Genomic DNA, 56,100 nt, shown 5'->3' on the forward strand with positions numbered 1-56,100 from the left:
GCCGCCCACCCATCCGGCGGCCCAGCCGCCGAAGAGCGGCAGGCGGGCGCCGCTGGTCGCGGGCGCCGCCGTGGCGATCGCGCTGCTGGTCCTCGCCGGCGTCTTCGTGGCGATCCAGGCGGACAAGGCGTCGGTGGCGAGCCCGCCCGCCACCCCGCGGGAGGAGGGGAAGAAGACGACGACCCCACGGGCGGAGCGCGGCCGCCCCAGGCAGGAGACGACCTCGGCGGGCCGGACGGACGTCCCGGCCAGGGGCACGAAGCGGACGCTGCCCGGCGGCGCGATCTCCCTGTACGAGAACCCGTCCGACGCCATCGTGCTGACCTCGTACGAGATCTACGACGAGAAAGAGGAGACGTGGACCGACTACGCCAGGGACTCGCTGCGCGGCCCGTTCACGAAGTACGCGGGCAACATGGAGTCGCTGGTCTCCCCCGACGGCCGCTACCTGGCCTCCAGGGGCAAGCGCTACACCCCCGACGACCATGACTTCATCGTCATCGCCGACCGCGAGACCGGCGAGCGCACCACGATCAAGACCGTCAAGAAGCCGCAGACCGGCATCATCAGGAACTGGTCGAAGAACGGCGAGACGATCCTGCTCAGCATCGGGCACAAGCGCGGCGACACCTGGACGTACCCGGGCTTCATGCTGGTGGACGTGGCCACGAAGCGCGTCAAGCGGGTGGACGTCGGCGACCCCGACGTCAGGGGCAGCTCGTGGGGCTTCGACGGCGACGAGACGGGCACGGTCAACGTCTACGGCGACGAGGACGACCTGAGCCTGCGCTTCTTCGACACCCAGGGCAGGGCCGTGCGCTCGCAGGCGAACATCGGCACGCTCGCCGCCGACACCACCCAGGACCTCTTCTCGCCCTCGGGCGACGCGTTCGTCACCAACTGCCCGGACGGCACGTACAACGACCACTGCGTGTGGGACGCCGGGACGGGCGAGCGGCTGCGCACGTTCTACTCCGACTGCGACGAGGTGCTCGGCTTCTACGACGAGGAGCACCTGTTCTGCTGGGAGAACGACAACGGCGCCGGCGACGAGGTGCAGGTGGTGGACTTCAAGGGCAAGCTCGTGCGCAAGCTCATGGAGGTGCCCGACAGCCTCGACCTCGATCCGGTCTTCACCAGGAACCCGGCGCACGGTTCGTGAACCATCCGGCCCGCCCGGCCGTGATGGGGACATGAACACGCTGATCCGTACGGCCGTGACCGCCGCCGCGCTGGCCGCGGTCACGACCGCCTGCACCGCTCCGACGGGCGGGGGCGAGGACCCGGCGCCCAGGAGGACGAGTCTCGGCGCGGTGCGCCTGGTGGCGTACGACGGGTGCGACGACCTGCTGACCGGCCTGCGTGAGCACGCCGCCGAGAACGTCGGCCCGTACGGCTTCGGCCACGCGATGCCGATGGCCATGGAGGACAGCGTACGCAGCGAGGCGAAGGCGCGGACGACGCAGACGCCCGAGCATTCGACCACGAACGTGCACGAGGCCGGCGTGGACGAGCCCGACCTGGTCAAGACCGACGGCGACCGGCTCATCACGGTCGTGAACGGCACCCTGCGCGTCATCGACACGGCGACCAGGAAGATCACCGCCTCGCTCAGGCTGACCGAGGGCGAGGGCGGCCCCGGCGTCCCCGCGGACCTGCTGGTCGCGGGTGACCGGGCGCTCGTGCTGATGCGCGGCGGCGACATCATGTACAAGCGGATCGCCGGCCCCGTGGGTGACACCCGGTACGTGCTGGTGGACCTCGCGGGCGAGCCCAAGGTGCTGAGCACGATCAAGCCGCAGGGCTCGTACGTGGACGCCCGGCTGGTGGGCGACATGGTCCGGCTGGTCACCCGCAGCGAGCCCCAGATCACCTTCCCGGAGCCGCGCCCCGACGCCAAAGAGGCGGACCTGATCGCGGCGAACCGGGCCGCGATCGAGAAGGCGCCGGCCGAGTCGTGGCTGCCGGCCATCGAGATCACCGACGCGGCGGGGAAGGTCACGAAGAGCCGGGTGGCGTGCGAGCGGGTCAGCCACCCCGCCGACTACACCGGCACCTCGATGCTGACCGTGCACACGATCGACCTGGCCGGCGGCGTCACGGCGGCGGGCACCGACCCGATCAGCCTGGCCGCCGACGGCGACATCGTCTACGGCACCGGCCAGAGCCTGTACGTCGCCAGCAACCCCCGCTGGTGGTTCCCCGTGGTGCGCCCGCTCCCTGTCGAGCCCCCGCCCACCCCCACGCCCCGCCCGTCGGGCGCGGCCCCGGCCGACGAGCCGACTCCGAGCGAGCCGGCCGTCGACGTGCCGTATCCGGCGCGCACGCCGCCGCCCGAGGAGACGGAGGTGCACCGCTTCGACATCACCAAGCCGGGCGCCCCCGCGTACGTGGCCTCGGGCAAGGTGCCGGGCCGCCTGCTCAACCAGTACTCGCTGTCGGAGCACGACGGCCACCTCCGCCTGGCCACCACGCTCACCGCGGCCGACGGCACCGGCAGTTCCAGCACCGTCCACGTGCTCAAGGCCACGACCTTGGAGAAGGTGGGCGAGGTCGGCGGCCTCGGCAAGGGCGAGCGCATCTACTCGGTGCGCTTCATCGGCGCGATCGGCTACTGCGTGACGTTCCGCCAGGTGGACCCGCTCTACACGCTCGACCTGCGCGACCCGGCGCAGCCCAAGGTGACGGGCGAGCTGAAGATCACCGGCTACTCGGCGTACCTGCACCCGGGTGCGGACGGCCGGCTGATCGGGATCGGCCAGGAGGCCAGCGAGAAGGGCAGGACGCTGGGCACGCAGGTGTCGCTGTTCGACGTGAGCGACCCGGCGACGCCACGCCGGCTGTCGCGGTTCTTCCAGCGCGACTCGGGCTCGGGCGCCGAGTGGGACCCGCACGCGTTCCTTTACTGGCCGAAGACGGGACTCGCGGTGGTGCCGCTGGTCCAGGCGGAGAAGTCGGGAGCCCTGGTGCTGAAGATCGACGACAAGGAGGTGCGGCGGCTCGGCATGATCGAGCATCCCGTGAAGGAAGGCGATTACCCGTACCAGCCGGGCATCGAGCGCTCGGTGGTCATCGGGGACTCCCTCTGGACGGTGTCGCACGAGGGCGTCCAGGTCAACGACATGGACTCGCTCACCTCACAAGCGTGGATCCCGCTTCGTTAAGCAACCAGAAGGTGCCGGTTCGTAACGAACCGGCACCTTTTTTATGGACTTATCCCGACAAATGATGAAAACTTTGATGACACCGTCCTGTCGGATCAGGCGGTAGACCGTCACAAGCCGCCGCCGGTCCGCGTCACGAGAAAGGGCCCACGCTGCCATGCGACCACGCACCCCCCTGCTCGCATTGCTCGTCAGCGCGCTCGCGTTACTCGCGGTGCCGCTGCCCGTGTCCGCATCCGCCCAGCAAGCAGCCCCAGAAGGCACGTACATCGTCCAGCTCGACCCGTCACTGCGCGGCACGCACAGCGCGGCCGAGACCCAGGTCGCGCAGCTCGGCGGCGAGCTCGTCGGCGTCTACCAGCACGCCTTCAAGGGCTACACCGCCCGCCTGAGCGCCGCCGCCGCCGAGAAGCTCAAGGGCGACCCCAGCGTGCTCAGCGTGGAGCCCGACGCCGTGGTCACCCACTTCGCGCAGACCACGCCCACCGGCGTCAGCCGGATCTTCGGCCCCAGCAACCCCAACCTCGACATCGACGGCACCGACGACGAGCGCGTGGACGTGGACGTCGCCGTGGTGGACACCGGCGTCGACCAGAACCACCCCGACCTGAACGTGGTCGCCAGGGCCAACTGCGTGATCGGCTTCTGCACCAACAACTCCGGCACCGACGACAACGGCCACGGCTCGCACGTCGCCGGCACCGTCGGCGCGATCGACAACGCCATCGGCCCGGTGGGCGTCGCGCCCGGCGCGCGCATCCACGGCGTCAAGGTGCTCAACGCGGCCGGCTCCGGCTCGCTCGCGGGCATCGCGGCCGGCATCGACTGGGTGGTGGCACGGCGCGCCACCATCGAGGTCATCAACCTGAGCCTGGGCTGCAGCGGCTGCTCAAGCAGCGCGATCAGCTCGGCCATCACCAACGCGGTCAACGCCGGCATCGTCGTCGTGGTGGCCGCCGGCAACAGCCACGCCAACACGTCCTCGTTCTTCCCCGCCAACCACCCCGACGTCGTCACCGTCTCCGCGCTGACCGACAACGACGGCCTGGCGGGCGGCGCCGGCGGCAACAGGCTGTCCTGCCGCAGCGAGACCGACCAGGACGACACGTCCGCGTTCTACTCCAACTACGGCGCCACGGTGGAGATCACCGCGCCCGGCACCTGCATCTACTCGACCTACCGCAGCGGCGGCTACAGCACGATCAGCGGCACCTCGATGGCCAGCCCGCACGTCGCGGGCGCGGCGGCCCTGCTCACCTCGGGTGCGGCCAAGCCGACGACGCGGGCCGGCTCGCTGGCCGTGCGCAGCACGCTGATTTCGACCGGCAACTCCAACTGGACCGACGACTCCGGCGACGGCGTCAAGGAACCCCTGCTCGACGTCCATGAAGCGAGCGTCTACAACCCCGCCTGACCTCTGACACGGGCGGTCCGCGGAGATCCGCAGCGCCGCGGGCCGCCCTTCCCATGGCTAGGCGCCCTCCGGCACCACCACGGGGACGATCTCCGGCGCGCCCAGCCTGATCGCGTCGGCCTCCTGGTCGGAGTCCTGCTCCTGGGAGCGCCGCTCGGCCTCCACCCGCTTGGTGTAGTACTCGACCTCCCGCTTGACCTGCTCGCCGTCCCAGTCGAGCGGCCCGGCCATCAGCTCGGCGGCCTCCCGCGCCACCCCCACCCCGCGGTGGAAGGTCTCGATGGAGATGCGGGTACGCCGGGTCAGCACGTCGTTCAGATGCCGGGCGCCCTCGGCGGTGGCGGCGTAGACGATCTCGGCACGCAGGTAGTCGTCGGCCCCCTCCAGCGGCCTGGCCAGCGACGGGTCCTCCTTGATCAGCTCAAGCAGCTCGTCGATGAGGGAGCCGTAGCGGTGCAGCAGGTGCTCGATCCGCGCCACGTGCAGCCCCGACTCCTGGGCGAGGCGGTGGCGGGCGTTCCACAGCGCCTGGTAGCCCTCGGCGCCGACCAGCGGGATGCGGTCGGTGCACGAGCGCGGCACCCGCTGGTCGAGCCCGTGCGCCACCGCGTCCACGGCGTCGCGCGCCATCACCCGGTACGTCGTGTACTTGCCGCCCGCCACCATCACCAGCCCGGGCACGGGATGGGCCACCACGTGCTCCCTGGACAGCTTCGAGGTCTCGTCGGACTCGCCCGACAGCAGCGGCCGCAGCCCCGCGTAGACGCCCTCGACGTCGTCGCGGGTCAGCGGCACCGACAGGATCGCGTTGACGTGGTCGAGCAGGTAGTCGATGTCGGCGCGGGAGGCGGCCGGGTGGCTCTTGTCGAGCGTCCAGTCGGTGTCGGTGGTGCCGATGATCCAGTGGCGGCCCCACGGGATGACGAACAGCACCGACTTCTCCGTACGCAGGATGATGCCGGTCAGTGAGTGGATGCGGTCGCGCGGCACGACCAGGTGGATGCCCTTGGAGGCGCGCACGTGGATCTGGCCACGGCCGCCCACCAGCTCCTGGATGTCGTCGGTCCACACGCCGGTCGCGTTGACCACCTGCCTGGCGCGTACGTCGAACTCGTCGCCGCTCTCCAGGTCGCGCACCCGTACGCCGGTGACCCGCTCGCCCTCCCGCAGGAACCCGACGACCTGGGCCCGCTGCGCGACGTGCGCGCCGTAGGTGGCCGCGGTACGCAGCGTCATCATGACGAAGCGGGCGTCGTCCACCTGGGCGTCCCAGTATTGGACGGCGCCGGTGAAGGCGCTCTTCTTCAGCGCAGGGGCCAGGCGCAGCGCCCGCGACCTGGACAGGTGGCGGTGTCCCGGCACGCCGCGGGTCAGGCCGGTCGCGAAGCCGAGCGTGTCGTAGAGCGTGACGCCGGCGCCCACGTACGGGCGTTCCCAGCCGTAGTGGGTCAGCGGGAACAGGAACGGCACGGGTCTGACCAGGTGGGGCGCGATGCGCTGGAGCAGCAGGGCGCGTTCCTGGAGCGCCTCGCGTACCAGGTCGAAGTTGAGCTGCTCCAGGTAGCGCAGACCGCCGTGGATGAGCTTGGACGAGCGTGAGGAGGTGCCGGAGGCGAAGTCGCGCGCTTCCACGAGGGCCACGTCGAGGCCCCTCGTCACCGCGTCGAGCGCGATGCCGGCACCCACGACGCCGCCGCCGACCACGACCACGTCGAGTTCCTGAGCCGTCATGCGCTCCAGCGCCTCGGCCCGCTCCGCGGGCCCGAGCCGGGCCGCGCACTTTCCCGACGCCATATTTCCCCCTGAAACGGCTTTGTCGCTGTTACTCATACCTACCCGCGCAGCGTCCGACCTGTAACGCCTTCTGCGGGGGCGCGCTCTCAGGCGCGGACGACCTTGACCCCGGCCTCGGTGAGCCGGCCGGCCAGCTCGTCGCTGAGCCTGGCGTCGGTGACGAGCGTGTCGATCTGGTCGATCGGGCAGATGCGGGAGAACGCCCGCCTGCCGACCTTGGAGGAGTCGGCCACCACCACGACCTGGGCGGCCCTGCTGATCAGCAGGTGGTTGACGCTGGCCTCGCCCTCGTGGTGCGCGGAGGCGCCCAGCTCGACGTCGAGCGCGTCCACGCCGAGGAAGGCGACGTCGAGCGTGACCTGTTCGAGCACGCCCGAGGCCAGCGGGCCGATCAGCTCGTACGACTGCGGCCTGGCCACCCCGCCGGTCACCACGATCTTGACGTGCCTGCGCACGGTGAGCTCGGAGGCGATGTTGAGCGCGTTGGTGACGATGGTGAAGCCGCTCTCCAGCGTGCCCATGGTGGCCAGCGTGCGGGCCAGCTCGGAGGTGGTGGTGCCGCCGTTGAGCCCGACCACGGCGCCCGGCGAGACCAGCTCGGCCGCCGCCGCCGCGATGCGGTGCTTCTCGTCGGCGTGCCGCGCGGTCTTGTAGCGCAGCGGCAGGTCGTAGCTGACGCTCTGGGAGACGGCGCCGCCGCGCGTGCGCATGAGCATCTGCTGCTGGGCGAGCTGGTCGAAGTCCCGCCTGATGGTGGCGGTGGAGACGTCGAGAGCCTGCGCCGCCTCTTCCACCGACAACCTGCCTTCCTGCGCGAGCAGCTCCAGGATGGCGTTCCAGCGGTCGTAGCGGGACACAGCGGCCTCCCTAGGGGATGAGGTCAGGAGCAAGCGTGGCACAACCTGGGGCCCCAGAGCTACCGATGTTCATTTATGCTCTGTTCTGGTATAAAAACCGCAGAAACAATCAATCATGTGGAGGTAAGTGGTGACCACCCACACCGAAGCCGAGATCGCGTCCCAGCCGTCGTGCTGGCAGCGCGCCGTCGCGAACGTCCCCGCCGGCGCGCTCCCCGCGCGAGGTGAGCGGGTCGCCGTCGTCGGCTGTGGTACGTCGTGGTTCATCGCGATGGCGTACGCGGTGCTGCGCGAGCGTGCCGGGCACGGCGAGACCGACGCGTTCGCCGCCTCCGAGTTCCCCGAAGGCCGCGGCTACGACCGCGTGCTCGCGCTGACCCGCTCCGGCACCACGACAGAGGTGCTCGACCTGCTCGGCAGGACCGGGACCAGAACCACCGCCATCACGGCCGACCCCGAGACGCCGATCAGGGACGCCGCGCAGGACCTGATCGTGCTCGACTACGCCGACGAGCGGTCCGTCGTGCAGACCCGGTTCGCCACGACCCAGCTCGCCATGCTCCGGGCCAGTCTCGGCGAGGACCTCACCCGGGCGATCGCCGACGCCGAGCGGGCGCTCGCCGAGCCGCTGCCCGACGCGCTGGTCGCCGCCGAGCAGTTCAGCTTCCTCGGCGCCGGCTGGTCGGTCGGGCTCGCCCAGGAGGCGGCGCTGAAGATGCGCGAGGCGTCCAGGTCGTGGACGGAGGCGTACCCGGCGATGGAATACCGCCACGGCCCGATCAGCATCGCCGGGCCGGGACGCGTGACGTGGATGCTCGGCACCGCGCCCGAGGGCCTGCGCGCCCAGGTGGAGGCGACCGGCGGCACGTTCGTGGAGAGCGGGCTCGACCCGATGGCCGAGCTGATCCGCGCCCAGCGGGTCGCGGTGGCGCGAGCCTTCGCCCGCGGGCTCAACCCCGACGAGCCCATGCACCTCACGCGATCTGTGATCCTTTCCTCATGAGCCTTACTCTTGCCGACGCCAGGATCGTGACGCCCGAGGGAGTTCACGAGGGGTGGCTGACCATCGAAGACGGCCGCGTCACGCACGTCGGCCACGGCGCCGCCCCCGGGCCCGGCCTGCGGCTGGGCGGACGTCACGTGGTCCCCGGGTTCGTGGACGTGCACAACCACGGGGGCGCGGGCGGCTCCTTCCCCACCGGCGAGCAGGACAAGGCGCGTGACGCCGTGGCGCTGCACCGGCGCCACGGCACCACCACGATGGTGGGCAGCCTGGTCACCGACACGCTCGACGGCGTGAGCAGGGCGGCCGCGGCGCTGGCGGAGCTGTGCGAGGAGGGCCTGCTGGCCGGCGTGCACTTCGAGGGCCCCTACATCGCCAAGGCCCGCTGCGGCGCGCACGACCCGACCTTGCTGCGCGAGCCGTCGCCGCAGGAGTTCGCCGGGCTGGTCAAGGCCGCGCGCGGGCACGCCCGCATGGTGACGATCGCGGCCGAGCTGCCCGGCGCGCTCGACACGATCAGGATGGCCGCCGCCGAGGGCGTCATCGCCGCCATCGGCCACAGCGACGCCGACTACGAGCAGACCATCGCCGGCATCGAGGCGGGCGCCACCGTGGCCACCCACCTCTACAACGCGATGCCGCCGCTCGGCCACCGCGCGCCCGGCCCGATCGCGGCGCTGCTCGACGACGAGCGGGTGACGGTCGAGCTGATCAACGACGGGGTGCACGTCCACGCGGCCATGCTGCGGCTGGCGTACGAGGTGGCCGGGCCAGGCCGCACGATGCTCATCACCGACGCGATGTCCGCCACCGGCCTCGGCGACGGCGACTACGTGCTCGGCCCCATGCAGGTCCACGTGCGCGACGGCGTGGCCAGGCTGGCCGAGGGCGGCTCGATCGCGGGCTCGACGCTCACCATGGACGTCGCCTTCCGCCGCGCGGTCCAGGAGCTGGGCCTGTCGCTGCCGGACGCCGTCCAGGTGACCTCACTGACCCCCGCCCGCGTGCTCGGCCTGGCCGACCGCATCGGCTCGATCGCCGTCGGCAAGGCCGCCGACCTGGTCGTGCTCTCCGACTCCCTGCAAGTGGACGGCGTGCTGAAGGACGGCGTCTGGATCACGGAGCCTTCATGATCGTCACGGTGACCCTCAACCTCGCCCTCGACACCACCTACCGGGTGCCGGGCGCCGACTGGGACGGCGTCAACCGCGTCGCCGCCGTGCATCGGCGGGCCGGGGGCAAGGGCGTGAACGTCGCCAGGGTGCTGCGCGCACTCGGCCGCGACGTGCTGGTCACCGGCCTGGCCGGGGGCGCCACCGGCCGGGCGATCGCCGACGATCTGCGGGACGCCGGTCTCCCCCACGACCTCTGCCCCGTGGCCGCCGACTCCCGCACCACCCTCGCCGTCACCGACCCGGAGGCAGGCCGTACGGCGCTGTTCAACGAGCCAGGGCCCGAGGTGAGCGCCGCCGAGCTGGCCGGCTTCACCCGCCGCTACGAGTCGCTGCTGGCCGGCGCCGACGCGGTCGTGCTGTCCGGCAGCCTGCCGCGCGGCGTCCCCGCCGACGCCTACGCCACGCTCGCCGCGATCGCCGCCTCCCTGGGCGTGCCCGCCATCGTGGACGCCGACGGCGAGCCGCTGCGCCACGCGCCCAAGGGCCGGCCTTCCATCGTCAAGCCCAACGCCGAAGAGCTGGCCAGAGCCGTTCCGGGCGATCCGGCCGAGGGCGCCCAGGCCCTGCGCGGGCAGGGCGCGCAGGCGGTCGTCGTGTCCATGGGCGCCGACGGGCTGCTCGCCGTCACCGGTGAGGGAACGTTCCGCGCGCGCATGCCGTACACCGTGCGCGGCAACCCCACGGGGGCCGGTGACTCGCTCGTCGCCGGGCTGGCGCTGGGCCTGGTCCAGCGCGAGCCGTGGCCGGAGCGCCTGCGCCGCGCCGCCGCCCTTGGCGCCGCCGCCGTCGCCACACCCGTCGCCGGCGAGATCGACCCCGGCGTGTACGCCGACATCCACCCCCAGATCACCATCAGCTGAAGGAGCCCGCCATGCCCCTCACCCCCATCGGCGACATCGTCCGTCGGTCACCCGCAGGGGTGGGCGCGTTCAACGTGATCCAGCTCGAGCACGCCACCGCCATCGTCGCCGGCGCCGAAGCGCTCGGCCTGCCCGTCGTGCTGCAGATCAGCGAGAACTGCGTGCGCTACCACGGCGCGCTGGAGCCCATCGCGCTGGCCGCGCTCGCCGTCGCCCGGCGCGCCGAGGTGCCGGTCGCCGTGCACCTCGACCACGCCACCGACCGCGCGCTCGTCGAGGAAGCCGTCGGGCTGGGCCTCGGCTCGGTCATGTACGACGCCTCCGCGCTGCCCGACGAGGAGAACGTCGCGAGCACGGCCGAGGTCGCCGCCTGGTGCCACGAGCGCGGCGTGTGGGTGGAGGCCGAGCTGGGCGAGGTCGGGGGCAAGGACGGCGTGCACGCGCCCGGGGCGCGCACCAAGCCGCACGAGGCCGTCGGCTACGTGACGCGGACCGGCGTGGACGCACTGGCCGTGGCCGTCGGCACCTCCCACGCCATGACGACCAAGGACGCGGTGCTCGACCTGGAGCTGATCGCCGAGCTGCGGGCCGCCGTACCGGTGCCGCTGGTGCTGCACGGCTCGTCGGGGGTGCCGGACGACGTGCTGCGCGAGGCCGTACAGCGGGGCATGAAGAAGATCAACATCGCGACCCACCTGAACAAGGCGTTCACCGGGGCCGTGCGCGACTATCTGGCCCACGACGAGCGCGTGGTGGACTCCCGCAAATACCTCGCGGCCGGCCGCGATGCTGTGGCCCGCGAGGTCTCCCACCTGCTCGGCGTGCTCACAGGCGGCTGAGCACCCGCTCCACCTGACGCTCGAACGTGCCCGGCGGGGGCGCCCCTGGACCGCCCTGGCGCCCCTCGACCGCCACTCGCGCTCCCCGCGCCAGGCTCGGTCGCGAGGTCCCGCTTGACGACCCGATCACCCTCGTACGACACGGCGTGGGTGTGCGTCGAATCGGCCATCCGGGGGTCAGGGCTCGACCGACAGGCGGCGCTGCATGTTCCCCACGGCCTTCTTGGCGTGCACCAGCGAGGCCCCGGTCTCCTTGCGGTAGATCGCGATGGCCTTGACCAGCTTGCCGTTGCGCAACGCCTCGTGGAACTCCGGCGGCAGCCGCAGCCCGCCGGAGTCGTCGAGCTGGATGCCCAGGTAACGCTGGAGCGAGGCCACCTGCTGTTCGAGCCGTTCGACCCGGTCTTCGAGCGATTCGTCCATGGACAGGGACTTTAGCGGTGGCCCCGCGCGTGCGTCTTGAGGAGGATCAGCGCTGGATCGGCGCCACGACGACCTCGACCCGCTGGAACTCCTTGATGTCGGAGTAGCCGGTGGAGGCCATGGTGCGCTTGAGCGCGCCCATGAGGTTCATCGACCCGTCGGCCACGCTGGACGGCCCGTGCAGGATCTGCTCCAGCGTGCCCACCATGCCGAACTCGACGCGGCGCCCGCGCGGCAGGTCGGGGTGGTGCGCCTCGGAGCCCCAGTGGAAGCCGTGCCCCGGCGCCTCGGCGGCGCGGGCCAGCGGCGAGCCGACCATGACCGCGTCGGCCCCGCAGGCGATGGCCTTGGCGATGTCGCCGGAGGTGCCCATGCCGCCGTCGGCGATGACGTGCACGTAGCGGCCGCCGGACTCGTCCATGTAGTCACGCCGGGCCGCCGCCACGTCGGAGATCGCGGTCGCCATCGGCACCGCGACGCCGAGCACGTTGCGGGTGGTGTGGGAGGCGCCGCCGCCGAAGCCGACCAGCACGCCGGCCGCGCCGGTGCGCATGAGGTGGAGCGCGGCGGTGTGGGTGGCGCAGCCGCCCACGATGACCGGCACGTCGAGCTCGTAGATGAACTGCTTGAGGTTGAGCGGCTCGGCCCGCCCGGAGACGTGCTCGGCGGAGACGGTGGTGCCGCGGATGACGAAGATGTCGACGCCCGCGTCGATCACGGCCTTGTGGTACTGCACCGTGCGCTGCGGCGACAGGCGGACGGCCGTGGTCACCCCGGACGCGCGGATCTCCTCGATCCTGCGGCCGATCAGCTCCTCCTGGATCGGCGCGGCGTAGATCTCCTGCAGCCGCCTGGTGGCCGCCTCCTGGTCGAGGGCGGCGCACTCCTCCAGCAGCGGCAGCGGGTCCTCGTAGCGGGTCCACAGCCCCTCGAGGTCGAGCGGGGCGAGGCCGCCGAGCCGGCCGATCTCGATGGCGGTGGCCGGCGAGACCACGCTGTCCATGGGAGCGACGACCACGGGCAGCTCGAACCGGTAGGCGTCGATCTGCCAGGCGATCGACACCTCCTCCGGGTCGCGGGTGCGCCGCGAGGGCACCAGGCCGATCTCGTCGAGCGAGTACGCCCTCCGCCCGGTCTTGCCCCGGCCGATCTCCACCTGCTGAGTCATGAACTTACCTTCTGTGATAGTTCGGAGCTTCCACGGTCATCTGGATGTCGTGGGGGTGGCTCTCCTTGAGCCCCGCCGCCGTGATCGGCATGAGCTCGCAGTCGGTGTGCATCTGCTCGATCGTGCGGCAGCCGGCGTACCACATGCCCTGGCGCAGCCCGCCGACGAGCTGGTGGGCGACCGCCGCGACCGGGCCGCGGTAGGGGACCTGGCCCTCGATGCCCTCGGGGATGTACTTGTCCTCGCCGCCGGACTCGGCCTGCGCGTAGCGGTCCTTGCTGTAGGAGGTGCCGCCGCGCTCGCGGTTGCGTACGGCGCCGAGCGACCCCATGCCCCGGTAGGACTTGAACTGCTTGCCGTTGATGAAGATCAGCTCACCGGGCGACTCCTCGCAGCCGGCGAGCAGCGAGCCCAGCATGACCGTGTCGGCGCCCGCGGCGATGGCCTTGACGATGTCGCCGGAGTATTGGAGGCCGCCGTCGCCGATGACCGGCACCCCGGCGGGCGCGCACGCCTTCGACGCCTCGTAAATGGCGGTGACCTGCGGCGCGCCGACCCCGGCCACGACGCGGGTGGTGCAGATGGAGCCGGGGCCCACGCCGACCTTGACGGCGTCGGCGCCCGCCTCGACCAGCATCTGGGCGCCCGCCCTGGTGGCGATGTTGCCGCCGATGACCTCGACGCTGCTGTTGGCCTTGACCTTGGCGATCATGTCGGCCAGGCCCTTGGAGTGGCCGTGCGCGACGTCGACGACGATCACGTCGACGCCGGCGTCGATGAGCGCCTTGGCCCGCTCGTCCGCGTCGCCGCCGACGCCCACCGCGGCGCCGACCAGCAGGCGGCCGTCGGCGTCTTTGGTGGACAGCGGGTATTGCTCGCTCTTGGTGAAGTCTTTGACGGTGATCAGGCCGCGCAGCCGGCCGTCGGCGTCGACGAGCGGCAGCTTCTCGATCTTGTTGTGCCGCAGCAGCGTGAACGCCTCGTCGCGGGAGACCCCGACCGGCGCGGTGACCAGCGGCATCTTCGTCATGACCGCGCGCACGGGGCGCGTCTGGTCGGTCTCGAAGCGCATGTCGCGGTTGGTCACGATGCCGACGAGCTTGCCCGCCACGTCGGTCACCGGCACGCCGGAGATGCGGTAGGTGGCGCACAGCCGTTCGACGTCGGCGAGCGTGTCGTCGGGGCTGCAGGTCACCGGGTTGGTGACCATGCCGGCCTCGGATCGCTTGACGAGATCGACCTGCTGGGCCTGCTCCTCGACCGCCAGGTTACGGTGCAGGATGCCGATGCCGCCCTGGCGCGCCATGGCGACCGCCATGCGGGCCTCGGTCACGGTGTCCATGGCCGCGGAGACCAGCGGGATCGACAGCGTGATGCCCCGTGACAGGCGTGACCGGGTGTCGGCCTCGCCTGGTTGGAGATCTGAATAGCCGGGCACCAGCAGCACGTCATCGAAGGTCAAACCCATCTCGGTGAACTTGGACATGCCGCGGCCCCCTCCTGCCTCGCGCGCTGAATGGACTCAAGTCTAGGGCCTGCCTCCAAACGCATCGATGCAGGGAGGCGGCCCGCGCGATTCGGCGTGGATTCGGCGTGGAGTCGGTGGGGAATCGGCGTGGAGTCGGTGGGGAATCCGGCGGGGAATCCGGCGGGGAACGCACTGATGCCGGGAGGACGAAGGCCCCCACAGCCGTTCGTACTCCCGGCATCGGAAGTGCCCGGGGACGGGACGGTCGGTGATCCGTCCCGTCCCCGGGCCATCGGCATCCGGGCGAGGTGGCGCTCCGCACCACCGAACCCCCCTCCGCGTCCTGATGGCCGGCGCCGCCGCGCCCATCTCTGAATGCCGACGCTAGGTAAAGCGTGCGTTACGGAGCGGCGTATCGCAATGGGCAAACGTGCAACTGCACGAAGCTGCACATCCACCGGAACAACTCGGCGAAAGGGCGGGACAGGCGCCGATCGCGGAGTTATCCTCGCGGCACGCCCGTGTCCCCCCGCCGGAGCCGCCCAGAATGCGCGACGAGCCCCACACCGTGTCCGATCCCTTCGAGACGCTGGGTCTCGACTCGGCACAAACCGCGCTCTACACCGCGGTGCTGCGCCTTCACAGGGCGACCCGTTCCGATCTGGCTCAGGCGATGGACGGCCCGATCGACACAGTAGGCCGCCAGCTCGACGACCTGGTCAAGCTGGGCGTCATCGACGAGCAGTCGGGCCAATACCTGGCCAGGCATCCCGCCGCCGCGCTCGGCCGGGTGATCGCGCAGCGCCTCGACCGGCTCGCCGAGGAGAGCCGCAGAATCGATTCGGCGCTCGGCTCCATCCGCGGCCTGATTCGCGACTACGACGCCGGGCGCGACTATCGCAGCGGCCCATTCACGGTGGAGATGGCGAGCGGCGCCGACATCCTCTACGAAAGCGTCGTCGGCATCGCGGTGCAGTCACCGTCGCCGCCGATGCCTTTACTGACCGCGATTCCCGACGAACGCACGATGACCGATTTTGCGCGTAAATTCGCGGATCCTTGGATTGATGCGCAAAAACGAAACCTGCTGACCGTACGCGCCATCGTCCCGGTCCTCACGCTGACCGACCCCGGTGTACGCGACCAGCTGACCAACGTCATCGAGGCCGGCGGCGAGGTCCGCACGCTCGACCGGGTGCCGAGCTGGTTCATGACCGCCGGCTCCGAGACGGCCGGCCTGCCCGCCTACTGGGGCGGCAACCTGCCCGACCACGCCTACAACTTCTACCTGGTGCGCACTTCCGTCGTCGTCGGCGTGCTGAGCAGCCTGTTCACCGAGCTGTGGGCCCGCGCGCAGCCCCTGCCGTGGGCGCCCAGAGCCGACGGCGTGCGCCAGGTGCTGCGCCTGGCCGCGCAGGGCCTGTGCGACGACTCCATCGCCCGACAGCTCGGCGTGTCCGTACGGACCGTGCGCGCCCGATGGGCCGACGCCATGACCGAGTTGGGCGCCCAGTCCCGCTTCCACGCAGGTGTGGAGGCCGCCAGGCGCGGATGGCTGAGGTAATACTCACCGCGCGGGCCGCATCGGTCATATGGTGGGAAGGTGCTGGAAGACGTCCCCCGCGATCCGTTCGCGGACGACCCTAACGACCCTTCCTCAGCGATGGGCGCGCTCGACGATGCCGAGCCGCTCACGGCCGCCGAGCGCGACGAGGCCATCACCGACCTCGCCGACGTCGAGGTCTTCCGTTCCCTGCTCGAACCGCAGGGGGTGCTGGGGCTCGTACTCGACTGCCCGGAGTGTGGCGAGCAGCACTTCTTCGACTGGGATCTGCTGCGCGGCAACCTCAAGCAGATGATCGAGAAAGGCCAGCCGCAGGTGCACGAGCCGGCCTTCCACCCTGACCCCGCCGACTACGTCAGCTGGGACTACGCCAGAGGCTACGTCGACGGCGTCATCGACACGGAGGAGCGCCGCTGAGTCACGTCATCCCGCAGCACGGCCAGCAGCCGCACGGCGGGATCGCCCGCATCGGGCATCTCTCCACGGCCGAGCGCGTCGAGCAGCGCGTCGGTCTCGTCCTCTGGCGTCAAGCGGACTCCAGCTCGGCCATCTGCCGCAGCCTGGCCAGCGCCCGATGCTGGGCGACGCGCACTGCACCCGGTGACATGCCGAGTACATTACCGGTCTCCTCCGCCGAGAGTCCCGACACCACCCGCAGCAGCAGTAACTCCCGCTGGTTCTCGGGCAGCCTGGCCAGCAGCCGCCTGGCGTGCTCGACCTCGATGTAGCGGACCACGGTCTCCTCGGGCCCCGGGCCGTCGTCGGGGCCGTCGGGCAGGTCCTGTGTCGGCACCGCCGACCGTACCGAGCTGCGCAGCGCATCGGCCACCTTGTGCGAGGCGATGCCGAACACGAACGACGCGAACGGCCGCCCCATGTCGCGGTATCGCGGCAGCGCGGACAACACCGCGATGCACACCTCCTGGGCGACGTCATCGGCAATGTGATATTGCCCTGAAACCCTGCCCAGCCGGGCGCGGCAATACCGCACCACCATCGGACGCAACTCGCCGAGCAGGGATTCGATCGCACTGCGATCCCCCTGTACGGCGAGGCTCGTCAGTTCCCTAAGGTCGGAGTCATCCGTCCGTGCCGGAAGTCTCGACGCGAGCCTTACCCCAATTTTGGCGTCGGCGACGCTTCCCTCGCTCACGATAGGCATGATGCCCGCACTGATCGGGCCTGTCGTCATGGCGAACGGCTACGGATTGGTCACATTGAAGCGACGATAACGAGCAGTAATCAGGCGACCACACTAAGCCTTAATACTGACATAATATTTCACTTGATAACCCGGAATGCACGACATTTGTCAGACCCGCGACGCTTATCGCCCACTCCCGGTTTACGACCAACAATCCACCTTTCCCCCCAATTTCCCCCATCGCCCGATAACCCGCCCCGCCCAGAACCGGTCCCAAGCGTGGCGCGCTCGGCCGAGGTCACGCCGCGCCGCGCGCTCGCCCAAGTCGCGGCTCCGCGCGCGCTCGCTCAGTCGTCGCGCGCGTCCAGCAGCTCCAGGTAGCCCCGCACGGCCTCCCACAGGTGATGCTCTGGGTAGCGGCCCAGGCTCCGGTGCTCGCGCCGCCACCGCCGGTCCCAGTACGCCCCGTGCACCGCCCTGAGGTGCTCCAGCGCCGTCCGCAGCTCCGCCTCGACGTCGGCCACGCCATTCGCAGCGGCCCCGCCCGCGGACGCCGCCCGCGCCTCGCCGAAGCGCCGCTCCGCCAGCGCCGCCAGCACGTCCTCCTCGATGCCGTCCAGCGACCAGAACCGCACCGGCTCCCTGATGTGATGGTCGGCCACCGGATCCCGATGCGAGCGCCAGACGTAGGCCACCCCGCCCTTGTCCAGATCGAGGAAGTCGACCAGCCAGGCCGTCCCCGGCGGCTGCGTGCCCCACGCCACCTCCTCGGGCGGCAGGTTCAGCACGAACGCCACCTCAAGGCACTCGACCTCGCCGGCCCCGCCGAGCAGGTCGCCGAACACGTACGCCGCCCGCAGGAACGGCTCGTCCGCCCGCACCCGCCGCGTCTGCTCGCACGCCCGCGCGAGCATCCGCAACCGCTCCACCGCCCGCCGGTACCGCACGCCCCCGGCCACCTCCTCACACCGACCGCCGCCCAGCGTACGTGCCCGCCCCCGCTTCACGACGACCACGGGCACCGCGAAGCCGTACAGACCCAGGAAAGCCGTACGGCCCGCACCCTGAGCAGGGTGCGGGCCGTACGGTCAGTGGAAGGAAGGAACGGTCAGTGGCCGTGGCCGTGACCGTGACCCGCGCCGGCGGCCGGCGCCTCCTCCTCGGGCTTGTCCACCACGAGCGCTTCGGTCGTGAGCAGCATGCCCGCGATCGAAGCGGCGTTCTGGACGGCCGAGCGGGTGACCTTGACCGGGTCGATGACGCCCTGGCCGATGAGGTCGCCGTATTCGCCGGTCGCGGCGTTGAGGCCGTGACCGGCCTCCAGCTCGGCGACCTTGTGCGTCACGACGTAGCCCTCGAGGCCGGCGTTCTCGGCGATCCAGCGGGCCGGCTCGACCAGCGCGCGGCGCACGATGCCGACGCCGGTCGCCTCGTCGCCCGTCAGACCGAGGTCGTCGAGTTCCTTGGAGACGTGGATCAGTGCGGAGCCACCGCCGGAGACGATGCCCTCCTCGATCGCGGCGCGCGTCGCGGAGATCGCGTCCTCGAGGCGGTGCTTCTTCTCCTTCAGCTCGACCTCGGTGGCGGCGCCGACGCGCAGCACGCACACACCGCCGGCCAGCTTGGCCAGCCGCTCCTGCAGCTTCTCGCGGTCCCAGTCGGAGTCGGACTGCTCGATGGCAATCTTGATCTCCTTGACGCGGTCCTCGATGGCCTGCGCGTCACCGGCGCCGTCGACGATGGTCGTGGCGTCCTTGGTGACGACGACGCGGCGGGCCGTGCCGAGCACCTCGAGACCGACGTGCTCCAGCTTGAGGCCGACCTCCTCGCTGACGACCTGGCCGCCGGTGAGGATGGCCATGTCCTGCAGCATCGCCTTACGGCGGTCGCCGAAGCCGGGGGCCTTGACGGCCACCGAGGTGAAGGTGCCGCGGATCTTGTTGGTGACCAGGACGGCCAGGGCCTCGCCCTCGACGTCCTCGGCGACCACGAGCAGCGGCTTCTTCGTCTGGGCGATCTTCTCCAGCAGCGGCAGGAAGTCCGCGATGGAGGAGATCTTGCCCTGGGTGAGCAGGATGTAGGCGTCCTCGAGGACGGACTCCATGCGCTCGGGGTCGGTGACCATGTAGGCCGACAGGTAGCCCTTGTCGAACTGCATGCCCTCGGTGAACTCGAGCTCCATGCCCATGGCGTTGGACTCTTCGACGGTGAGCACACCGTCCTTGCCCACCTTGTCGAACGCCTCGGCGATCAGGTCACCGATCTGCGCGTCCTGCGCGGAGATCGTGGCGACGTTGGCGATCTCCTTTTTGTCGGCCACCTCGCGGGCGGTCGACAGCAGGCGGTCGCTGACGGCCTTGGCGGCCTTGTCGATGCCGCGCTTGAGCGACAGCGGCGAGGCGCCGGCGGCGACGTTGCGCAGGCCCTCGCGGACCATGGCCTGGGCCAGGACGGTCGCGGTGGTGGTGCCGTCGCCCGCGATGTCGTTGGTCTTGGTCGCCACTTCCTTGGCGAGCTGGGCGCCGAGGTTCTCGTAGCGCTCCTCCAGCTCGATCTCACGAGCGATGGTCACACCGTCGTTCGTGATCGTCGGCGCACCGAACTTCTTGTCGATGACGACGTTACGGCCCCGCGGGCCGAGGGTTACCTTGACGGCGTCCGCGAGGGCGTTCACGCCGCGCTCGAGCGCGCGGCGGGCGTCCTCGTCGAACTCCAGGATCTTCGCCATTGTCTGAAAGTTCCTCTCCTAGCGTCGAAAGCCCCGGCCGCCCTCAAGAGCGCCCGGGGCTCGACACATCCGGCCTACTTCTCGATGATCGCGAGAACGTCGCGGGCGGAGAGCACGAGGTACTCCTCGCCGCCGTACTTGACCTCGGTGCCGCCGTACTTGCTGTAGAGGACGATGTCGCCCTCGGAGACGTCGAGCGGAATCCGCTTCTCGCCGTCCTCGTCCCAGTTGCCCGGGCCCACCGCGAGGACCTTGCCCTCCTGCGGCTTCTCCTTGGCGGTGTCCGGGATGACCAGGCCGGAAGCGGTGGTCTGCTCGGCCTCAAGCGGCTGAACCACAATGCGGTCGCCGAGCGGCTTAACGGGAACCTTGGTGGCGGTCGTCACGATCGGACCTCCCCTTCAGATTTGAATGATCTAGAAGAGGCGACCAGCTGGGCCTGCCGTCGCGGGTGTCAGACCTGCCTCGTCGCACGTTGGCACTCTCAAGGGGAGAGTGCCAACAGGAAACATATGCAAGAGGGGCTTGACAGTCAACACGAACGCGTCTGCTGAGAGCGATCAGAGCTCCGAACAGGCCGTTGACCTGGTCCAGTCTCCCACGTGCACGAATGTTCGCCTCACCGGCCACGCCGCTCCCGCCCGCTCGGACCACGACGCCGACCCGTCCCGGCCCTACCCACCTGCACGCCTCCTACCCGCACCACCCCGCGCAGGTCCCCACGGGCGCAGGTCTCCCCGCGCAGGTCCCCCCGCGCAGGTCCCCCGCCCAGGTCCCCCCGCACTAATCCCCCGCCCGCATCTCACCCGCCCGCATCTCATCTGCCCGCGCCTCGCCTCCCTTCAGGCGCGTCTCCCCGTCCTTGGGGCTCCCCCTGAGGCGCGTCTCCCCGTCCTGAGGACGGCGGGCGTGGCGCTAACGTCGGGTGACGTGGACCTCGACGCCTTCACCGAGCTGCTGACCCCGCGCGGCCTGCGGGCGCTGGCCGAGGCGGGCGAGCTGGCGGGCGCCGATCCCGTGGCCGCCGCCACGACCCTGCGCAAGACGTACGACGCGGCGCTTACCTCCGCCGCGCTCACCCAGGCGGGGCTGCGGCATCGGGCCAGAGCCAAGTTCGGCGCGGACGCCGACCGGATGTTCTTCACGCCGCACGGGCTCGAACAGGCCACCCGCGCCGAGGTCGCCGCCCACCGCGCCGCCCTGCTGCCCACCCTGCCGCCCACCCTGCCGCCCGCCCAGGCACCCGCCCTGCCGCCCACCCAGCCGCCCTCCGGCGCCCGCGTCGTGGACGCCTGCTGCGGCATCGGGGGCGACCTGCTCGCGCTGGCCCGCGCCGGATGCACGGTGACGGCGTTCGACACCGACCCGCTGACGGTGGCCGTGGCGCGGGCGAACGCGGAGGCGTTCGGGCTGGGCGAGCGGGTGACGGTCCACGTGGGCGACGCGGCGGAGGTGCGGCCCGAGGAGTACGACGCGCTGTTCGCCGACCCGGCGCGGCGCACGGGCAGGGGCAGGACGTTCGACCCGATGGCGTACTCGCCGCCCTGGCCGGTGGTGCTCGACCTGATCTCACGCGCCCGGCTCTCCTGCCTCAAGGTGGCGCCGGGCATCCCGTACGAGTTCATCCCCGAGGGCGCGCTGGCCGAGTGGGTGTCGTACAAGGGGGAGGTCAAGGAGGCCACGCTGTGGACGGGCGCCGGCGTGACCGCGGGCAGGCGCGCGGCCCTGCTGCCCGGCGGGCACACGCTGACCGCCACCGGCGTCACGGCCGAGGTGGGCCCGCCTGGGCGCTACCTCTACGAGCCCGACGGCGCCGCCATCCGCGCGCACCTCGTCGGCGAGGTGGCCGAGCTGGTCGGCGGGCGGCTGATGGACCCGATGATCGCGTACGTCACGTCCGACGCCCCGGCGGACACCCCATGGGCCGCCAGATACGAAATAGAAGACATCATCCCCTTTTCTCTGAAGAAACTCCGCGCCGCACTCCGCGCCCGAAAAATCGGCAATGTCACCATCAAGAAGCGCGGGTCAGCCGTCGACATCGAGCGCCTCCGTGCCGATTTGCGGCTCAGCGGGGAGAACACCATGGTCATCGCCCTGACCAGAATTCTCGACAAACCCTCGGTAATCCTCTGCAAACCCTCCTCACCTGCCTGAATTGCCAAATTCGGCCATCGAATCGCTTTCCTCGATCTTTCACTTCAGCCCTGACGGACCTTGATCGAAAGGCTAAGGTGGGCGGGCGGGAGTTCTCCCCCTATTGCGGTTAACCGCGTTCTCGCTCTTCAGATATTGAACCGGACCTACCCGACCACTGCGCGGCAGTCCGTCGGCGAGCGAAGGAGCTTTCGGTGGACCATTCCAACCACACCACCCTTCTCCAATCGGGCGCGTACAACGCCGACGTCGTCCCCAAGAGGATGCGGGACCTGCTCGCCCGTGCCGCCCAGGACCACGTCTACGAGCAGCGCACCCAGGGCGCGGTGCTCGACGAGATCCGCCAGCGCCTGGAGGGCATGGAATGGCTGCTGCGGGAGGTCCGCGAGCGCGAGCTGGGCGGGCTGAGCGGGTCCATCGAGGCGGTGAGCGGGCGGCTCGACGAGATCTCCGCCAAGCCGCCGATGTGGGCGGAGGGGCTCGCGCAGCACGTCGAGGCCGTACGCGACCACGTGGACGCCGTGGGCGACAGGGTGAGCGGGGTGGACGCCAGGGTCTCCCCGATCACCGATCTGCCGAGCGTGTGGGCCGACCTCGGCACCGTGGGCGAGAGCGTCGACGAGGCGCTCAGCCGGCTGCAGTCGGTGCTCGACACCACCGACGGCATCACCAAGGGCATGGCCGACTTCGCCGCCACCCTGGCGGGGCTCAACGCCAGCATGGAGGCCGCGGCCGGGCGCTTCACCCGGCTCGACCGGTCGATGGCGGAGCTGACGTCCCGCACCGACCGGGTCGAGGTCGCGGTCTCCGACCTTTCCGAGAGCCTCACCACCCGCCTCGACGACACCGACCAGCGCCTGACGACCCGGCTGGACGAGACCGACCAGCGCCTCACCACCCGGCTGGACGAGACCGACCAGCGGCTCACGGCCTGTCTGGGCGAGACCGACCAGCGGCTCAGCACCCGGCTCGACGAGACCGACCAGCGGCTCGCCACGGCCCTGCTGGAGGCCGACGAGCGGCTCGTGGCCCGGCTCAAGGAGGCCGACGAGCAGGCCGGCGCCCGCCTGGCCGGCGTCGAGCAGCGCCTGACCGTCCGCCTCGACGAGACCGACCAGCACCTGGCCGTGCAGCTCGGTGAGAGCGAGCAGCGCCTCACGTCCCGGCTCAGCGCCGTGGACGCCCGCCTCGAACGCGCCGAAGGCCGGCTCACCGGCCTCGACTCCCGGCTCACCGGGTTCGACAGCCGGCTGGAGTCCGCCGACGAGTGCCTGGCCGACATCGACACCAGGCTCGACGGCCTCGACGGGCGCATCGGCGGCGTCGACAAGCGGCTGTCGTCCATGGACGGCCAGCTCGGCGCCGTCGACAAGCGCCTCGGCACGCTCGACGGCCACCTCGGGCGGCACGACGACCGCTTCGACGCCCTCGACGTCCGCCTGGACACCCGCTTCGCCTCGCTCGACGAACGCCTGCAGGCCACCGACCAGCGCGCCGCCGAGATCGCGACCCGCAACGAGGGCCGCTTCAACCGCCTCGACAGCCAGGTCGACGCCATCGACGAACGCCTGGTCGAGGCCGAGGAGCACATCAGCAGCCGCTTCGACTCGCTCGACGACCACTTCGGCGGCCTCGACAGCCGCTTCAACGGCCTCAACACCCACCTGAACGGCCTCGCCACCCGCGCAGAACAGGCCACAGAACACCTGGAGTCGGTCGACGACCGCATCGAAGCGGTCAACCGCCGCGTAGGCGACCTCCCCGACCTGACCGACCGAATGACCCAACAGGTAGGCGAACTCCTCCAGACCCACGCAGGCGAACAGTCAGAACGCCTCGCCGCCGCCACAGAAGCCCTCAGCGAACTGGTCCGCTCCCGCCCCGACAGCGAGGAGATGACCGGCGCCGTCTCAGGCGTGGTCTCAGAGGTCGTCCAGCCGGCAACGGACGAACTGACAAAGCGCCTGAGCGCGCTGGAGGAAACCATGCTCGCCCTGGCCGAAGCCCTCCTCCGCCCCACCCGCCCCAAGGACTGACGAGACCGCTCCCGCCCGCCCCCACGATCGGGGGCGGGCGGCCCATCACCAAGGCACCCCCACCCCACCTCAGAGCCCGCGCACAACAGCGCGGGCCGGGGCATGAACGGCACGAACGGGCCCGCACGCACGACGCGGACAGGGCGCGGTGAAAGCGGGCGACGCAGACGAGTGCGCGGTGAAAGCGGGCGACGCAGACGAGTGCCCGGCGCGGCGGGAGCCTCCAGGGGCTCAGCGACTCCCAGACGGGCCACACCCCGTTCCCACCCGACGCCCACCCAAGGCGGCGGGGGTGAGGTCAGCGGGCCTCAGAGGCGCGTCCGAGGGGCCTCTGGGCCCCTTAGGCGGGACAACGCCCTATCCCCCACCCGGCGCCCGCACACGACGACGGGGCCGAGAGCTGCGACGGGTCGGGAGCGCGTCCGAGAAGCCCCCGGCCCCCTCAGACGTGGACGGTGGTGATCGGGAGGGAGGAGTCGGCGGGGATCTGGAGGGAGGACGGGGTGATGCCGGCAGCCACCAGATCCGAGCCCAGGGCGGCGACCATGGCGCCGTTGTCGGTGCACAGCCCAGGGCGGGGCACGCGCAGGCGGACGCCGGCCGCGTCGCAGCGCTCCTGGGCCAGGGCCCGCAGGCGGGAGTTGGCGGCGACGCCGCCGCCGATGAGCAGGTCGTGGACGTCGTACTTGCGGCAGGCCTGCAGCGCCTTGCGGGTGAGCACGTCGACCACCGCCTCCTGGAAGGACGCGGCCACGTCGGGCACGTGCACGGACTGCCCCGACGCCTCCCTGGCCTCGACCCACCGCGCCACGGCCGTCTTGAGCCCGGAGAAGGAGAAGTCGAGCGTGCCGTCGTCGATCTTGCCGCGCGGGAACGCGATGGCCGCCCCGGAGCCGTCACGGGCCGCCTTGTCGATGTGGGGCCCGCCGGGGAACGGCAGCCCCAGCACCCGCGCCACCTTGTCGAACGCCTCACCGGCGGCGTCGTCGACGGTGGAGCCGAGCGAGATGACGTCCTGGGCGACGTCGGGGACGAGCAGCAGCGAGGAGTGCCCGCCGGAGACGAGCAGCGCGATGCAGGGCTTGGGCAGCGGCCCGTGCTCCAACTGGTCGACGGCGACGTGGGCGGCGAGGTGGTTGACGCCGTAGAGGGGCACGCCGAGGCCGAGCGCGTAGGACTTGGCGGCGGCGACCCCCACGAGCAGCGCACCGGCCAGCCCGGGCCCGGCGGTGACGGCGACGGCGTCGATGTCGGAGAACGTGAGCCCGGCCTGGGCCAGCGCGGCCTCCACGGTCGGCGTCATGGCCTCCAGGTGGGCGCGCGAGGCGACCTCGGGCACGACCCCGCCGAACCTGGCGTGCTCGTCCATGCTGGAGGCGACGGTGTTGGCGAGCAGCGTGTGGCCCCTGACGATGCCGATGCCGGTCTCGTCGCAGGAGGTCTCGATGCCCAGAACCAGGGGTGCGTCAGTCATCCAGCCGTTTCCTCATCATGATCGCGTCGGTGCCGTCGTCGTAGTAGCGGCGGCGGGTGCCGATCTCCTCGAACCCGAAGCGCCGGTAGACGCTCTGGGCGCGCGGATTGTCGGCGCGTACCTCAAGGAAGATCTCTCGCGCGCCCCTGCGGCGCGCCTCGGCGAGCAGCTCGGTCAGCATGGCGCCGCCGATGCCGTTGCGCTGGTGCTTCTCCAGCACCGCGATGGTCTGCACGTCGGCCTGGTCGGCCGCGGCGGCGAGCCCGGCGTAGGCGACGATCTCGTCGTCGACCAGCGCGACGACGTAGTGGCGGGTGCGCGGCATCTCGGCCAGCTCGCCGCGCATCATGCCCTCGCTCCACGCGTCGAGCGGGAAGGTGACCCGCTCGATCTCCATGACCGTAGGCAGGTCGGCCTCGGTCATCGGCCTGAGTCTCACGCCGTCACCTTCTTGGGGGCGCCCGGCACGACCGCGTCGGGCCTGCGCAGGTAGATCGGACGCGGCGGGTCGAGCGCGACCCCCTTGTCCAGCCGCTCGGCGGCGAGGGCGGCGAGCGCGCCCGCGTAGGGGTAGGGGGGCGCTCCCGCACCGTCGCCGAGCAGGCCGGGGTAGAGCTGGGCGCCCGCACCGACCACCGGCAGCCCCTCGACGGGGACGTCGGCGGGCCGGTCGACGAAGGGACCGTCGACGCGGGTGCGCAGATCGGAGTAGCGGGCCCAGAACACCTCTTTGCGCCGCGCGTCGGTGGCGGCGATGAAGGGCTCGGTGCGCCCGCTCGCGTAGGCGACGGCGTCGAGCGAGCAGACGCCGTACGCCGGCACGCCCAGGATGGTCGCGAGGCCCTGCGCGGTCATCAGCCCCACCCGCAGACCGGTGTAGGGGCCGGGCCCGCTGCCCGCCACGACGGCCGTGACCTCGCCCAGGGTCACCCGCGCCTCGCCGAGCACCAGCTCGATGGCGGGCGCGAGCAGCTCACCGTGGCGGCGGGCGTCGATGGTGGTGTGTTCGGCGAGCACCCGCTCGCCGTCGTGGAGAGCCGCGGTGACGGCGGGCGTCGCGGTGTCAAAAGCCAGGACCAGCACGACTGTTTAGCCTACCCGCAGACGGGGTCACACCCAGCCGGTACGCCGCTTCAGCCATTCGAGTGCCACCACGCCCTGCGCCCGCTGGAACGCCCTGAGCGTGGGCAGCCCAGGCGGGTCCGGCTGCCTGGACATGCGGACGAAATAGCCGGTCAGGGCGGCCACGACCCGGGTGACGTCGTCGCCGGGCAGCTCGGCCAGCTCGTGCGGCGCGGGCCCGCCCTGCATGCCGATCGACGGCAGCATCGCGACCCTGTCGAACCAGGACGCGGCGGTGGCGGCCCACGGCCAGTCGACGACGTAGACGCGGTCGTCGGTGAGCAGGATGTTGTCGGCCCGCAGGTCGGCGTGGGCGAGGGTGTCGCCGGCGGCCGCGGCGGCCCATCCCGACTCCAGCTCGGCCAGCTCGCCGAGGTGCCGCACCACCCAGGGGTCGAGTCCGGTGGTGTTCTCGTTCATGAGGTTGCGCCAGCCGTGGAACTGCTCACCGAACACCTCCCCGATCGGGGGCGCGTCGATGGGCGACGGGGTGAGCGCGGCGGACATCTCCTCGACGGCGGCGAGCACCCTGTCCAGCTCGTCGCGCCGCCAGGGCATGGCGGGGTGGCGCCCTTCGACGTCCTCGAAGACGAGCACGACCCAGCCGTCGAGCTCGAACCCGGTGAGCAGCCGGGGGGCGGGGACGGACGCGGGCAGCGCGGCGGCGTTCACCAGCTCGGAGCGGTAGATGCGGACGGCGTCGGCGTTGGGCTCGGGGCCGACGGCCTTGACGAAGGCGCGCCTGCCACCGCGCGTACGCAGGCGGACGGCGGCGGCCGGGGAGAAGCCGCCCGGCTGCGTGACGGCCTCGGCCACGGCGTCACCCAGGAAGTCCTCGATCGCGGCGCGCACTGCCGAGGGCACGTCGGACCAGGGTACGCGGGCACCGGTGGCGGGCGGGTTGGTCTCGGTGTCGGTCATCAGCCTCAGACCTGGGATGCGTAAACGATGATGTTGTCGACGTATTCGCCCTTGGCGTAGTCGAACTTGCCACCGCACGTTACCAGTTTGAGGCCGTCTTCCAGGTACACCTTTTTCGCCGGGAAGCTGTCCTTGTGCACCTGTTCGATCGCGTCTACCTGGTAGGACACGACCTTGCCGTCACTGCGCTCGACCTTCACGGTCTCGCCCTTGCGTAACTCCCTGAGCTTGTAGAACACGGCGGGCGCCGTCTTGGTGTCGACGTGCCCGATGATCACCGAGGCGCCCTTCTCGCCGGGCACGGAGCTGCCGGTGTACCAGCCGGCCATCTTCGGCTTCTCGTACGGCGGCAGCTCGACCTCGCCGTTCTCCAGCAGCTTGAGCTTCATCAGCGGCGCCTCGACGTCGATCGACGGGATGTCGATCGTCTTGGGCACGACGGAGGCTTGCGCGGGGGTGGTGGTGCCGGTCTCCATGCCCTTGCCGAACGCGACCAGCAGCAGGCCGGTCACGGCCCCTGCGAGCACCACCCGTCCTGGACGGGCCATGACCTTATGCCCTGGTGCGCCGCTTGATCGCGTAACCGATGCCGCCGGCCAGCGCCAGGGCGATGAGCACGCCCGCGGGGCCGAGCGGGATCGACGACTCCTCGGAGGCGTCCTGCGCGTACGTGCCGCCGCCGCCCGCCCGAGGCGCCCTGGTGGGCAGGGTGGTGGTCTCGGTGGGGTCGGGCTCGGCCGCGACGACGCGCAGCGTGGCGCGGCCCATGTCGTTGGTGCCGTCGCACTTGACGTCGACCCGGTAGTTGCCGCGCCGGATCGTTCCCGAGACCTGCGCCTCGCCGCGCACCCATGGCGAGGGAGAGGCCGGAGTCGCGGTGGGGGACGTCGTGGACGCCGGCACGGGGCTGAGCGTGACGCCGTTGACGAACGCCTTGGACGTGGCCGTGCCGGTGTGGGCGGGACCGCCGGTCGGCACCGGGCAGTTGGCCAGCACCCACACCTGAGACGTCTCGCCCGCGGTGACCCGGTCGGGGTTGACCTGGACATTGATGTTCTGTCTTGTGGTGGTCACGCGGGGGCTGGCGGTGGTGGTGGCGGTGGTGGTGGTGCCTGTGGGGCTGCCGCTGGCGGTGGGTGTGGGTGTGGGTGTCGGATCGGTGTCGGCCGAGGCCGAGCAGCCGGTCAGGCCGACCATGGCGATGGCTCCCGCGTACGCGACTCGTCTGACCCTGAGCACCGGCCGCACCCCACTTTGCCGTCTTGCTACCCAGCATCCACCAGAACGATGGATGTCGCCCCTCCTGATACCCAGAAAATCTGGGCGAATCACTGACCAACGATCATGTTTCAGATAGCCGGCCCGGTACGTCAAGGGTGCCAGCCTTACCGGATATTGACCTGCGTTCTAGTCTTGTGGCGGTTCAGACGGCGTGTCGGCCCCGAAGTCGGGCCCGAAGTCGGGCCCGAGCCCGGCCCACCGGGCGCCCACGCCGCGCAGCGTGACGACGCGGGCCTCGTCGCCGGCCTCGCGGTCGATGTGAATCTCCAGCCGGTCGTCGGCCAGCCCTTCGACCAGCCCCTCGCCCCACTCGACGACGGTGACGGACTCCTCCAGCGAGGCGTCGAGGTCGAGGTCGTCGACCTCCAGGTCACCACCCAGCCGGTACGCGTCGACGTGCACCAGCGGCGGCCCCTGCCGCAGCGACGGATGCACCCTGGCGATCACGAACGTCGGCGAGGTGATGGGACCGCGTACTTTGAGCCCCTCGGCGAGGCCCTGCACGAGCGTGGTCTTGCCGGCGCCGAGCGGGCCCGACAGCACGACCAGGTCGCCGGCGCGCAGCCGGGCGGCCAGGCGGGCGCCGAAGGCCCGCATCTCCTCGGTGGTCGCGACGCGCATTTACAGCTCCACTCTCTTCAGCAGGTCGCGCAGCGCGTCGTTGACGACGCCCGGCCGCTCGAGCTGGATCAGGTGCGAGGTGTCGGGCACCTCGGTCAGCTGCGCCTTGGGCAGGGCGGCGGCGATGGCCTTGCTGTGGTCGGGCGGGGTCAGCCAGTCGCGGTCGCCCACCAGGATCGCGGTGGGCACCGGGTCGAGCACGTGCAGCGCGGAGAGCTTGTCGTGGTTCATCAGCGCCGGGTAGAAGTCGGCGACCACCTCGGTCGGGGTGGCCCTGATCATCGACTCGGCGAAGTCGACGACGGTCGGGCTGACGTTCTTCGAGTCGCCGAAGCCGACGTAACGGGTGAGGAGGAAGGCGATGTCGCTGCCCGCGTTGCGGGTCCTGTCGATGAGCGAGCCGCGCTTGCCCAGCATCGACACCGTGGTGGGGGCGACCTTGTGGACGACTTTCGACAGCATCGCGGGCAGGCCCAGCGTCAGCTCGGCCAGCTTGCCCGCCGAGGTCGCGATGAGGGCCACCGCGCGGATCTTGTCGCCGAACAGGTGGGGGTGACGGTCGGCCAGCGCCATGATCGTCATGCCGCCCATGGAGTGGCCGACCAGCACGCAGGGGCCGGGCACGTGAGCGGCGATGACCTCGGCGAGGTCGTCGCCGAGCCGGTCGATCGTGCTGTCCTCGGCGCCCGCGCGCTGGGAGCGGCCGTGGGAGCGCTGGTCCCACAGCACCACGCGGTAGTTGTCACGCAGGTCTTTGCGCTGGTAGTGCCACGACTCCATGCTGAGGCAGTAGCCGTGGCAGAAGACGACGGTCAGCGGCGGCTCGTCGTCGGCCGACGGGTTCTTCCGCTCGGGGCCGTCGATCTCGACGTGCAGCGCCTTGCCGTCGGAGGTGATGAGCGTGTGCTCGGTGCCGCGCAGCTCGCCGAACGGCTCGCTGGCCTCGGTGTCGGGGCGCAGCCTGATGCGGCCGACCGCGTACCGCTTGGCCAGCGCCGCCGCCGCGACGCCTGCTGAGGCCGCGCCGACGAGCGCGCCGGCGATCCCTACCCGGCGCCGTCTTGTCGTCGTCGTCATGTGCCCGATCCTTCTCCACTCATGGCCGCCGCGATGTGCCCTTCGTCACTGGTGGTAGATCCTGGGCACCCGCGCTCCGATCCTCGTCACGATCTCATGTGTGATCGTGCCGAGGGTATCGGCCCACTCCTGTGCGGTCGGCTCGCCCCCGTCGCCGGGGCCGAACAGCACGACCTCGTCGCCCGCGGAAATCGGATCGTCACCCATGTCGATCATGAACTGGTCCATGCACACCCGGCCGGCGACGAGCCGGCGGCGCCCGCCCGCCAGCGCCTCGGCCCGCCCGGTGGCGTGGCGCAGCACGCCGTCGGCGTAGCCGAGCGGGACCAGGGCGAGCGTGGTCTCGCACGCAGTGGTGTAAAGGTGGCCGTAGGACACGCCCGAACCCTCGACGACCCGCTTGACCAGGCCGACCCTGGCCACCAGCGTCATGGCGGGCCGCAGGCCGAAGTCGCCCAGCTCGGGGATGGGGCTCAGGCCGTACATCGCGATGCCGGTCCTGACCATGTCGAAGCGGGCTTCGGGCAGCGTGACGACGGCGGCGGAGTTGGAGATGTGCCTGATCACCTCAGAGCCCGCCGCGCCGGCCTGCTCGGCCAGCTTCAGAGCCGTCTCGTACGTCTCCAGCTGCCGCGCGACCGACGGATGCCCGGGGATGTCGGCGCAGGCGAAGTGGGACCAGATGCCGACGATCTCGATGGCGCCCTCGGCCTTGAGCTCAAGCGCCTTGGCCAGCAGGGCGGGCCAGGCGGCCTGCGGCGCCCCGCCCCTGCTCATGCCGGTGTCGGCCTCGAGATGGAGCTTCGCGGCGCGGCCCGTGGCGCGGGCGGCGGCGGCGATCTCGTCGAGCAGGCCGGGATGCGAGGCCGACAGCTCGACGTCGGCGGCCAGCGCCTCGGCGATCGGCTCGCCGGGCGTGATCAGCCAGGCCAGGATCGGCGCGCTCACCCCGCCGGCGCGCAGGTCGAGCGCCTCCTGGATGAACGCGGTGCCGAGCCGGCTCGCGCCCGCCCCCAGCACGGCCTCGGACGTGGGCAGCAGGCCGTGGCCGTAGGCGTCGGCCTTGACCGCGCCCATCAGCTCCGCGCCACCGGCCCGCTCTTTCAGCAGGGCCACGTTGTGGCGAATGGCGCCCAGGTCGACCCGTGCCTCGGCGGGGGTGGTCATCGGGTGGTCCATCCTTCCAGTCTGGCAGCTCGGGCTCGTGGCCGGGCACGCTTCGCCCGGCCTGGACGTCACGAAATGGCGCTGGTCACGGCGCGGATGGCCCGGGGCAGCGCGGTCGCCACGTCGCCGGCGGCCAGCGGCGCGCCCTCGGCGGCCAGCCGCCCGGCCACACCGTGCAGGTAGGCGCCGCAGGACGCGGCGTCGTAGCAGCTCAGGCCCTGGGCGATCAGCGCGCCCGCGAGGCCGGCCAGCACGTCGCCGGTGCCGCCGGTGGCCAGCCACGACGTGCCGGTGGGGTTGACCCGCACCGGGCGGGCGTCCTCGGCCACCACCGTGGTCGAGCCCTTGAGCAGCACCGTGACGCCCAGCTCCGCCGCCGCCCTGCGGGCGTATTCGAGGCGGGCGGCCTCGATCGCGTCGCGCTCGGTGCGCAGCAGCCTGGCCAGCTCACCGGCGTGCGGCGTGATGAGGACGGGCGCGTTGCGCCACAGCAGCGAGCGGTCCCTGGCGACCAGCGTCAGCGCGTCGGCGTCGACCAGCACGGGCACGTCGGAGGCGAGCACCTCGGCGGCCAGCTCGTGCGCCCAGTCGTCGGTGCCGAGCCCCGGGCCGAGCACCCACGCCTGCACCCGCCCCACGCGGGCGATGGAGGGCTCGTCGAGCTCCGTCACCACGGACTCAGGCCAGTGGGAGCGCACCTGGGCGACGGGGGCGGGGCGGCCGGCGTACCTGACCATGCCGGCGCCGCCCCGCAGCGCGCCGCCGACGGCGAGCACGGCCGCGCCGGTGAACAGGTCGCCGCCCGCCGCGACGCCCAGCACGCCTCTGCGGTATTTGTCCGACTCGTTGCCCGGCCGCGGCAGCAGCACGTCGAGGTCGGCGTCGGTGAGCGCGGCCACGTCGGGGTCGGGCAGGTAGGGCCCGAGCCCGATGTCCACCAGCTCGACCCGCCCGGTGTGCGCGGCGCCGGGATCGACCAGCAGCCCCGTCTTGTACGCCCCCATGGTCACGGTCACCCGCGCCCGCACCGCGGCGCCCTCGACCCGCCCGGTGGAGGCGTCGACCCCGCTCGGCACGTCGACCGCCACGACCTGCCCGCGCGCGGCGGCGGCCCGCTGGGCCAGCTCCGCGTACGGCTCGCGCAGCGCCCCCGACACCCCGATGCCGACCAGCCCGTCGATGATCAGATCGGCCTCATCGACGGCGGACCGATCGACGACCCGCCCACCGGCGTCGAGCAGCGCCCGCAGCCCCGCCTCGTGCGTCTTCGACCCGGCCGCCACGACGCCCACCCTGGCGCCGCGCCTGGCCAGCCGCTGCCCCGCGTAGAGCGCGTCGCCGCCGTTGTCGCCGCTGCCGGTGAGCAGCACCACGCGGCTGCCGTAGACGCGGCCCAGAAGGTCGGCGCAGACGGCGGCCAGCCCGGCCGCGGCCCGCTGCATCAGCGTGCCGTCGGGCAGCCGGGCCATGAGCGCCTGCTCGGCCTGCCTGATCTGGTCGGCTGTGTAGGCGGTCTTCATGATCTGACGCTATCCCTCCGCGATCACATAGGCCACGGCCACCCCCGCGTCGTGGCTGAGTGAAAGGTGCCAGCGCTTGACGCCCAGCCCGTACGCGACCTCGGCCACCTTGCCGTAGACCCGCAGCTCGGGTTTGCCCAGCTCGTCGCAGCGCACCTCGGCCTCCAGATGGCCGAGCCCCTTGGGCGCGCCGAGCGCCTTGGCGACGGCCTCCTTGGCGGCGAACCTGGCGGCCAGCGAGTGGACCGGCAGCGGCTGCTCGACCTCGGTGAACAGCCGGTCCTTGAGCTGCGGAGTGCGCTGCAGCGCGGCCTCGAAGCGGGCGATGTCAACGACGTCGACGCCGATACCCAGGATCATCGCCCCAGCGTATGGGCTTCAGAACGGGCCGCGCTCCCACGGCCCCCAGATGGCCAGGGACATGCCCTGCCTTGCCTGGACGTTGACGTAGAGGGTGTGGCCGCCCGGCCCGAACGTGGAGCCGGCGAACTCGGCGCCCGGGTCGCCCTCGATGGGCTCCAGGCGGCAGAAGTCGAAGATCTCCCCCGCCTTGCTGAGCCCGCGCAGGTAGTTGGCGCCGTCGCCGTCCTCGCAGAGCACGAGCGTGCCCCGGCGGCTGACGGTGACGTTGTCGGGCAGGTCGAGCACCGAGGCGCGGGGCGACTCGTAGACGAGCTTGAGCCTGCCGCTCCACGTCTCGTAACCCCACACCTGGCCGCGCCCGTCGCCGAAGCCGTCGGGCGCCTCGTCGCCCGGCGCGGTGGCCCCGCCCTGGGTGGAGACGAAGTAGACCGTGCCCTGGTGCTGCACGGCGCCCTCCAGCCGGGAGAAGATCGCCGCGCCCGCCTCCCTGCCCTGCTTCCCCACGGCCTGGACGGCCTCGTCGTTGGACGGCCTGCCGCGGAAGTCGGGGTCGGGGTCGTCGATGTCGACCCACGTGGTCTCGTACGTGGCGCCGCGCTTCTGCCCCACCGACAGGTCCTTGCGCCTGGCGCCCTTGACGGCGAGCATCTGCAGCCGGCCGCCGTCGAGCAGCCGCCCGGCCAGCACCGGATGCTTGGGCGGCAGGTAGCGGTAGAAGCCGGAGGGGAAGCCGAAGTTGTCCTCGGTCAGGTAGAGGGCGCCGGAGGAGGGGTCGAAGGCGACGGACTCGTGGGCGAAGCGGCCGGCCGCGCGGATCGGCCTGGCGCTCGCGGCGCGGCCGACCGGCACCTCGAAGATGTAGCCGTGCTTGCGGGTGAGCTTGGCGTTGTCGCCGCCGGAGAAGTCGTCGCCCACGTCAGGGCCGTTGACGGTCTCCTCGCAGGTCACCCAGGCGCGCCAGGCCATGGGCCCGCCCGAGCAGTTCATCATGGTGCCGGTGAGCGAGGGCGCGCTCTCGATCACCTCGCCGTGGCGGGTGACGCGCAGCGTGGAGGTGCCGCCGCCGGCCATCGGGTCGTAGGCCCGCTTCTTGTCGCCGAACGCGCCGACCGGGCCGTTGACCTCGTGGTTGCGGATGAGGATCGTGCTGCCCTTGGGCCCTGCGAAGGCGGCCATGCCGTCGTGGCGGCCGGGGACGGTCGAGCCGTCGCCGAACGTGCCGCCGGCCACGCTGAACGAGCGGTAGCGGAAGCCGTCGGGCAGGTGCAGGCGCACCTCGCCGTCACGCAGGTCGCGTACGGGACGCAGCGGCCCGTACGCGGGCACCGGCTTGGCCCGGCCTTGCCGGCTCACGCACGCGACGCCCGCGAAGGGCCCGGCGATGCCGGCGGCCACGGTGGAGATGAAGCGGCGACGGTCCATGGCAACCTCCGTCAGGCACAGTACCCGCTCGTGGCAGCCGAACTCCTTCACTTTCCCCGAACTGAGTCTCGGTAATCCCACGCCTTCATCCACAGGCTGTGGACACCCGGGGCGCTCCCCCTCCCATGATCCGTTTTGTCGGGCATCGCTACGCTGCCTAGGTGAACAACGGCTACGTGGAACTGAGCAGGGAGCAGTGGAGTGAGCTCCGCAAGAACACGCCCTTGACTCTCACCGCAGACGAGCTGGAAGAGCTGCGCGGGGTCGACGACCCCATCGACCTGACCGAAGTCACCGACATCTACCTCCCCCTGACCCGGCTGCTCAACCTCCACTTCACCGGGTCGAAGCAGCGCAGCAGCGTGCTGAGCGCGTTCCTGGGGCACGCGGAGCAGCGCGTCCCGTACATCCTGGGCATCGCGGGCAGCGTCGCGGTCGGCAAGTCGACCACGGCCCGGCTGCTGCACACCCTCCTCGCGCGCTGGCCCGAGCACCCGCACGTGGAGCTGATCACCACCGACAGCTTCCTCTACCCCAACGCGGTGCTGGAGGCCAAGAAGATCATGCATCGCAAGGGCTTCCCCGAGAGCTATGACCGGCGGGCGCTGGTCAGGTTCGTGGCGGAGGTCAAGGCGGGCGCGGCGGAGGTGAAGGCGCCGGTCTACAGCCACCTGGAGTACGACATCGTCCCTGGCGCCGCCCAGACCGTGAGAAATCCCGACATCCTGATCATCGAGGGGCTCAACGTCCTCCAACCGGCCCCGCCCACGTCCCTCGCCGTCAACGACTACTTCGACTTCTCCATCTACGTGGACGCCAAGGTCGAGGACATCCGCACCTGGTACGTCGAACGCTTCCACAAGCTGCGCCGCACCGCCTTCGAAGACCCCAAGTCCTACTTCCGCCACATCGCCGAGCTCTCCTACGAGGAGGCCACGGCGTTCGCGGAGAACGTCTGGCGCGACATCAACGAGCGCAACCTCGTCGAGAACATCGCCCCCACCAGGGGTCGCGCCGACCTCGTGCTCAAGAAGGGCGCAGACCACTCCGTACGACGGGTGCGTCTTCGCCAGACCTGAACGCCTCCTCGTACACGTAACGCCCGAACCTGCCCGCACACCCCAGATCGTCGACGCCGGCGAACCAGCACTCCCCGTCGTGATCATGACACCAGATCATGCGAGGAACGTTCGCGTACCGGCGTCAACACCCCGTCAACATCCGATCGACGAGAATGTCCGAGTGCTGCACCTGCGACTGATCGTTCCCGCCGCTCGCACCGAAGAGGCGACGGCGGTGTTGGAGAGCTGCCCAGGCGTCACCAACATCGCCGTCCTGCCGGGCGCCGCCCGCGAGCCGCGCGGCGACCTGGTGCTCTGCGACGCGGCCAGAGAGTCGGCCAACGAGGTGCTCGGCCGGCTCGCCTGGCTGCGAACCGAGGGCTCCATCGCGGCCGAGCAGGTCGACCTCTCGATGTCGGAGGCCGCCGACGCCGCCGTCGAGGAGGCACCTGGCGAGCCCGACGACGCCGTGGTCTGGGCCGAGCTGGCCCAGCGGGTCTCGGCCGACTCCCGGGTCACCTGGTCCTACCTGGTCTTCCTCACCATCGCCACGCTGCTGGTCGGCATCGGCGTGCTGCAGAACTCCCTCATCCTCATCGTCGGCGCCATGGTGCTCGGCCCAGAGTTCGGCGCGATCGCCGCCATCTGCTTCGGGCTGCTGCGCGGCGACGGCCGGCTGATCGTGACCGCGCTGCGGACGCTGGTCGTCGGGTTCGTGGCGGCGATCGCGATCACGTACGTGTGCGCGCTCGCGGCGTACTGGCTGGGCTGGTTCGGCCCCGGCGACATCGGCGGGCACGAGGAGGTGCAGTTCATCGTCAAGCCCGACCGCTGGTCGTTCGTCGTGGCCCTGCTGGCCGGCGCGGCAGGGGTGCTGTCGATCACGGCGGGCAAGTCGACGGCCCTGATCGGCGTGTTCATCTCGGTCACCACGGTCCCCGCCGCCGGTTACGTGGCGGTCGCGCTGGCCGTCCAGGAGCTGCGGGAGGTCGGCGGCTCCATCTCCCAGCTCGCGCTGAACCTCTTGGGGATGAGCGTGGCGGGCACGCTCACCCTCCTGGTCCAGCACAGATTCTGGCCTCAAGTAGGACGGCGTTCATCCCTATGACCGAGGCGGCGGCGTCGGGCGGACGGGTAGGGTCCGGCTCATGCACATCCTCGCCACCGAGGGGCTGACCAAGCGCTTCCCCACCGTCACCGCGGTCGACCGGCTCTCGGTCGCCGTGGGGCCGGGGGTCACCGGTCTGGTCGGGGCGAACGGCGCCGGCAAGTCGACGATGATCAAAATCTTGCTCGGCCTGCTGCCGCCGTCCGAGGGCACCGCGCGCGTGCTCGATCTCGACGTCACCACGCAGGGCGCCGAGATCCGCCGGCTCGTCGGCTACATGCCCGAGCACGAATGCCTGCCCCCCGACGTATCCGCGACCGAATTAGTCGTCCACCTCGCCCGCATGTCCGGGCTGCCGCGCACCGCGGCCCGCGAACGCGCCGCCGACGTGCTGCGCCACGTGGGGCTCGCGGAAGAGCGCTACCGTGCCGTCGGCACCTACTCCACCGGCATGAAACAGCGGGTGAAGCTGGCACAGGCGCTCGTCCACGACCCCAAGCTGATCTTCCTCGACGAGCCGACCAACGGGCTCGACCCGCGCGGGCGCGACGAGATGCTGACGCTGATCCGGCGCATCGGCACCGAGTTCGGCATCAGCGTGCTGGTCACCTCCCACCTGCTCGGCGAGCTCGAGCGCATCTGCGACCACGTCATCGTCATCGACGCGGGCCGGCTGCTGCGCTCCTCGGCCATCGGCGAGTTCACCCAGGCCACCCAGACCCTGACGGTCGAGGTGGACGAGGGGCTCGACGACCTGGCCGCCAAGCTGTCCGGCGACGGGCAGACGGTCTCGCTCCAGGGGCGGCAATTGGTCGTCAAGGTGGCGGGCGAGCAGACGTACGACGTCATCCGCGACGCCACCGCCGAGCTGGGCCTGTGCCTGATCCGCCTGGAGCAGGGACGCCACCGCATCGAGGACGTCTTCAGGGATGAGGTGGCACATGTCTGAGATCTACGACATCGGCTATCGCCACTACGACGGCCCCAGGCTCGGCCGCGGCTACTCGACCAGGGCGCTGACGGTCCACAGCCTGCGCGGCGTCTTCGGCCTCGGCCGGCCGGCGCGCAGCAAGATCGTCCCGTACTCGCTGGCCGCCATCATGTTCTTCCCGGCCGTCGTGAACATCGCCATGATGGCCCTGGCGCAGCAGCGCGGCATCGCCTACAGCGGCTTCGCGGTCGTCATGCAGGCCGTCGTGGCGATCTTCCTGGCCGCCCAGGCGCCCACGGTGGTCGCGCCCGACCTGCGCTACCGCGTCCTGCCGCTCTACCTGTCGCGACCCGTCTCGGTCGCCGAGTACGTCGGCGCGAAGGTCGCCGCGATGACCATCGCCGTGTTCGCGCTCGTCGCGGCCCCGATCACGGTGATCTACGCGGGCGAGCTGCTCATCGACATGCCGGGCCCGCCCGCCACCGGCGAATACCTGAGCGCCATGCTGATGTCGCTGGTGCTGGCGCTGCTGCTGTCGGTCTTCGGGCTCGCGCTGGCCTCGTTCACGCCGCGGCGCGGCCTCGGCGTGGCCTCGGTGATCACGGTCTACCTGCTGTCGTCGGCCGCGGTCCCCATCATCTACGGCACCCTCTACTCCACCGGCAACGAGGCCGCGGCCACCTACGCCTGGCTGGTCAACCCGTTCTGGCTGGTCGACTCCGTCCAGCACGCGGTGTTCGGCACGCCGTCCCACGCGATCGAGGACGGCGTCTACCCGAGCGGCGCCGCGTCGATCGCGGTGCTGCTCGTGCTGCTCGCCGCCGGCCTCGCCGCGCTGGCCCTGCGCTACAGGAAGGCGGCCGCGCGATGAAGATCGAGCTCTCGCAGGTCTCCCGCTGGTACGGCAACGTCGTCGCGGTCAACGACGTCACCATGACGATCGGGCCAGGCGTCACCGGCCTGCTCGGCCCCAACGGGGCGGGCAAGTCGACGCTCCTGCACATGATGGCCGGCTTCCTCGCCCCGTCGGGCGGCACGGTCACCGTGGACGGCACCCGCGTCTGGAAGAACCACCACATCTACCGCAGCATCGGCCTGGTCCCCGAGCGCGAGGGCGTCTACGGCTTCCTGACCGGCTGGCAGTTCGTGCTGTCCGCCGCCCGCCTGCACGGCCTGCCCGACCCCGACGAGGCCGCACACAAGGCCCTGGCCACCGTCGAGATGGAGGAGCCCAAGGACCGGCGGGTCGAGACGTACTCCAAGGGCATGCGCCAGCGCGTCAAGGTCGCCGCTGCGCTCGTCCACGACCCGCCCGTGCTGCTGCTCGACGAGCCGTTCAACGGCATGGACCCGCGCCAGCGGCTGCACCTCATGGACCTGATCCGCGCCATGGGCACGGCGGGCAAGACCATCCTGTTCAGCTCCCACATCCTGGAGGAGGTCGAGCGGGTCGCCCAGCACATCGAGGTGCTGGTGGCCGGCCGGCACGCCGCGTCGGGCAACTTCCGCGAGATCAGGCGGCTGATGACCGACCGGCCCCACCTGTTCAGGATCCGGTCGAGCGACGACAGGAAGCTGGCCGCCGCCCTCGTACGCGACGACTCCACCGGCGGCATCACGTTGCGCCCCGACGGCCTGGAGGTCCAGGCCACCGAGTTCCGCCGCTTCGCCCGCCTCCTGCCCCAGGTCGCCCGCGCCGAGGGCGTCAGCCTGCACCAGGTCTCCCCCGCGGACGAGGACCTGGAGAGCGTCTTCTCCTACCTCATCAACAGGAGCTCCTGATGAACACAGTCGTCGCGGGCATCACCTACCGGGCCCTGCTGGGGCGCCGGCGGATCATCCTGCTCCTGCTGCTCCCGCTGGCCCTGATCGGCCTGGCCGTGCTGTTCAAGGTCTTCGGCGCCGCCGACCAGCGCTCGGCCGTCCTGCTGCTGCAGAACTTCGCCATCGGCACCATGCTGCCGCTGCTCGGCCTCATCGCCGGCACCGGCGTCATCGCCCCCGAGATCGACGACGGCACCATCATCCACCTGATGTCGAAGCCGATCTCGCGCCCGACCATCGTCATGACCAAGTTCCTGGTGGCCGCGTCGCTGCTGGCGGTGTTCGCGGCGGTGCCGACGTACGTGTCGGGCTGGCTGCTCGTACGCGGTGAGGACGGCGTCGCCGCCGGCTTCGCCCTCGGCACCCTGGCCGCAGGCATCGCCTACGCCGCGCTGTTCCTGCTGCTCGGCATCGTCACCCGGCACGCGGTGACGATCGGCATCGTCTACGCCCTGGTCTGGGAAAGCCTGGTCGGCAGCCTCGTGCCCGGGGCCCGCAGGTTCTCCATCCAGCACTGGGGCCAGTCGATCGCCGACCAGCTCAGCGACTCGCCCTTCCTCAAGACGGACGTCACGCTCGGCTTCGCCATCCCCGCCCTGCTCATCGTCACCGTCGCCGCCGTCCTCTGGGCCGGCCAGCGCCTGCGCGCCTTCTCACTCACCGGCGACGAGTGACCGTACGCACGAAGAAGGCCCGCGGAGAGATCCCCGCGGGCCTTCTTTCGATGCCGTGTCTCAGAGGCGGTCTCAGACGCCGGGTCTCAGACGCCGTGTCTCAGACGCAGACCTTGCGGACCACGTCGGCCAGGCGGTTCGCCACCATCGTGGCGTGCTCCTCGCTGGCCGCCTCGACCATCACCCGGATCATCGGCTCGGTGCCGCTCGGCCTGATCAGCACGCGCCCGGTCTCGCCCAGCTCCGCCTCCGCCGTGGCGACGGCGGCGAGCAGCTCGGGAGCCGCGGCCTTGCCCTTGTCGACGTCCTTGACGTTGATCAGGATCTGCGGCAGCGACGTCATGATCGAGGCCAGCTCCTTGAGCGGCACCCCCGACTTGGCCACCACGCCCAGCAGCTGGAGCGAGGTGAGCAGGCCGTCGCCGGTGGTGGCGTGGTCGAGCATGATGACGTGGCCCGACTGCTCACCGCCCAGGTTGTAGCCGTCGGCCTTCATCCGCTCCAGCACGTAACGGTCGCCCACCGCGGTCTCGACCACGGTGATGCCCGCCTCGCGCATCGCGAGCTTGAAGCCCAGGTTGGACATGACGGTCGCGACCACGGTGTCCTTGGCCAGCAGGCCGTCGCCGTGCAGCGCGGCGGCCAGCACGGCCATGATGTGGTCACCGTCGACGATCGCGCCGGTGTGGTCGACCGCCAGACAGCGGTCGGCGTCGCCGTCGTAGGCCACGCCGAGGTCGGCCCCGCGCGAGACGACCACCTGGCAGAGCTTGTCGAGGTGGGTCGAGCCGTGACCGTCGTTGATGTTGAGGCCGTCGGGACGCGCGCCGATGGCCTCGACCCGCGCCCCCGCGCGCACCAGCGCCTCGGGAGCCACCATGTGGGCCGCCCCATGAGCGCAGTCGACCACGACGTGCAGGCCGTCGAGGCCGGCGTTCATCGTGGTCAGGACGTGGGAGATGTAGCGGTCCGCCTCGCCGTACGCGTCACGCACGCGCCCCACGCCGGACCCGACGGGGAAGCTCCACTCCTCGCCGAGCCGCCGCTCGATCTCGTCCTCGACCGCGTCGGACAGCTTGAAGCCGCCGCGCGCCAGGAACTTGATGCCGTTGTCGGGCGCCGGGTTGTGCGAGGCCGACAGCATGACGCCGAGGTCGGCGCCGAGCGCCGCGGTCAGGTGGGCGACGGCAGGAGTGGGCAGCACGCCGAGGCGCAGCACGTCCACTCCAGACGCCGCGAGGCCGGCGACCACTGCGGCCTCGAGGAACTCTCCCGAGGCACGCGGGTCCCGGCCTACGACCGCAACCGGACGGCGTCCGGTAGCGGCGAACGCGCCTGCATCGCCGAGGACATGGGCCGCCGCCACGGACAGATCCATGGCGAGCTCGGCCGTGAGGTCGCGGCCCGCGACCCCACGTACCCCGTCGGTGCCGAAGAGGCGCGCCAACTCAGCGCTTGCTGTACTGCGGAGCCTTACGGGCCTTCTTGAGGCCGTACTTCTTCCGCTCCGTGGCGCGGGCGTCACGGGTGAGGAAGCCGGCCTTCTTCAGCGGCGGGCGGTTGACGTCGACGTCGAGGATCGCCAGCGCGCGGGACAGGCCCATGCGCAGCGCGCCGGCCTGGCCGGTCACGCCGCCGCCGTCGATGCGCGCGATGACGTCGAACGCCTCCTCGGCGCCGAGCACCACGAAGGGCTCGTTGACGATCTGCTGGTGGACCTTGTTCGGGAAGTAGACATCCAGCGAACGACCGTTGATCGTCCACTTACCGGTGCCGGGGACGATGCGCACGCGGGCGATCGCCTCCTTACGGCGGCCGGTGCCGTACGAGTTGCCCGTGGTGACGGGCTTGCGCACGGGAGCGTCAGCGCTGGCGGCGGACTCGGTGGTGTACTCGGACGGGAAGTCCTCGCCGGAGAAGTCCTCCAGCTCGGCCGTCTCTACGACCGTCTCGACACCGGTGGGCTCAGCCACGGTTCTCCTCTAACTCTTTCGAACTACTACTGGGCGATCTGGGTGATCTGGAACGGCACCGGCTGCTGGGCCTGGTGCGGGTGCTCGGAACCCGCGTAGACCTTCAGCTTCTTGGCCATCTTCCGACCGAGGGAGTTCTTCGGCAGCATGCCCTTGACGGCCTTCTCGACGGCCTTCTCCGGCCGCTTCTCCATGAGCTCGCCGTACGTGACGGAACGCAGACCGCCCGGGTAGCCCGAGTGGCGGTACGCCTTCTTCTGCTCAAGCTTGTTGCCGCTCAGCGCGATCTTGTCCGCGTTGATGACGATGACGAAGTCACCGGTGTCGACGTGGTTGGCGAAGATCGGCTTGTGCTTGCCGCGGAGCAGGGTCGCGACGTGGCTGGCCAGCCGGCCCAGCACGACATCGGTCGCGTCGATGACGTACCACTGACGCTGGACGTCGGCGGGCTTCGGTGAGTACGTGCGCACGGTCGTAGCCTTCTTTATGCTCGCGTCTTCGGCGCTGTCGGATGCGACAGCTACATTGGTCGGTCGGTGCGGGCACACGACGGCCCGGACCTTCCGTCTCCACATCACGGGAGATGACGCCGGACGCGCCGCGCATCGGTCTCGCAGGACCTATGCACACAACGAACCTAAGCTACCCGCCCTGAGGCGTGCAGGTCAAAAGACCGGTAACCCTGTGCGATTCTACCTGACCTCAGAACGGTTTAGTTTCGTTTCCCTGGGACCCCTTCTTTCCCAGGACCCGACATCCCTATCGTTAGCGGCGGTATGTGGCAGATCTCTCGCACCCGGCTCACCCAGCGCGGCTCCCGGCGCCGGAGCCGCCTGGGCCTGCTGACCTGTCTGCTCTCGGTCCTGTTCACGGGCGTGCTGATCGGCCGGCTGAGCAGCGAGGAAGAGCCGGCCCGCCACATCTACCTCAGCGAGACCGCGCCGCCCGCCGCGGCCACCGCCAACCCGGCGCCGACCGTGCAGAAGAAGGCGCAGCCGCAGATCGAGAGCATCCCCAGAGGCATCACCATCAAGAAGGAAGTGGGCGAGCCCACCGCCACGCACGCGCCGCGCCGCACCCCCGACGGGCAGATCCCCGGGTTCAACTCCCACGACAACCCGTCGGCGGCGTTCGAGGACGGGCGCGAGGACGTACGGGTACTGGCGGGCATGGCGTCCGAGGTCGTCACGCTGACGAACTCCGCCAGGGCCAAGCGCGGATGCGGGCCGCTCAGGGTCGACGCGGGGCTGACCAGGTCGGCCCGTACGCACTCGCTGGAGATGGCCCGCGCGGGTGAGCTCGCCCACAACTCCCCCGACGGCTCCTCCCCCTGGGACCGCATGGAGCGCGCCGGATACCGCTGGGGCGCCGCCGAGAACATCGGCGCCGGATACAGCACCGCCCAGGAGGCGGTGAGCGGCTGGATGGGCAGCCCTGACCACCGCAGGAACATCCTCGACTGCCGCCTGAAGGCCATCGGCGTCGGCGTCGCCGCCGGGCCCGGAGGCCCATGGTGGACCCAAGACTTCGGAACCCAATGACGAACATCACGGTAATGTCGCCGCATGGTTTCCAACGGCAGTGGGGAACGTGACCACGGCACCGGCAGCGCCCCCTACGGCATGGGAGGCACTCCCAGGGGCGAGGGCTCACCGGCGGGCGCGACGGGGGGCAGCCTGTTCACGAGCAACGGCCCCGCAGATGGCGGGCCCGCCGACGGGGCCCCTGGCAGCTTCTTCGCGGCCGACGGCGGCTCCGAAAGTGGCCGGCCCCGCAGGGGCAGGCCGGTCGACGAGCCCTTCCCCAACAACCCGGGCGGCGGCTCTGAGGCGCCCGGCAGCCTGTTCATGAGCGGCTCCGGCCGCCACGGCGGGCCCGGCGGTCCTTCTGGGCCCGGCGGTCCTGCCGGCCCCGGCGGTCCCGGTGGCCCTGCCGGCCCCGGTGGCCCTGCTGGTTTCGGCGGTCCTGACGGCCCTGCCGGTGGGCCCGGCGGCGCTCCGGGCGGTGCTCCCGGCGGTCGCGGCCGTCACGGCGGCGGCCCTGGTGGTCCTGCTGGTTCTGGTGGCCCTGGTGGTCCTGCCGGCCCTGGCAGCCCCGGTGGTCCCGGTGGCCCCGGTGGGGGTTTCGGCGGCGGGCCTGCCGGTCCGCCGCAGGGCGGCTTCGGCACGGACCCGTTCGGCGGCCCGAGCGGCGCGCACGCCGTTCCCGGCCGACGAGCCGCCGCACCGAACGGTCCCGGTGGCGGCCCTGATGGCGGCCCTGGTGGCGGTTTCGGCGGCGGCCCTGGTGGCGGCCCTGGTGGCGGTTTCGGCGGCGGCCCTGGTGGCGGTCCCGGTGGGGGACCCGGAGGCGCCCCTGGGGGCGACCCCTCCGCGAGCGCCGCCACCTCCGCCTTCGGAGCGCCCACCCCGCCGGAGGGCGCCGACGGCAAGGACGACAAGGGCAAGGACGGCAAGAAGGGTAGGGGCGACAAGTCCGCCTCTTCCGGAAAGTCCCGCCGAGGCCGTAAAGACCGCGGTGCCGCGGCAGGCCCCGAGACCGCTGACGCCACGGGCAAGGACAAGCCCGAGGACGACTTCACGAACAGGGCTCCCCAGAGCCGCATCGGCTGGAGCCCGTACGACGAGGGCAGCCGCTCCCGCGGCCCGCTGCTCGCCGGCATCGGCGGCCTGGTGGTGCTCGGCCTGCTCGGCGGCGGCCTGGCCCTGATGTACAACGCCGACGACCCGGTCACCGCCGAGACAACCGCGGCCCGCCAGACCTCGGCGCCGCTGCCCTCGGTCCCGCCCGGCAAGTACGGCTTCGCCGCCAGCCGCGAGACCGACCCCGACCCGATCTCGGTCAAGGAGCTGTTCGGCAAGAAGCGGAAGTTCACCGTCTCGAAGCGCGGCTACGAGATGACGATCACCAGCAAGGACAAGAAGTGCACGGACGGCGCTCTCGGCGACTCCCTGCAGAAGGCGCTCAAGTCCGCCAAGTGCACCCAGTTCGTCCGCGCGAGCTTCCGTGACAAGGCCGGCGTGGTGATCGGCACGGTCGGCGTGGCCAACCTCAGCTCAGAGAAGCAGGCGGCCAAGGTCGCCAAGGCCGGCAGCACGAGCAACTACGTCAAGCCCCTGGCAGGCAAGGACGAGGTCACCAAGCAGCTCGGCTCGGGCGCGGGCGGCGCCAAGATCTCGACGTACGGGCACTACGCGATCCTCGTGTGGTTCCAGAACAAGGACGGCACGAAGCCCGACTCAAAGGGGTCGAAGCGGATCTCTCAGGCCATCGTCGACATCACCAAGGCCACCGTGTACGTGGCCCTGGACAACCGGGTTCTGACCGGCAACGCGCTCAGCTGAATGGTCTTTTGGGGCGAACCCGCTGCAAAGGGGCTCGTGATGCTCCTGGGAACGCCCATACCGGCCTAACGATCTCGCTCCGCTCGCTAGGCTCCAAGCTATGCGTGGCCAGGAACCCGGGTCTGAGCACGATCAGAGGGAGGCCGACGGTTCGGCCGCCCCAGCGACACCACCGCCGAGCTTCGGCCAGACCAACGGGCGAGACGTTCCACCGGCGTCCACTCCCTCCGGCGAGCGGACGTCGGCCCACCCACACCCATCGGGCACCTCCCCCTATCCTCCGGGCTCCCCCGGCGCCACGGCCGCCGGCAACGACCCCGGTGACCCCAATCCTCCCCTGCCCGACGGCCCTCCAGCCCCCGAGCCACGCCTTCAGGCATCGGAATCCCCGTCAACGTCCGGGAAGGACCAGGCGGCCCCAACAGCGCCTACACCCTCTGGGGACCAACCGGCGCCCGCCGCCCCGGACACCAACGCCGCGCCCGCGGACCTCCCGTCGGACGCCCACCCATGGGAAGTCCCCGCCGACGACGCGGCTCCCTACGACTGGCTTTCCGACCCAGCACTTCCCCAGCCCGCCCCCCAGTCTCCCTTCGGGCCCACGCCCAACGCCCCCTCCACCCCACCCCGCTTCGGCCAACCCCCCTTCACCGGCCCGCAAGCCACCCCCCAACCGCATAACCAGCCACCCTTCGGACCACCTCAAGGCCCGCCACCCTCCGGAGCGCCGCAAGGCCAGCCGCCTTTCGGACCGCCCGAGGGCCAACCGCCTTTCGGGTCACCGCAGGGCCGGCCACCTTTCGCCCCGGCACAGGGCGCCCCACCCTTCCACCAAGGCGGGGCCGACGCCCCGCCGTCCGGTCAGAGCGGCCCCGGCGCCACGCCAACCGGTCAGAGCGGGCCTGGCACCCCACCGTTCGGTCAGGGCGGGCCCGGTGCCCAGCCGCCCGGTGTCCAGCCACCAGGTGCCCAGTCACGGAGCGGCCGACCTCCGGCCCCTGACCACGGTCACCCGCACTTCGGCGCGCCTCAGGGCGGCCCGCACGCGTTCGGCCAGCAGCCGCCGGGGGCGCCGTTCGGCGTGTCGCAACCGCACCCCCCGGCGGGCCCACCGCACCCAGGCCAGCCGCCGTTCGCCGCGCCCCACCCTCGCCAGCCGCTCGCCGCACCACACCCCGAGCAGGTGGGCCCGAACCAGGTGGGCCCCAACCAGACCGGGCCCAAGCAGGCCGGCCCCACCCAGCCCCACCCGGGTCCACACTTCGACGGCCCGCATCAGGGAGCCCCGCACCCCCCACAGCACAACGGCGGCGCGCAACCAGGCCACCCCATGCCCCCAAGCGCCCAGCAGCAGCCCGGCCAGGGCGCCTGGCCTGCGGAGGGCCCGGGGTCGACAACGCCACCGTGGGAGCCACCGCCGGCGTTCACCGCAGCGGCGGCGGGCATGCCGACCTGGCCCGCACCGGTGTCGGACGCTCACGCCATGCCCCCATGGCCGGCCGCCACGGGCGAACTGGAGGCCGTCCCCGACGCGGACGAGCCCTTCCTTCCGCCCCCCTTCAACCCGAACCCGACCCCGTTCATCCTGAACCAGGTAAGCGCCGGCGACACGGACTACCCAGCCGACGGCACCAACCTGGACGCGATCACCACGGACCCGGAGGGCCTCGACCTCCCGGCGGCGCACTACTCCGACCCGGCCGACCAAGACGCAAAGGAGCAGGACCAGCCGGGCGACGCACCCGTGCCCAGCACGCCTCGCTCCCTCTCCTCAAACGAGGCACCGACCCGTCCGGCCAACGCCCAAACGCCGTTCGCCCGAACCGGCGCAACGGCCCACCAAGGCGACACCCACCCGAACGCCTTCCACCCGGCCGACACGGACACCACCCGCGCCCACTTCACGAAGCCGGGCGAAACCGAGCCAGCCGACACCGACCCGGACATCATCCGACAGCACATCCCGCAAGCAGCGGCCAGCACCCAAGCGGATCCCCCGGGCCCAGGCACCGTCCCCGGGAACACCGATCACACGCACGCCAGCCACGCGAACGCCGACCTCGCGGACGCGAACCGCAGCGACGTCAACCACAGCGACGTCAACGCCACCCGTCCAGCCCTGCCACGCCCTGACGTAACCCAGGGGGACGCAACCCACTCGGACACGGCAGCCACCCACGAAGGCGACGAGTCTTCGCCAACGGCTGCCCATCCGACCCAGGGCTCCTCAGGCCCCGTAGGCAACGGCTCAAAGCCGGCTCAGGCCGGCACCGAGCCGGCTGAGGGCGGCGCACAGCAGTCCGACGACACCACGGACCAGCCCACCGCCGCTCACCCGCGCCCGGCCACACTCCCGCATGCGGGCTCAGCACCGCACACGGATCCGCATCCGGACCGGGCCCCGCAGACGCAGTCGACCACCGGCTCGGACAACAAGCAGCAGCCCACTAACCAGGAGAACCCCGACACCCCTCAGGCAGAGTCGACCGACCACACAGATTCGGCCGGCCCCGGTGGCGAGGTCGAGGCCGCTGCGACGGCCACCTCACCGAACCAACCCCATGACCCCGCCCGCCCCCCGGAGCCAGGCGACGTACCCGTCTGGCCCCCCACGCCCGCGACCGGTGACAAACTGCCCGAGCTCCCGTTCTCCAGAGACACCTGGGGCCAGAAGCCCACGTCGGCTTTCAACGTCCCCGCCCAGACGGGGCCGGGCGCTCCGGCCTTCCCACCGGGCGCCTTCAAGCAACCCCCGTTCCAGACGCCACCGCCACCCCCGCCACCGCCCAAGAGCAAGCGGGCGCTGCTGGTGACCCTGGGCGCGCTGGCCCTGGCCGGCATCGCGACGGGCGGCTTCTTCGCGTACCAGACGGTGACCTCACCGGCCCCGACGACGGCCGCCACGCGAGCGTCGGCGCCGCCACCGTCGGCGACGGCCAACGCCGCCACCCCGCCGCCCGAGACCCCGGCGGCGACGTCCGTCCTCGACTCGGAGCAGACCGACCCGCAGAAGCTGTCCCTCTCTGAGGCGTTCCCGAAGAGGAAGGTGAGCGCGGCGGGCACGACGTTCACGCGGGTCAAGGCCGGCATGGAGACGACGTGCGCCAAGGCCGCGACGGGCGCCTTCGCCGACGCGCTGAAGGAGCGGGAGTGCAGCCGGGTGCTGAGGGCCACGTACGTCGACGGCAAGCGCCGCTACGCGGTCACCACGGGCATCGCCGTCCTGCCTGACAAGGACGCCGCCGCCGCGGCCGACCAGGCGAAGGACCTGCCGAACAACGTCTGGTTCCGCCCCCTGCCCGGCCCTGAGAAGTCGGGCGGCGAACGGGTGCACATCGCCGGCGGCTACGCGGCGGGCCTGGTTTGGGGCCGCTACATCGTCTTCAGCTACGCCACCCACGCCGACGGCCACACCCCGAAGGCCGACGAGAAGACGCTTCCGAAGGTGAGCGCCGAGTTCCGCGACCTGACCTCAGAGGTCCTGGAACGCCGCGCCACCAAGGACTGACACCCGCAGATCGGGGCGTACGAACAGGCACCAGCCCCCCGTACGCCCCGACCCGGCCCTCTCACACGAGGGTCACCGCACGCGCCACCTCACGCCCCGGACCGGCACCGGGTCAGAAGCACGAGGCTCGAAGCACGCGGGCCGGAAGAACGCTCAGCCGGCGTCCGCCCCCACCGTACGAACCCGCCGCGTAGCCGCCGCCCGAGCGGCGAGCTCCTCGTCGGCCGGATACCCGACCTCCTCAAGGCACAGCCCGTGAGCGGGCGCGACATGCACCCCGGAGTCCCGCACCCGACGGGTCAGCACCTCAGCAGGCCACTCCACCGGACGCCGCCCCTCCCCGACGGCCAGCAACGACCCCACCAGTGCCCGCACCATCGAGTGGCAGAAGGCATCGGCCACCACAGTGGCGACCAGCACGCCGGAGTCCTCGCGCACCCAGTCGAGCCGCTGCAGCTCCCGGATGGTGGTGGCGCCCTCGCGCTTCTTGCAGAAGGCCGCGAAGTCGTGCTCCCCCAGCAACAGCGCGGCGGCGGCGTTCAGCGCGCCGAGATCGAGCGGCCGGTTGTGCCAGACGACCTCGCGCCGCCGCAACGGGTCGACGCCCCCGGGCGCATCCCCCACCCGGTACGCATACCGCCGGAACATAGCCGAGAACCGCGCGTCAAAGCCCTCAGGAGCCACCGAGACCCGATAAATCCGTACATCGGGCTCCAGGACCCCACCCAGCCGCCGCACGAGCGCAGAGAGCCGCTCATCGACGCCCAGCGGCCCCCGGCGCCCGTCGAGCTCCCCCAGCGCCGCCTCAGGCAGGTCCACATGCGCGACCTGCCCCCGCGCATGCACCCCCGCATCGGTACGCCCGGCAACGGTCAGCATGGCCGGCGAGGAAAGCCGCAGGATCCGCGTGAGCGCCAGCTCGATCTCCCCCTGGACGGTACGCAGCCCCGGCTGCCGAGCCCATCCGGAGTAGTCGGTCCCGTCATACGCGAGATCGAGACGAAGCCGTACCACGATGATCCCCCTATCAAAAGGGCCCGAACTCAAAAAACGGGCCCGAACCCCCGCAAAGGGGATCGGGCCCGTCCAGCCTGAAAGATCAGGCCTCGTCCTTCTTCGCCTCGCCCTCGGCGGGAGCGGACTCCTCAGCCTTGGCCTCAGCAGCCTCGGCGGGAGCCTCCGAAGCCGGAGCCTCAGCGGCCGGAGCCTCGGCAGCGGTCTCCTCGGCGGGAGCCTCAGCCGGAGCAGCGGCGGCGGGAGCCTCGGTACGGCGGGTGGTGACGCCGTTCAGCGGCTCGGTCACCAGCTCGATGACCGCCATCGGGGCGTTGTCGCCCTTACGCGCACCGATCTTGGTGATGCGGGTGTAGCCACCGGGACGCTCGGCGAACGTCGGCGCGATCTCGGTGAACAGCTGGTGCACGACGCCCTTGTCCCGAACGACGGTCAGGACCTGACGCCGGTTGTGGATGTCGCCCTTCTTCGCCTTGGTGATCAGGCGCTCCGCCAGCGGGCGCAGGCGCTTGGCCTTGGCGACCGTCGTGCGGATCTTGCCGTGGCGGAACAGGTCCGTGGCCAGGTTGGCCAGGATCAGCCGCTCGTGCGCCGGGCTGCCGCCAAGACGTGCACCCTTGGTGGGCTTGGGCATGTCATTTCTCCTTGAGGTTCACCCGCCCCGGCCGTGCCAGGTACCGGGGTCGGGCCGCCAGGCCCCCGGCCGGGGGCCCGCGCTAGCTGGGAATCAGTACTGCTCGGTCTCGACGTACGCGCTGTCGTCGTCGTCGTAGCCGCCGCCGGCCACCGCGCTCGGGTCGAACCCGGGCGGGGAGTCCTTGAGCGCCAGCGACATCTCGTGCAGCTTCTGCTTGACCTCTTCGATCGACTTGGCGCCGAAGTTGCGGATGTCGAGCAGGTCCTGCTCGCTGCGGGCGACGAGCTCACCCACGGTGTGGATGCCCTCGCGCTTGAGGCAGTTGTAGGAGCGAACCGTGAGGTTGAGCTCCTCGATCGGCAGCGCCAGGTCGGCGGCGAGAGCGGCGTCGGTCGGCGACGGACCGATGTCGATGCCCTCGGCCTCGACATTGAGCTCGCGGGCCAGGCCGAAGAGCTCGACGAGGGTCTTACCGGCGGAGGCCACCGCGTCGCGGGGCTTCATCGCGGGCTTGGTCTCGACGTCGAGGATGAGACGGTCGAAGTCGGTACGCTGCTCGACTCGGGTCGCCTCGACCTTGTAGGTGACCTTGAGCACCGGGGAGTAGATGGAGTCGATCGGGATGCGACCGATCTCCTGGCCCGGCTGCTTGTTCTGGGCGGCGGAGACGTAGCCGCGACCGCGCTCGACGGTCAGCTCCATCTCCAGCTTGGCCTTGCCGTTGAGCGTCGCGATGCGCAGCTCGGGGTTGTGCACCTCGACACCGGCGGGCGGCGCGATGTCGGCGGCGGTGACCTCACCCGGGCCCTGCTTGCGCAGGTACATCACGACCGGCTCGTCGTGCTCGGAGGAGACGACCAGTTCCTTGAGGTTGAGGATGATGTCGGTGACGTCTTCCTTGACCCCGGGGACGGTCGAGAACTCGTGCAGCACGCCCTCGATGCGGATGCTCGTCACGGCCGCGCCCGGGATGGACGACAGCAGCGTGCGGCGCAGCGAGTTGCCGATGGTGTAGCCGAAGCCGGGCTCCAGCGGCTCGATGACGAACCGGGACCGGGTCTCGTCGATCGACTCTTCGAGAAGAGTCGGACGCTGAGCGATCAGCATGTGCGGGTCTCCCCTTTTTTCGTGTGACGCCCGCTATATGACGCCACTCCGATGAACAGCGTAGCCGGGGTACGGCAATGCGTACCCCGGCCGAGGCTCACTTCGAGTAGTACTCGACGATGAGCTGCTCTTGAACCTGCGTGTCGATCTGCTGGCGCACCGGAAGCTGGTGAACCAGGACGCGCAGCTTGTCGGGCACGACGCCGAGCCACGCGGGAACCGTGCGCTCGCCGGCGGTGGCGCGAGCCACCTCGTACGGCATCAGGTTGCGCTTGGTCTCGCGGACCTCGATGATGTCGTGCTCGCGGACGCGGTAGGACGGGATGTCCACCTTCTTCCCGTTGACCAGGAAGTGTCCGTGACGGACCTGCTGGCGGGCGGCGTCACGCGACTGGGCGAACCCGGCGCGGTAGACGACGTTGTCGAGCCGGCTCTCCAGGATCTGGAGCAGCACCTCACCCGACTTGCCCGTGCGGCCCGCGGCCTCCTCGTAGTAGTTGTGGAACTGCTTCTCGAGGACGCCGTAGATGCGGCGGGTCTTCTGCTTCTCGCGAAGCTGAAGCTGGTACTCGGACTCCTTGGGACGTCCGCGACCGTGCTCACCCGGCGGGTAAGGACGGATCTCGATGGGGCACTTGGCGGACTCGCACTTGCTGCCCTTGAGGAAGAGCTTGGTCTTCTCGCGGCGGCAGAGCTTGCAGTCGGCGCCCGTGTAACGAGCCATTTCTTCGTATCTCCTGGGCTAAGTCAGACGCGGCGGCGCTTCGGCGGCCGGCAACCGTTGTGCGGAACCGGGGTGACGTCCTGGATCGAGCCCACCTCGAGGCCGGTGGCCTGCAGCGAGCGGATCGCGGTCTCGCGGCCGGAGCCGGGACCCTTGACGAAGACGTCGACCTTGCGCATGCCGTGCTCCATGGCGCGGCGGGCGGCGTTCTCGGCGGCCATCTGGGCGGCGAACGGGGTGGACTTACGGGAGCCCTTGAAACCCACGTGGCCGGCGCTGGCCCAGGAGATCACGTTCCCGTTGGGGTCGGTGATCGAGACGATCGTGTTGTTGAACGTGCTCTTGATGTGGGCGTGCCCGTGAGCGACGTTCTTCTTCTCCTTGCGGCGCACCTTCTTCGGCGCACCCTGGCGGCTCTTAGGAGGCATTGTTTGCCATTACTCCTGAGGTCTTCGGTCCGCGGCTGTGTGTGATGGTCGCCGGCCCGGCACCCGCCGGTCGCGTGCGCGACCGGGGCCGGACGGGTGGCGACATCCCGTGCGGGACTACTTCTTACCGGGCTTCTTCTTGCCGGCGACGGTCTTCTTCTTGCCCTTACGGGTGCGCGCGTTGGTCTGCGTGCGCTGACCGTGCACGGGCAGGCCCTTGCGGTGCCGGATGCCCTGGTAGCAACCGATCTCGATCTTGCGGCGGATGTCGGCCTGGACCTCGCGGCGCAGGTCACCCTCGATCTTGAAGTTCGCCTCGATGTAGTCACGCATCGGGACGAGCTCGGTGTCGCTGAGTTGGTGCACGCGCAGGTCGCCGCTGACACCGGTGGCCTGCAGGATCTCCTGGGCGCGGGTGCGGCCGATTCCGTAAATGTAGGTGAGAGCGATCTCCAGCCGCTTGTCGCGGGGGAGGTCGACGCCAACCAGGCGAGCCATGGTCGGGCATTCTCCTTCTTTGTGGCGGAGGTCTTGCGCCGCACTACCCCTCCCCAATGCCCGGGGTGAGGGCCCCGGCCTCCGACCGGGGGTCTCCTGAGCGGTTCGGCGAATGCCGCCTGCTCAGGCGTGAGACGCGCCAACTGACTCAAGGCTTCTCATGCGTCGAGCCCGCTCCCTTGCGGGGCGGACTCGGAGAAGCCTTGCGGCGACTAACCCTGACGCTGCTTGTGGCGCAGGTTGTCGCAGATCACCATGACGCGACCGTGCCGGCGAATCACCTTGCACTTGTCGCAGATCTTCTTGACGCTCGGCTTTACCTTCATTGTCCTTTGATTCCTCAGACGTCTTACTTGTATCGGTAGACGATCCGCCCGCGACTCAGGTCGTAGGGGCTCAGTTCAACGACTACCCGGTCGTCCGGAAGAATCCGGATGTAGTGCATCCGCATCCGTCCGCTGATATGGGCAAGGACTTTGTGGCCGTTGTCGAGCTGCACCCGGAACATGGCGTTCGGGAGCGATTCGACCACAGTGCCCTCGATCTCGATGGCGCCGTCTTTCTTGGCCAAAATTCCTCGCGTTTCACTGATCGGTCGTCTGAGGCTCCGGTTCACTACGCAGCCGCGACCTTCACGCTTCGAAGAGAGCGACGGCCGCCAAGGACCGCCGACGCGTGATAAGTCATAGTGAGCCGACTAAGGAGTGTACGACACCTGGGCCCAAAACGCGAAACGCGTGCCAGGTGTCCTGACACAACCACGTAGAAGTCTACCCCACCCCGCAAGCCGCGACGCCCACAACACGAGGCCCGCCAGGGAAGCTCCCCCGACGGGCCAGGCTGGACGGACCTAGTAGATGCGGTGCACCGAACCGCAGGACTTCGACTTGCCGCCCCAGCAGGTGTACGCGTAGATCCGCTTGATCCCCTTGCCCGACCAGCTGCCGTGGTGCTTGCCGTTCCACGGACGGTAGAACGTGTGCCACTTGCCGCCGGAGTAGTAGCGGAACCAAACGTAGCCGGACTTCGAGGTGGACTCCTTGCCGTACCAGTGGGTGTAGACCTTCCCGCCCTTCTCGAAGGTCTTGCCGTAGGTGTAGGCCTTGTGGTTGCTGCTGTAATACGTGCCCCAGCCGCCCGCCGAGCTCGCCTGGGTGGCGCCGGCGGTCACCGGTGCGGCCTGGGCGGCGGGGGCGACGGCGAGGCCGGTGATGGCCATGGAGCCGGCGAGAGCGGTGGCCGCAAGGATCTTGCGCATCGATTCCTCCGAGTGGGTGGTGTTTCCCGACACCGCTCACGCTAGGAATCGCCGCCTTTACGCACTGCGCACGAATGCACACAGTGCACTAGTGCACAAAGCCTAGGACTCCTTCGGCTGATTGTTACCGCCGAAGACCGTGCTCACCAGCAAGATGACACCCCACGGACCCATCACCCACAGGGGCCACGGATAGATCAGGTCGCCCGAGGTGACGCTCACGATCAGCCAGATGACCCAGTTGATGCCGCTGGCCGCGGCCCAGGCGCTCCAGGCCGCCGCCATGCCGCTGTGCATGCCCTTCTTGTCGGGCACCGTCGAGCCGGCCTTGACCGGCAGGTGGCGCAGATCGACGTCGGGCAGGTCGGAGGTGAGCCTGGCCAGCTCGCCGTAGGTCTTGCTCTTGTAGAGCTGCTCCAGCCGCTCGTTGAACTCGTCCATCGTGATGCGGCCCTGCGCGGTGTGCTCGCGGAGGATGGCGGCGACGCGGTCACGGTCGGCGTCGGAGGCACGCATCTCGGGGCTGTTCGCCATCCCACCACTCCCGGGGAGCTAGATCTGCAGTTGAGCGAGGCGCTCTTTGCCCCCATCTAGAGCGGTGAGCACCCAAGGTCCATTATGTGTCACGGCCACGCTGTGCTCGAAGTGTGCGGAATGCTTGCCGTCGATCGTGACGACGGTCCAGTCGTCGGCCAGTACGCGCGTCCGCTCGGTGCCGAGGTTGACCATGGGCTCGATGGCCAGGCACATGCCCTCCTCCAGCGCCGGCCCGCGGCCCGGCTTGCCATGGTTGGCGATCCACGGGTCCATGTGCATCTCGGTGCCGATGCCGTGGCCGCCGTACTCAGGGGGGATGCCGTAGCGGCCCTGCGACTTGACGTACCGCTCGACCTCATGGCCGATGTCGGACAGGTGGCGGCCCGGCTTGAGCGCGGCGATGCCGCGCCACATGGCCTCCTCGGTCACCCGCATCAGCTCGGTCAGCTTGGGGTCCACCTCGCCGATCGGCACCGTGACGGCCGAGTCGCCGTGCCAGCCCTCGAGGATGGCGCCGCAGTCGATCGAGATGATGTCGCCCTCGCGCAGCTTGCGGGCGTTCGTCGGAATGCCGTGGACGACCTCGTTGTTCACCGACGCGCAGATCGTCGCGGGGAAGCCCTGGTAGCCCTTGAACGACGGGATCGCGCCCTCGTCCCTGATCGCCTTCTCGGCGATGACGTCGAGGTCGAGCGGCGTCATGCCCGGCTGC

General features: G+C 70.8%; 57 protein-coding genes (1 of these 57 only partly in view). 20 read left to right on the plus strand and 37 right to left on the minus strand.

Features of this window, described 5'->3' with window-relative positions:
- The 3 genes from ABZW11_RS32485 to ABZW11_RS32495 form a co-directional block, all read left to right on the plus strand.
- Positions 1-1,162 (plus strand): hypothetical protein (locus tag ABZW11_RS32485; protein WP_355425458.1); only part of this gene is annotated, 1,162 nt, incomplete at its 5' end.
- A gap of 31 nt (positions 1,163-1,193) precedes the next feature.
- The gene (locus ABZW11_RS32490) at positions 1,194-3,164 is read left to right on the plus strand and encodes a beta-propeller domain-containing protein (protein WP_355425461.1); all 1,971 of its coding nucleotides are present in this window, start codon (positions 1,194-1,196) and stop codon (positions 3,162-3,164) included.
- Between the two features lie 157 nt (positions 3,165-3,321).
- Positions 3,322-4,578 (plus strand): S8 family serine peptidase, encoded by a 1,257-nt coding sequence (locus ABZW11_RS32495; protein WP_355425463.1) that lies wholly within the window; start codon positions 3,322-3,324, stop codon positions 4,576-4,578.
- Positions 4,579-4,635: 57 nt separating this feature from the next.
- Here ABZW11_RS32495 and ABZW11_RS32500 read toward each other — a convergent pair whose 3' ends face one another.
- Both ABZW11_RS32500 and ABZW11_RS32505 read right to left on the minus strand, forming a co-directional pair.
- Positions 4,636-6,372 carry a glycerol-3-phosphate dehydrogenase/oxidase gene (locus ABZW11_RS32500; RefSeq protein ID WP_355425466.1) on the minus strand — a complete coding sequence of 579 codons (1,737 nt, stop codon included), beginning with the start codon at positions 6,370-6,372 and terminating at the stop codon, positions 4,636-4,638.
- An 86-nt stretch (positions 6,373-6,458) separates the two neighbouring features.
- Positions 6,459-7,229, minus strand: a complete 771-nt coding sequence (locus ABZW11_RS32505; RefSeq protein ID WP_355425469.1) for a DeoR/GlpR family DNA-binding transcription regulator — start codon at positions 7,227-7,229, stop codon at positions 6,459-6,461.
- Between the two features lie 130 nt (positions 7,230-7,359).
- Here ABZW11_RS32505 and ABZW11_RS32510 point away from each other — a divergent pair, with 130 nt between their 5' ends.
- From ABZW11_RS32510 to ABZW11_RS32525, 4 genes are read left to right on the plus strand one after another with little or no spacing between them, the layout of a single operon-like run.
- Complete coding sequence (locus ABZW11_RS32510) at positions 7,360-8,232, plus strand: sugar isomerase (RefSeq protein WP_355425472.1); 873 nt, start codon at positions 7,360-7,362, stop codon at positions 8,230-8,232.
- Positions 8,229-9,365: an N-acetylglucosamine-6-phosphate deacetylase gene (nagA, locus tag ABZW11_RS32515; protein ID WP_355425474.1), complete on the plus strand. Its 1,137-nt coding sequence runs from the start codon at positions 8,229-8,231 to the stop codon at positions 9,363-9,365. Before ABZW11_RS32510 ends, nagA begins: the two co-directional genes overlap by 4 nt.
- Positions 9,362-10,267, plus strand: coding sequence for a 1-phosphofructokinase family hexose kinase (locus tag ABZW11_RS32520; protein WP_355425477.1), 906 nt, complete (start codon positions 9,362-9,364; stop codon positions 10,265-10,267). Before nagA ends, ABZW11_RS32520 begins: the two co-directional genes overlap by 4 nt.
- 11 nt (positions 10,268-10,278) lie before the next feature.
- On the plus strand, positions 10,279-11,106 hold the full coding sequence (locus ABZW11_RS32525) for a class II fructose-bisphosphate aldolase (protein WP_355425480.1): 828 nt from the start codon (positions 10,279-10,281) through the stop codon (positions 11,104-11,106).
- Between the two features lie 177 nt (positions 11,107-11,283).
- Here ABZW11_RS32525 and ABZW11_RS32530 read toward each other — a convergent pair whose 3' ends face one another.
- Genes ABZW11_RS32530 through guaB form a run of 3 tightly spaced genes read right to left on the minus strand, consistent with a single transcriptional unit; the run spans position 11,284 to position 14,183 of the window.
- Positions 11,284-11,529 (minus strand): hypothetical protein, encoded by a 246-nt coding sequence (locus ABZW11_RS32530; RefSeq protein WP_355425483.1) that lies wholly within the window; start codon positions 11,527-11,529, stop codon positions 11,284-11,286.
- A 46-nt stretch (positions 11,530-11,575) separates the two neighbouring features.
- The gene (locus ABZW11_RS32535; protein ID WP_355425486.1) at positions 11,576-12,697 is read right to left on the minus strand and encodes a GuaB3 family IMP dehydrogenase-related protein; all 1,122 of its coding nucleotides are present in this window, start codon (positions 12,695-12,697) and stop codon (positions 11,576-11,578) included.
- A 4-nt stretch (positions 12,698-12,701) separates the two neighbouring features.
- Positions 12,702-14,183, minus strand: a complete 1,482-nt coding sequence (gene guaB / locus ABZW11_RS32540) for an IMP dehydrogenase (protein WP_355425488.1) — start codon at positions 14,181-14,183, stop codon at positions 12,702-12,704.
- A 529-nt stretch (positions 14,184-14,712) separates the two neighbouring features.
- Between guaB and ABZW11_RS32545 the strand changes: the two genes are divergently transcribed.
- Positions 14,713-15,729 (plus strand): helix-turn-helix domain-containing protein, encoded by a 1,017-nt coding sequence (locus ABZW11_RS32545; protein WP_355425490.1) that lies wholly within the window; start codon positions 14,713-14,715, stop codon positions 15,727-15,729.
- Between the two features lie 39 nt (positions 15,730-15,768).
- On the plus strand, positions 15,769-16,146 hold the full coding sequence (locus ABZW11_RS32550; protein WP_355425493.1) for a DUF5319 domain-containing protein: 378 nt from the start codon (positions 15,769-15,771) through the stop codon (positions 16,144-16,146).
- On the opposite strand, the gene ABZW11_RS32555 is transcribed toward ABZW11_RS32550, so the two are convergent.
- From ABZW11_RS32555 to groES, 5 genes are all read right to left on the minus strand, one after another.
- The gene (locus tag ABZW11_RS32555) at positions 16,107-16,259 is read right to left on the minus strand and encodes a hypothetical protein (RefSeq protein ID WP_355425496.1); all 153 of its coding nucleotides are present in this window, start codon (positions 16,257-16,259) and stop codon (positions 16,107-16,109) included. The two genes, ABZW11_RS32550 and ABZW11_RS32555, sit on opposite strands and share 40 nt — an antisense overlap.
- Positions 16,256-16,891, minus strand: coding sequence for a sigma-70 family RNA polymerase sigma factor (locus tag ABZW11_RS32560; protein ID WP_132334441.1), 636 nt, complete (start codon positions 16,889-16,891; stop codon positions 16,256-16,258). The genes ABZW11_RS32555 and ABZW11_RS32560 overlap by 4 nt, the downstream gene beginning before the upstream one ends.
- A gap of 329 nt (positions 16,892-17,220) precedes the next feature.
- Positions 17,221-17,820, minus strand: a complete 600-nt coding sequence (locus ABZW11_RS32565) for a hypothetical protein (RefSeq protein ID WP_355425499.1) — start codon at positions 17,818-17,820, stop codon at positions 17,221-17,223.
- 161 nt (positions 17,821-17,981) lie between these two features.
- A complete protein-coding gene (groL, locus tag ABZW11_RS32570) occupies positions 17,982-19,601 on the minus strand; it encodes a chaperonin GroEL (protein WP_355425502.1) in 1,620 nt (539 codons plus the stop codon).
- A gap of 74 nt (positions 19,602-19,675) precedes the next feature.
- The gene (groES, locus tag ABZW11_RS32575) at positions 19,676-19,990 is read right to left on the minus strand and encodes a co-chaperone GroES (protein ID WP_219545199.1); all 315 of its coding nucleotides are present in this window, start codon (positions 19,988-19,990) and stop codon (positions 19,676-19,678) included.
- A 520-nt stretch (positions 19,991-20,510) separates the two neighbouring features.
- On the opposite strand from groES, the gene ABZW11_RS32580 reads away from it, so the two are divergent.
- Positions 20,511-21,758, plus strand: a complete 1,248-nt coding sequence (locus ABZW11_RS32580) for a methyltransferase domain-containing protein (protein WP_355425505.1) — start codon at positions 20,511-20,513, stop codon at positions 21,756-21,758.
- A 194-nt stretch (positions 21,759-21,952) separates the two neighbouring features.
- Positions 21,953-23,794, plus strand: a complete 1,842-nt coding sequence (locus tag ABZW11_RS32585; RefSeq protein ID WP_355425508.1) for a hypothetical protein — start codon at positions 21,953-21,955, stop codon at positions 23,792-23,794.
- 442 nt (positions 23,795-24,236) lie between these two features.
- Here ABZW11_RS32585 and tsaD read toward each other — a convergent pair whose 3' ends face one another.
- The 12 genes from tsaD to ABZW11_RS32645 form a co-directional block, all read right to left on the minus strand.
- Entirely contained in the window at positions 24,237-25,268 is a 1,032-nt protein-coding gene (tsaD, locus tag ABZW11_RS32590; RefSeq protein WP_355425510.1) for a tRNA (adenosine(37)-N6)-threonylcarbamoyltransferase complex transferase subunit TsaD, read from the minus strand.
- Entirely contained in the window at positions 25,261-25,692 is a 432-nt protein-coding gene (gene rimI / locus ABZW11_RS32595; RefSeq protein ID WP_355425633.1) for a ribosomal protein S18-alanine N-acetyltransferase, read from the minus strand. The genes tsaD and rimI overlap by 8 nt, the downstream gene beginning before the upstream one ends.
- Before the next feature lie 11 nt (positions 25,693-25,703).
- Positions 25,704-26,351 carry a tRNA (adenosine(37)-N6)-threonylcarbamoyltransferase complex dimerization subunit type 1 TsaB gene (tsaB, locus tag ABZW11_RS32600; RefSeq protein ID WP_355425512.1) on the minus strand — a complete coding sequence of 216 codons (648 nt, stop codon included), beginning with the start codon at positions 26,349-26,351 and terminating at the stop codon, positions 25,704-25,706.
- A 27-nt stretch (positions 26,352-26,378) separates the two neighbouring features.
- Positions 26,379-27,311 carry a phosphotransferase gene (locus ABZW11_RS32605; RefSeq protein ID WP_355425514.1) on the minus strand — a complete coding sequence of 311 codons (933 nt, stop codon included), beginning with the start codon at positions 27,309-27,311 and terminating at the stop codon, positions 26,379-26,381.
- Between the two features lie 5 nt (positions 27,312-27,316).
- A complete protein-coding gene (locus ABZW11_RS32610) occupies positions 27,317-27,859 on the minus strand; it encodes a class F sortase (RefSeq protein WP_355425517.1) in 543 nt (180 codons plus the stop codon).
- Positions 27,860-27,863: 4 nt separating this feature from the next.
- Positions 27,864-28,550: a hypothetical protein gene (locus ABZW11_RS32615; protein WP_355425520.1), complete on the minus strand. Its 687-nt coding sequence runs from the start codon at positions 28,548-28,550 to the stop codon at positions 27,864-27,866.
- Between the two features lie 168 nt (positions 28,551-28,718).
- Entirely contained in the window at positions 28,719-29,213 is a 495-nt protein-coding gene (gene tsaE, locus ABZW11_RS32620; RefSeq protein ID WP_355425523.1) for a tRNA (adenosine(37)-N6)-threonylcarbamoyltransferase complex ATPase subunit type 1 TsaE, read from the minus strand.
- The gene (locus tag ABZW11_RS32625) at positions 29,214-30,290 is read right to left on the minus strand and encodes an alpha/beta hydrolase (RefSeq protein ID WP_355425526.1); all 1,077 of its coding nucleotides are present in this window, start codon (positions 30,288-30,290) and stop codon (positions 29,214-29,216) included.
- A 45-nt stretch (positions 30,291-30,335) separates the two neighbouring features.
- Entirely contained in the window at positions 30,336-31,457 is a 1,122-nt protein-coding gene (alr, locus tag ABZW11_RS32630; protein WP_355425636.1) for an alanine racemase, read from the minus strand.
- A gap of 68 nt (positions 31,458-31,525) precedes the next feature.
- Positions 31,526-32,977, minus strand: a complete 1,452-nt coding sequence (locus tag ABZW11_RS32635) for an NAD(P)H-hydrate dehydratase (RefSeq protein ID WP_355425528.1) — start codon at positions 32,975-32,977, stop codon at positions 31,526-31,528.
- 9 nt (positions 32,978-32,986) lie between these two features.
- Positions 32,987-33,337 carry a holo-ACP synthase gene (locus tag ABZW11_RS32640; protein WP_355425531.1) on the minus strand — a complete coding sequence of 117 codons (351 nt, stop codon included), beginning with the start codon at positions 33,335-33,337 and terminating at the stop codon, positions 32,987-32,989.
- Between the two features lie 18 nt (positions 33,338-33,355).
- Entirely contained in the window at positions 33,356-34,762 is a 1,407-nt protein-coding gene (locus ABZW11_RS32645) for an alkaline phosphatase PhoX (RefSeq protein WP_355425534.1), read from the minus strand.
- 176 nt (positions 34,763-34,938) lie between these two features.
- Between ABZW11_RS32645 and coaA the strand changes: the two genes are divergently transcribed.
- The 6 genes from coaA to ABZW11_RS32675 all read left to right on the plus strand — a co-directional run bounded on the left by coaA (position 34,939) and on the right by ABZW11_RS32675 (position 40,360).
- Positions 34,939-35,841, plus strand: a complete 903-nt coding sequence (gene coaA / locus ABZW11_RS32650; RefSeq protein WP_355425639.1) for a type I pantothenate kinase — start codon at positions 34,939-34,941, stop codon at positions 35,839-35,841.
- A gap of 163 nt (positions 35,842-36,004) precedes the next feature.
- Entirely contained in the window at positions 36,005-36,931 is a 927-nt protein-coding gene (locus tag ABZW11_RS32655) for a DUF389 domain-containing protein (protein ID WP_355425537.1), read from the plus strand.
- Between the two features lie 40 nt (positions 36,932-36,971).
- Positions 36,972-37,880, plus strand: coding sequence for an ABC transporter ATP-binding protein (locus ABZW11_RS32660; protein ID WP_355425540.1), 909 nt, complete (start codon positions 36,972-36,974; stop codon positions 37,878-37,880).
- Complete coding sequence (locus tag ABZW11_RS32665) at positions 37,873-38,733, plus strand: ABC transporter permease (RefSeq protein WP_355425543.1); 861 nt, start codon at positions 37,873-37,875, stop codon at positions 38,731-38,733. The genes ABZW11_RS32660 and ABZW11_RS32665 overlap by 8 nt, the downstream gene beginning before the upstream one ends.
- Positions 38,730-39,644, plus strand: coding sequence for an ABC transporter ATP-binding protein (locus tag ABZW11_RS32670; protein WP_355425546.1), 915 nt, complete (start codon positions 38,730-38,732; stop codon positions 39,642-39,644). Before ABZW11_RS32665 ends, ABZW11_RS32670 begins: the two co-directional genes overlap by 4 nt.
- A complete protein-coding gene (locus ABZW11_RS32675; RefSeq protein WP_355425549.1) occupies positions 39,644-40,360 on the plus strand; it encodes an ABC transporter permease subunit in 717 nt (238 codons plus the stop codon). Before ABZW11_RS32670 ends, ABZW11_RS32675 begins: the two co-directional genes overlap by 1 nt.
- 100 nt (positions 40,361-40,460) lie before the next feature.
- Here ABZW11_RS32675 and glmM read toward each other — a convergent pair whose 3' ends face one another.
- From glmM to rplM, 3 genes are read right to left on the minus strand one after another with little or no spacing between them, the layout of a single operon-like run.
- The gene (glmM, locus tag ABZW11_RS32680; protein ID WP_355425551.1) at positions 40,461-41,807 is read right to left on the minus strand and encodes a phosphoglucosamine mutase; all 1,347 of its coding nucleotides are present in this window, start codon (positions 41,805-41,807) and stop codon (positions 40,461-40,463) included.
- A 1-nt stretch (position 41,808) separates the two neighbouring features.
- The gene (gene rpsI, locus ABZW11_RS32685) at positions 41,809-42,333 is read right to left on the minus strand and encodes a 30S ribosomal protein S9 (protein ID WP_355425554.1); all 525 of its coding nucleotides are present in this window, start codon (positions 42,331-42,333) and stop codon (positions 41,809-41,811) included.
- Positions 42,334-42,359: 26 nt separating this feature from the next.
- Entirely contained in the window at positions 42,360-42,803 is a 444-nt protein-coding gene (gene rplM / locus ABZW11_RS32690) for a 50S ribosomal protein L13 (RefSeq protein ID WP_345395704.1), read from the minus strand.
- A 306-nt stretch (positions 42,804-43,109) separates the two neighbouring features.
- Here rplM and ABZW11_RS32695 point away from each other — a divergent pair, with 306 nt between their 5' ends.
- Both ABZW11_RS32695 and ABZW11_RS32700 read left to right on the plus strand, forming a co-directional pair.
- Positions 43,110-43,874 (plus strand): CAP domain-containing protein, encoded by a 765-nt coding sequence (locus ABZW11_RS32695; RefSeq protein ID WP_355425557.1) that lies wholly within the window; start codon positions 43,110-43,112, stop codon positions 43,872-43,874.
- Positions 43,875-43,898: 24 nt separating this feature from the next.
- Positions 43,899-45,677, plus strand: a complete 1,779-nt coding sequence (locus ABZW11_RS32700; protein WP_355425560.1) for a hypothetical protein — start codon at positions 43,899-43,901, stop codon at positions 45,675-45,677.
- 973 nt (positions 45,678-46,650) lie between these two features.
- Here ABZW11_RS32700 and ABZW11_RS32705 read toward each other — a convergent pair.
- Complete coding sequence (locus ABZW11_RS32705) at positions 46,651-46,995, minus strand: hypothetical protein (RefSeq protein ID WP_355425563.1); 345 nt, start codon at positions 46,993-46,995, stop codon at positions 46,651-46,653.
- Positions 46,996-47,160: 165 nt separating this feature from the next.
- Here ABZW11_RS32705 and ABZW11_RS32710 point away from each other — a divergent pair, with 165 nt between their 5' ends.
- Positions 47,161-49,185 carry a hypothetical protein gene (locus ABZW11_RS32710; RefSeq protein WP_355425565.1) on the plus strand — a complete coding sequence of 675 codons (2,025 nt, stop codon included), beginning with the start codon at positions 47,161-47,163 and terminating at the stop codon, positions 49,183-49,185.
- A 153-nt stretch (positions 49,186-49,338) separates the two neighbouring features.
- Here ABZW11_RS32710 and truA read toward each other — a convergent pair whose 3' ends face one another.
- The 11 genes from truA to map form a co-directional block, all read right to left on the minus strand.
- Positions 49,339-50,199: a tRNA pseudouridine(38-40) synthase TruA gene (truA, locus tag ABZW11_RS32715; RefSeq protein ID WP_355425568.1), complete on the minus strand. Its 861-nt coding sequence runs from the start codon at positions 50,197-50,199 to the stop codon at positions 49,339-49,341.
- 85 nt (positions 50,200-50,284) lie between these two features.
- The gene (gene rplQ / locus ABZW11_RS32720; protein ID WP_355425571.1) at positions 50,285-50,833 is read right to left on the minus strand and encodes a 50S ribosomal protein L17; all 549 of its coding nucleotides are present in this window, start codon (positions 50,831-50,833) and stop codon (positions 50,285-50,287) included.
- 93 nt (positions 50,834-50,926) lie between these two features.
- Positions 50,927-51,943 (minus strand): DNA-directed RNA polymerase subunit alpha, encoded by a 1,017-nt coding sequence (locus ABZW11_RS32725; protein ID WP_043623495.1) that lies wholly within the window; start codon positions 51,941-51,943, stop codon positions 50,927-50,929.
- A gap of 97 nt (positions 51,944-52,040) precedes the next feature.
- The gene (rpsD, locus tag ABZW11_RS32730; RefSeq protein WP_080043218.1) at positions 52,041-52,667 is read right to left on the minus strand and encodes a 30S ribosomal protein S4; all 627 of its coding nucleotides are present in this window, start codon (positions 52,665-52,667) and stop codon (positions 52,041-52,043) included.
- A 23-nt stretch (positions 52,668-52,690) separates the two neighbouring features.
- Positions 52,691-53,095: a 30S ribosomal protein S11 gene (rpsK, locus tag ABZW11_RS32735; RefSeq protein WP_020542285.1), complete on the minus strand. Its 405-nt coding sequence runs from the start codon at positions 53,093-53,095 to the stop codon at positions 52,691-52,693.
- 117 nt (positions 53,096-53,212) lie between these two features.
- The gene (gene rpsM, locus ABZW11_RS32740; RefSeq protein WP_043623489.1) at positions 53,213-53,593 is read right to left on the minus strand and encodes a 30S ribosomal protein S13; all 381 of its coding nucleotides are present in this window, start codon (positions 53,591-53,593) and stop codon (positions 53,213-53,215) included.
- Positions 53,594-53,805: 212 nt separating this feature from the next.
- Complete coding sequence (gene rpmJ / locus ABZW11_RS32745; RefSeq protein WP_003956441.1) at positions 53,806-53,919, minus strand: 50S ribosomal protein L36; 114 nt, start codon at positions 53,917-53,919, stop codon at positions 53,806-53,808.
- A gap of 23 nt (positions 53,920-53,942) precedes the next feature.
- The gene (gene infA / locus ABZW11_RS32750) at positions 53,943-54,164 is read right to left on the minus strand and encodes a translation initiation factor IF-1 (protein ID WP_012887858.1); all 222 of its coding nucleotides are present in this window, start codon (positions 54,162-54,164) and stop codon (positions 53,943-53,945) included.
- Positions 54,165-54,443: 279 nt separating this feature from the next.
- Complete coding sequence (locus ABZW11_RS32755) at positions 54,444-54,851, minus strand: hypothetical protein (RefSeq protein WP_355425575.1); 408 nt, start codon at positions 54,849-54,851, stop codon at positions 54,444-54,446.
- Positions 54,852-54,953: 102 nt separating this feature from the next.
- Positions 54,954-55,385 carry a DUF1707 domain-containing protein gene (locus ABZW11_RS32760; RefSeq protein WP_355425578.1) on the minus strand — a complete coding sequence of 144 codons (432 nt, stop codon included), beginning with the start codon at positions 55,383-55,385 and terminating at the stop codon, positions 54,954-54,956.
- 18 nt (positions 55,386-55,403) lie between these two features.
- A protein-coding gene (gene map / locus ABZW11_RS32765) for a type I methionyl aminopeptidase (protein ID WP_355425581.1) crosses the window boundary here: on the minus strand, positions 55,404-56,100 show its 3' portion. Its footprint extends 113 nt past the window's final position; the window shows 697 of its 810 coding nt (coding positions 114-810); its start codon lies beyond the right edge, outside the window; its stop codon occupies positions 55,404-55,406.

It is taken from the genome of Nonomuraea sp. NPDC004580 (genome assembly GCF_040609855.1).
Classification (GTDB): domain Bacteria; phylum Actinomycetota; class Actinomycetes; order Streptosporangiales; family Streptosporangiaceae; genus Nonomuraea; species Nonomuraea salmonea.

Coding starts and splice junctions, on each gene's coding strand:
- ABZW11_RS32490 (WP_355425461.1), top strand. CDS start 1,194: ATGAACACGCTGATCCGTACGGCCGTGACCGCCGCCGCGCTGGCCGCG.
- ABZW11_RS32495 (WP_355425463.1), top strand. CDS start 3,322: ATGCGACCACGCACCCCCCTGCTCGCATTGCTCGTCAGCGCGCTCGCG.
- ABZW11_RS32500 (WP_355425466.1), bottom strand. CDS start 6,372: ATGGCGTCGGGAAAGTGCGCGGCCCGGCTCGGGCCCGCGGAGCGGGCC.
- nagA (WP_355425474.1), top strand. CDS start 8,229: ATGAGCCTTACTCTTGCCGACGCCAGGATCGTGACGCCCGAGGGAGTT.
- ABZW11_RS32520 (WP_355425477.1), top strand. CDS start 9,362: ATGATCGTCACGGTGACCCTCAACCTCGCCCTCGACACCACCTACCGG.
- ABZW11_RS32525 (WP_355425480.1), top strand. CDS start 10,279: ATGCCCCTCACCCCCATCGGCGACATCGTCCGTCGGTCACCCGCAGGG.
- ABZW11_RS32530 (WP_355425483.1), bottom strand. CDS start 11,529: ATGGACGAATCGCTCGAAGACCGGGTCGAACGGCTCGAACAGCAGGTG.
- ABZW11_RS32535 (WP_355425486.1), bottom strand. CDS start 12,697: ATGACTCAGCAGGTGGAGATCGGCCGGGGCAAGACCGGGCGGAGGGCG.
- guaB (WP_355425488.1), bottom strand. CDS start 14,183: ATGTCCAAGTTCACCGAGATGGGTTTGACCTTCGATGACGTGCTGCTG.
- ABZW11_RS32545 (WP_355425490.1), top strand. CDS start 14,713: ATGCGCGACGAGCCCCACACCGTGTCCGATCCCTTCGAGACGCTGGGT.
- ABZW11_RS32560 (WP_132334441.1), bottom strand. CDS start 16,891: ATGCCTATCGTGAGCGAGGGAAGCGTCGCCGACGCCAAAATTGGGGTA.
- groL (WP_355425502.1), bottom strand. CDS start 19,601: ATGGCGAAGATCCTGGAGTTCGACGAGGACGCCCGCCGCGCGCTCGAG.
- tsaD (WP_355425510.1), bottom strand. CDS start 25,268: ATGACTGACGCACCCCTGGTTCTGGGCATCGAGACCTCCTGCGACGAG.
- rimI (WP_355425633.1), bottom strand. CDS start 25,692: ATGACCGAGGCCGACCTGCCTACGGTCATGGAGATCGAGCGGGTCACC.
- ABZW11_RS32605 (WP_355425514.1), bottom strand. CDS start 27,311: ATGACCGACACCGAGACCAACCCGCCCGCCACCGGTGCCCGCGTACCC.
- ABZW11_RS32610 (WP_355425517.1), bottom strand. CDS start 27,859: ATGGCCCGTCCAGGACGGGTGGTGCTCGCAGGGGCCGTGACCGGCCTG.
- tsaE (WP_355425523.1), bottom strand. CDS start 29,213: ATGCGCGTCGCGACCACCGAGGAGATGCGGGCCTTCGGCGCCCGCCTG.
- ABZW11_RS32625 (WP_355425526.1), bottom strand. CDS start 30,290: ATGACGACGACGACAAGACGGCGCCGGGTAGGGATCGCCGGCGCGCTC.
- alr (WP_355425636.1), bottom strand. CDS start 31,457: ATGACCACCCCCGCCGAGGCACGGGTCGACCTGGGCGCCATTCGCCAC.
- ABZW11_RS32635 (WP_355425528.1), bottom strand. CDS start 32,977: ATGAAGACCGCCTACACAGCCGACCAGATCAGGCAGGCCGAGCAGGCG.
- ABZW11_RS32640 (WP_355425531.1), bottom strand. CDS start 33,337: ATGATCCTGGGTATCGGCGTCGACGTCGTTGACATCGCCCGCTTCGAG.
- ABZW11_RS32645 (WP_355425534.1), bottom strand. CDS start 34,762: ATGGACCGTCGCCGCTTCATCTCCACCGTGGCCGCCGGCATCGCCGGG.
- ABZW11_RS32660 (WP_355425540.1), top strand. CDS start 36,972: ATGCACATCCTCGCCACCGAGGGGCTGACCAAGCGCTTCCCCACCGTC.
- ABZW11_RS32665 (WP_355425543.1), top strand. CDS start 37,873: ATGTCTGAGATCTACGACATCGGCTATCGCCACTACGACGGCCCCAGG.
- ABZW11_RS32670 (WP_355425546.1), top strand. CDS start 38,730: ATGAAGATCGAGCTCTCGCAGGTCTCCCGCTGGTACGGCAACGTCGTC.
- ABZW11_RS32675 (WP_355425549.1), top strand. CDS start 39,644: ATGAACACAGTCGTCGCGGGCATCACCTACCGGGCCCTGCTGGGGCGC.
- ABZW11_RS32695 (WP_355425557.1), top strand. CDS start 43,110: ATGTGGCAGATCTCTCGCACCCGGCTCACCCAGCGCGGCTCCCGGCGC.
- ABZW11_RS32700 (WP_355425560.1), top strand. CDS start 43,899: ATGGTTTCCAACGGCAGTGGGGAACGTGACCACGGCACCGGCAGCGCC.
- ABZW11_RS32710 (WP_355425565.1), top strand. CDS start 47,161: ATGCCCCCATGGCCGGCCGCCACGGGCGAACTGGAGGCCGTCCCCGAC.
- rplQ (WP_355425571.1), bottom strand. CDS start 50,833: ATGCCCAAGCCCACCAAGGGTGCACGTCTTGGCGGCAGCCCGGCGCAC.
- ABZW11_RS32725 (WP_043623495.1), bottom strand. CDS start 51,943: ATGCTGATCGCTCAGCGTCCGACTCTTCTCGAAGAGTCGATCGACGAG.
- rpsD (WP_080043218.1), bottom strand. CDS start 52,667: ATGGCTCGTTACACGGGCGCCGACTGCAAGCTCTGCCGCCGCGAGAAG.
- rpsK (WP_020542285.1), bottom strand. CDS start 53,095: ATGCCTCCTAAGAGCCGCCAGGGTGCGCCGAAGAAGGTGCGCCGCAAG.
- rpsM (WP_043623489.1), bottom strand. CDS start 53,593: ATGGCTCGCCTGGTTGGCGTCGACCTCCCCCGCGACAAGCGGCTGGAG.
- rpmJ (WP_003956441.1), bottom strand. CDS start 53,919: ATGAAGGTAAAGCCGAGCGTCAAGAAGATCTGCGACAAGTGCAAGGTG.
- ABZW11_RS32755 (WP_355425575.1), bottom strand. CDS start 54,851: ATGCGCAAGATCCTTGCGGCCACCGCTCTCGCCGGCTCCATGGCCATC.
- ABZW11_RS32760 (WP_355425578.1), bottom strand. CDS start 55,385: ATGGCGAACAGCCCCGAGATGCGTGCCTCCGACGCCGACCGTGACCGC.